The organism is Bacillus sp. es.036 (genome assembly GCF_002563635.1).
Classification (GTDB): domain Bacteria; phylum Bacillota; class Bacilli; order Bacillales; family Guptibacillaceae; genus Guptibacillus.
On sequence record NZ_PDIZ01000001.1, the window covers coordinates 3,166,885 to 3,224,555 of the forward strand.

At 36.1% G+C, this 57,671-nt stretch carries 53 protein-coding genes and 1 pseudogene (2 of these 54 only partly in view); 10 read left to right on the top strand and 44 right to left on the bottom strand.

Annotated features, from left to right (window positions below; genetic code table 11):
* Positions 1-556, top strand: partial view of an SLC45 family MFS transporter gene (locus ATG70_RS15930; protein WP_098445240.1) — the 3' portion only. It extends 803 nt beyond the left edge of the window; only the last 556 of its 1,359 coding nucleotides appear in the window; the start codon falls outside the window, past its left edge; it ends in the stop codon at positions 554-556.
* Between the two features lie 294 nt (positions 557-850).
* On the opposite strand, the gene ATG70_RS15935 is transcribed toward ATG70_RS15930, so the two are convergent.
* Genes ATG70_RS15935 through ATG70_RS15955 form a run of 5 tightly spaced genes read right to left on the bottom strand, consistent with a single transcriptional unit; the run spans position 851 to position 5,258 of the window.
* Positions 851-2,626: an ABC transporter ATP-binding protein gene (locus ATG70_RS15935; protein ID WP_098445241.1), complete on the bottom strand. Its 1,776-nt coding sequence runs from the start codon at positions 2,624-2,626 to the stop codon at positions 851-853.
* Positions 2,604-3,077, bottom strand: coding sequence for a hypothetical protein (locus ATG70_RS15940; protein WP_098445242.1), 474 nt, complete (start codon positions 3,075-3,077; stop codon positions 2,604-2,606). Before ATG70_RS15940 ends, ATG70_RS15935 begins: the two co-directional genes overlap by 23 nt.
* On the bottom strand, positions 3,074-3,334 hold the full coding sequence (locus ATG70_RS15945; RefSeq protein ID WP_098445243.1) for a PqqD family protein: 261 nt from the start codon (positions 3,332-3,334) through the stop codon (positions 3,074-3,076). The genes ATG70_RS15940 and ATG70_RS15945 overlap by 4 nt, the downstream gene beginning before the upstream one ends.
* Positions 3,334-4,119, bottom strand: a complete 786-nt coding sequence (locus ATG70_RS15950; RefSeq protein WP_098445244.1) for a hypothetical protein — start codon at positions 4,117-4,119, stop codon at positions 3,334-3,336. The genes ATG70_RS15945 and ATG70_RS15950 overlap by 1 nt, the downstream gene beginning before the upstream one ends.
* 20 nt (positions 4,120-4,139) lie before the next feature.
* Positions 4,140-5,258 carry a nucleotidyltransferase family protein gene (locus ATG70_RS15955; protein WP_098445245.1) on the bottom strand — a complete coding sequence of 373 codons (1,119 nt, stop codon included), beginning with the start codon at positions 5,256-5,258 and terminating at the stop codon, positions 4,140-4,142.
* Between the two features lie 378 nt (positions 5,259-5,636).
* Here ATG70_RS15955 and ATG70_RS15960 point away from each other — a divergent pair, with 378 nt between their 5' ends.
* Positions 5,637-7,325, top strand: coding sequence for a right-handed parallel beta-helix repeat-containing protein (locus tag ATG70_RS15960; RefSeq protein ID WP_098445246.1), 1,689 nt, complete (start codon positions 5,637-5,639; stop codon positions 7,323-7,325).
* A gap of 39 nt (positions 7,326-7,364) precedes the next feature.
* Here the strand turns inward: ATG70_RS15960 and ATG70_RS15965 are convergent, their stop codons facing one another.
* From ATG70_RS15965 to ATG70_RS16080, 22 genes are all read right to left on the bottom strand, one after another.
* Complete coding sequence (locus tag ATG70_RS15965) at positions 7,365-8,930, bottom strand: right-handed parallel beta-helix repeat-containing protein (protein ID WP_098445247.1); 1,566 nt, start codon at positions 8,928-8,930, stop codon at positions 7,365-7,367.
* 62 nt (positions 8,931-8,992) lie between these two features.
* Positions 8,993-9,331 carry a helix-turn-helix domain-containing protein gene (locus tag ATG70_RS15970; protein WP_098445248.1) on the bottom strand — a complete coding sequence of 113 codons (339 nt, stop codon included), beginning with the start codon at positions 9,329-9,331 and terminating at the stop codon, positions 8,993-8,995.
* A gap of 60 nt (positions 9,332-9,391) precedes the next feature.
* The gene (locus ATG70_RS15975; RefSeq protein ID WP_098445249.1) at positions 9,392-10,534 is read right to left on the bottom strand and encodes an NAD(P)-dependent oxidoreductase; all 1,143 of its coding nucleotides are present in this window, start codon (positions 10,532-10,534) and stop codon (positions 9,392-9,394) included.
* The gene (locus tag ATG70_RS15980; RefSeq protein ID WP_098445250.1) at positions 10,531-11,235 is read right to left on the bottom strand and encodes a CatB-related O-acetyltransferase; all 705 of its coding nucleotides are present in this window, start codon (positions 11,233-11,235) and stop codon (positions 10,531-10,533) included. The genes ATG70_RS15975 and ATG70_RS15980 overlap by 4 nt, the downstream gene beginning before the upstream one ends.
* Before the next feature lie 84 nt (positions 11,236-11,319).
* On the bottom strand, positions 11,320-12,729 hold the full coding sequence (locus ATG70_RS15985) for an O-antigen ligase family protein (protein ID WP_098445251.1): 1,410 nt from the start codon (positions 12,727-12,729) through the stop codon (positions 11,320-11,322).
* Positions 12,730-12,786: 57 nt separating this feature from the next.
* Positions 12,787-13,893, bottom strand: coding sequence for a glycosyltransferase family 4 protein (locus ATG70_RS15990; protein ID WP_179886303.1), 1,107 nt, complete (start codon positions 13,891-13,893; stop codon positions 12,787-12,789).
* Between the two features lie 82 nt (positions 13,894-13,975).
* Positions 13,976-14,647 (bottom strand): sugar transferase, encoded by a 672-nt coding sequence (locus tag ATG70_RS15995; protein ID WP_098445253.1) that lies wholly within the window; start codon positions 14,645-14,647, stop codon positions 13,976-13,978.
* A 117-nt stretch (positions 14,648-14,764) separates the two neighbouring features.
* Positions 14,765-15,454, bottom strand: a complete 690-nt coding sequence (locus tag ATG70_RS16000; protein ID WP_098445254.1) for a CpsD/CapB family tyrosine-protein kinase — start codon at positions 15,452-15,454, stop codon at positions 14,765-14,767.
* Complete coding sequence (locus ATG70_RS16005; RefSeq protein ID WP_098445255.1) at positions 15,444-16,211, bottom strand: YveK family protein; 768 nt, start codon at positions 16,209-16,211, stop codon at positions 15,444-15,446. The genes ATG70_RS16000 and ATG70_RS16005 overlap by 11 nt, the downstream gene beginning before the upstream one ends.
* 200 nt (positions 16,212-16,411) lie before the next feature.
* A complete protein-coding gene (pssE, locus tag ATG70_RS16010) occupies positions 16,412-16,930 on the bottom strand; it encodes a PssE/Cps14G family polysaccharide biosynthesis glycosyltransferase (RefSeq protein ID WP_098445256.1) in 519 nt (172 codons plus the stop codon).
* Complete coding sequence (pssD, locus tag ATG70_RS16015; protein ID WP_098445257.1) at positions 16,927-17,400, bottom strand: PssD/Cps14F family polysaccharide biosynthesis glycosyltransferase; 474 nt, start codon at positions 17,398-17,400, stop codon at positions 16,927-16,929. The genes pssE and pssD overlap by 4 nt, the downstream gene beginning before the upstream one ends.
* Before the next feature lie 120 nt (positions 17,401-17,520).
* Positions 17,521-18,435 carry a glycosyltransferase family 2 protein gene (locus ATG70_RS16020; RefSeq protein ID WP_098445258.1) on the bottom strand — a complete coding sequence of 305 codons (915 nt, stop codon included), beginning with the start codon at positions 18,433-18,435 and terminating at the stop codon, positions 17,521-17,523.
* Positions 18,436-18,489: 54 nt separating this feature from the next.
* On the bottom strand, positions 18,490-19,047 hold the full coding sequence (rfbC, locus tag ATG70_RS16025) for a dTDP-4-dehydrorhamnose 3,5-epimerase (protein ID WP_098445259.1): 558 nt from the start codon (positions 19,045-19,047) through the stop codon (positions 18,490-18,492).
* 19 nt (positions 19,048-19,066) lie between these two features.
* On the bottom strand, positions 19,067-19,819 hold the full coding sequence (locus ATG70_RS16030; protein ID WP_098445260.1) for a sugar phosphate nucleotidyltransferase: 753 nt from the start codon (positions 19,817-19,819) through the stop codon (positions 19,067-19,069).
* Between the two features lie 44 nt (positions 19,820-19,863).
* Positions 19,864-21,336: an oligosaccharide flippase family protein gene (locus ATG70_RS16035; RefSeq protein WP_098445261.1), complete on the bottom strand. Its 1,473-nt coding sequence runs from the start codon at positions 21,334-21,336 to the stop codon at positions 19,864-19,866.
* Between the two features lie 143 nt (positions 21,337-21,479).
* Positions 21,480-22,856, bottom strand: a complete 1,377-nt coding sequence (locus ATG70_RS16040) for a sugar phosphate nucleotidyltransferase (RefSeq protein WP_098445262.1) — start codon at positions 22,854-22,856, stop codon at positions 21,480-21,482.
* 268 nt (positions 22,857-23,124) lie between these two features.
* Positions 23,125-23,991 carry a dTDP-4-dehydrorhamnose reductase gene (gene rfbD / locus ATG70_RS16045; protein WP_098445263.1) on the bottom strand — a complete coding sequence of 289 codons (867 nt, stop codon included), beginning with the start codon at positions 23,989-23,991 and terminating at the stop codon, positions 23,125-23,127.
* Entirely contained in the window at positions 23,984-25,003 is a 1,020-nt protein-coding gene (gene rfbB / locus ATG70_RS16050) for a dTDP-glucose 4,6-dehydratase (RefSeq protein WP_098445264.1), read from the bottom strand. Before rfbB ends, rfbD begins: the two co-directional genes overlap by 8 nt.
* Positions 25,004-26,041: 1,038 nt before the next feature.
* Positions 26,042-27,160, bottom strand: a complete 1,119-nt coding sequence (locus ATG70_RS16065) for a hypothetical protein (protein WP_098445267.1) — start codon at positions 27,158-27,160, stop codon at positions 26,042-26,044.
* 586 nt (positions 27,161-27,746) lie between these two features.
* Positions 27,747-28,478 (bottom strand): exonuclease domain-containing protein, encoded by a 732-nt coding sequence (locus ATG70_RS16070; protein ID WP_098445268.1) that lies wholly within the window; start codon positions 28,476-28,478, stop codon positions 27,747-27,749.
* Positions 28,475-29,461, bottom strand: coding sequence for a DUF294 nucleotidyltransferase-like domain-containing protein (locus ATG70_RS16075; protein ID WP_098445269.1), 987 nt, complete (start codon positions 29,459-29,461; stop codon positions 28,475-28,477). The genes ATG70_RS16070 and ATG70_RS16075 overlap by 4 nt, the downstream gene beginning before the upstream one ends.
* Positions 29,462-29,493: 32 nt before the next feature.
* Positions 29,494-30,774: an ammonium transporter gene (locus ATG70_RS16080; RefSeq protein ID WP_098445270.1), complete on the bottom strand. Its 1,281-nt coding sequence runs from the start codon at positions 30,772-30,774 to the stop codon at positions 29,494-29,496.
* Between the two features lie 654 nt (positions 30,775-31,428).
* Between ATG70_RS16080 and ATG70_RS16085 the strand changes: the two genes are divergently transcribed.
* Genes ATG70_RS16085 through ATG70_RS16090 form a run of 3 tightly spaced genes read left to right on the top strand, consistent with a single transcriptional unit; the run spans position 31,429 to position 32,462 of the window.
* On the top strand, positions 31,429-31,731 hold the full coding sequence (locus ATG70_RS16085; RefSeq protein ID WP_257147732.1) for a hypothetical protein: 303 nt from the start codon (positions 31,429-31,431) through the stop codon (positions 31,729-31,731).
* A gap of 35 nt (positions 31,732-31,766) precedes the next feature.
* Positions 31,767-31,934: a hypothetical protein gene (locus ATG70_RS22585; protein WP_179886304.1), complete on the top strand. Its 168-nt coding sequence runs from the start codon at positions 31,767-31,769 to the stop codon at positions 31,932-31,934.
* Positions 31,935-31,973: 39 nt separating this feature from the next.
* A complete protein-coding gene (locus ATG70_RS16090) occupies positions 31,974-32,462 on the top strand; it encodes a hypothetical protein (RefSeq protein ID WP_098445271.1) in 489 nt (162 codons plus the stop codon).
* A 75-nt stretch (positions 32,463-32,537) separates the two neighbouring features.
* Here ATG70_RS16090 and ATG70_RS16095 read toward each other — a convergent pair whose 3' ends face one another.
* The 3 genes and pseudogenes from ATG70_RS16095 to ATG70_RS16105 form a co-directional block, all read right to left on the bottom strand.
* Positions 32,538-32,822 (bottom strand): hypothetical protein, encoded by a 285-nt coding sequence (locus ATG70_RS16095; RefSeq protein ID WP_098445272.1) that lies wholly within the window; start codon positions 32,820-32,822, stop codon positions 32,538-32,540.
* 146 nt (positions 32,823-32,968) lie between these two features.
* Positions 32,969-33,739, bottom strand: coding sequence for an SDR family NAD(P)-dependent oxidoreductase (locus ATG70_RS16100; RefSeq protein WP_098445273.1), 771 nt, complete (start codon positions 33,737-33,739; stop codon positions 32,969-32,971).
* Positions 33,740-33,857: 118 nt separating this feature from the next.
* A pseudogene (locus ATG70_RS16105) lies at positions 33,858-34,013 on the bottom strand (6-phospho-beta-glucosidase); the annotation flags it as partial.
* A 543-nt stretch (positions 34,014-34,556) separates the two neighbouring features.
* On the opposite strand from ATG70_RS16105, the gene ATG70_RS16110 reads away from it, so the two are divergent.
* Genes ATG70_RS16110 through ATG70_RS16120 form a run of 3 tightly spaced genes read left to right on the top strand, consistent with a single transcriptional unit; the run spans position 34,557 to position 37,308 of the window.
* On the top strand, positions 34,557-36,227 hold the full coding sequence (locus ATG70_RS16110) for a T7SS effector LXG polymorphic toxin (protein ID WP_098445274.1): 1,671 nt from the start codon (positions 34,557-34,559) through the stop codon (positions 36,225-36,227).
* Positions 36,228-36,266: 39 nt separating this feature from the next.
* Entirely contained in the window at positions 36,267-36,575 is a 309-nt protein-coding gene (locus ATG70_RS16115) for a hypothetical protein (RefSeq protein ID WP_098445864.1), read from the top strand.
* 28 nt (positions 36,576-36,603) lie between these two features.
* A complete protein-coding gene (locus tag ATG70_RS16120) occupies positions 36,604-37,308 on the top strand; it encodes a hypothetical protein (RefSeq protein ID WP_098445275.1) in 705 nt (234 codons plus the stop codon).
* Positions 37,309-37,491: 183 nt separating this feature from the next.
* Here ATG70_RS16120 and ATG70_RS16125 read toward each other — a convergent pair whose 3' ends face one another.
* The 4 genes from ATG70_RS16125 to ATG70_RS16140 form a co-directional block, all read right to left on the bottom strand.
* Positions 37,492-38,292, bottom strand: a complete 801-nt coding sequence (locus ATG70_RS16125) for a hypothetical protein (RefSeq protein WP_098445276.1) — start codon at positions 38,290-38,292, stop codon at positions 37,492-37,494.
* Positions 38,282-39,934 carry a putative bifunctional diguanylate cyclase/phosphodiesterase gene (locus tag ATG70_RS16130; RefSeq protein WP_179886305.1) on the bottom strand — a complete coding sequence of 551 codons (1,653 nt, stop codon included), beginning with the start codon at positions 39,932-39,934 and terminating at the stop codon, positions 38,282-38,284. Before ATG70_RS16130 ends, ATG70_RS16125 begins: the two co-directional genes overlap by 11 nt.
* Positions 39,935-40,236: 302 nt before the next feature.
* Complete coding sequence (locus ATG70_RS16135; RefSeq protein WP_098445278.1) at positions 40,237-41,271, bottom strand: M14 family zinc carboxypeptidase; 1,035 nt, start codon at positions 41,269-41,271, stop codon at positions 40,237-40,239.
* A 175-nt stretch (positions 41,272-41,446) separates the two neighbouring features.
* Complete coding sequence (locus tag ATG70_RS16140; protein WP_098445279.1) at positions 41,447-42,223, bottom strand: transposase; 777 nt, start codon at positions 42,221-42,223, stop codon at positions 41,447-41,449.
* Positions 42,224-42,915: 692 nt separating this feature from the next.
* Here ATG70_RS16140 and ATG70_RS16145 point away from each other — a divergent pair.
* Together ATG70_RS16145 and ATG70_RS22855 are read left to right on the top strand one after the other, a co-directional pair.
* Positions 42,916-44,097, top strand: coding sequence for a hypothetical protein (locus ATG70_RS16145; protein WP_098445280.1), 1,182 nt, complete (start codon positions 42,916-42,918; stop codon positions 44,095-44,097).
* 326 nt (positions 44,098-44,423) lie between these two features.
* Positions 44,424-45,521, top strand: coding sequence for a hypothetical protein (locus ATG70_RS22855; RefSeq protein WP_257147733.1), 1,098 nt, complete (start codon positions 44,424-44,426; stop codon positions 45,519-45,521).
* 62 nt (positions 45,522-45,583) lie between these two features.
* Here ATG70_RS22855 and ATG70_RS16155 read toward each other — a convergent pair whose 3' ends face one another.
* The 10 genes from ATG70_RS16155 to pgsC form a co-directional block, all read right to left on the bottom strand.
* On the bottom strand, positions 45,584-45,868 hold the full coding sequence (locus ATG70_RS16155) for a hypothetical protein (RefSeq protein ID WP_098445281.1): 285 nt from the start codon (positions 45,866-45,868) through the stop codon (positions 45,584-45,586).
* A 157-nt stretch (positions 45,869-46,025) separates the two neighbouring features.
* Positions 46,026-48,113, bottom strand: a complete 2,088-nt coding sequence (locus ATG70_RS16160) for an SA1320 family protein (RefSeq protein WP_098445282.1) — start codon at positions 48,111-48,113, stop codon at positions 46,026-46,028.
* Positions 48,114-48,147: 34 nt separating this feature from the next.
* The gene (locus ATG70_RS16165; RefSeq protein WP_098445283.1) at positions 48,148-49,101 is read right to left on the bottom strand and encodes a DUF1672 family protein; all 954 of its coding nucleotides are present in this window, start codon (positions 49,099-49,101) and stop codon (positions 48,148-48,150) included.
* Between the two features lie 426 nt (positions 49,102-49,527).
* On the bottom strand, positions 49,528-50,211 hold the full coding sequence (locus ATG70_RS16170; RefSeq protein ID WP_098445284.1) for a hypothetical protein: 684 nt from the start codon (positions 50,209-50,211) through the stop codon (positions 49,528-49,530).
* 223 nt (positions 50,212-50,434) lie between these two features.
* On the bottom strand, positions 50,435-51,088 hold the full coding sequence (locus tag ATG70_RS16175) for an N-formylglutamate amidohydrolase (RefSeq protein WP_098445285.1): 654 nt from the start codon (positions 51,086-51,088) through the stop codon (positions 50,435-50,437).
* Positions 51,089-51,160: 72 nt separating this feature from the next.
* Entirely contained in the window at positions 51,161-54,295 is a 3,135-nt protein-coding gene (locus ATG70_RS16180; protein WP_098445286.1) for a C40 family peptidase, read from the bottom strand.
* A 129-nt stretch (positions 54,296-54,424) separates the two neighbouring features.
* On the bottom strand, positions 54,425-54,628 hold the full coding sequence (locus ATG70_RS16185) for a hypothetical protein (RefSeq protein WP_142329591.1): 204 nt from the start codon (positions 54,626-54,628) through the stop codon (positions 54,425-54,427).
* Between the two features lie 52 nt (positions 54,629-54,680).
* The gene (gene ggt, locus ATG70_RS16190) at positions 54,681-56,339 is read right to left on the bottom strand and encodes a gamma-glutamyltransferase (RefSeq protein WP_098445288.1); all 1,659 of its coding nucleotides are present in this window, start codon (positions 56,337-56,339) and stop codon (positions 54,681-54,683) included.
* Positions 56,329-57,483 carry a CapA family protein gene (locus ATG70_RS16195; RefSeq protein ID WP_098445289.1) on the bottom strand — a complete coding sequence of 385 codons (1,155 nt, stop codon included), beginning with the start codon at positions 57,481-57,483 and terminating at the stop codon, positions 56,329-56,331. The genes ggt and ATG70_RS16195 overlap by 11 nt, the downstream gene beginning before the upstream one ends.
* An 11-nt stretch (positions 57,484-57,494) precedes the next feature.
* Positions 57,495-57,671, bottom strand: partial view of a poly-gamma-glutamate biosynthesis protein PgsC gene (pgsC, locus tag ATG70_RS16200; protein ID WP_098445290.1) — the end only. It continues 273 nt past the right edge of the window; 177 of the gene's 450 nt are visible here — the last part of the coding sequence; its start codon lies beyond the right edge, outside the window; it ends in the stop codon at positions 57,495-57,497.

Below are 57,671 nucleotides of genomic sequence, written 5' to 3' on the forward strand. Positions count from 1 at the left end.
ACTATTTTGCTGGATGGGCTTTCAATACTTATGGACGTATGGCACAGGAGCCATTGCGTTAAACGTTTGGAATACGAGCGATCCTTCTAGTGCAGCTTATCAAGATGCCGGAAACTGGTTTGGGATTCTAACAGCGGTTCAGTCAATTGGCGCAGTACTCTGGTCTCTCGCCTTATCCCGAATTCCAAATAACTCACGCAAATTCTACTACTCGATTAGCTTATTGCTAGGTGGAATCGGATTTGGATCGGTCTTCTTCGTTCACAATCAGTGGGCACTCGTTATTTCCTTTACATTAATCGGAATTGCTTGGGCAGCAATGATGACCTTCCCATTCACAATTCTAACGAATGCGCTAAAAGGTAAAAACATGGGTACATACCTTGGGCTATTTAACGGGAGTATTTGCTTGCCGCAGATTATTGCGTCATGCTTAAGCTTCGTCCTGTTCCCATTGATCGGATCTTCTATGCCGTTTATGATCTTGCTTTCTGGTGTGTTCCTTGTGATTGGGGCGTTGGCTGTACCGATTATTAGGGAGACTTATGCGAAGTAGACATTAACGAGACGATTCTGTTGAATGAATGACATTCATAAAACGAGCCAGTTAAGCAGACAATTAGCTTATCTGGCTTTTCAAGTCTTATAGTCTAACTTAAGAAATAGAATAGAAACTCTTTAATCAATCGTTTGTTTAACTTAAGGGATATAATGTTTGCGATGTCTCTCTTAACAAATCCCCCAATTACTCTGGTTGCTAAAGAAATCTTTTCACACAAAGAATATAAATACATAGCAAATAGGTCCACATAAAAGGGTGGTTACAGGCACCCAACGTGATCCAACATGCCTACTGAGCTACCCTCATCCCATTGTTGTTATACAAATTGGCATACATTCTTCCAGATTGAATTAGCTCCACGTGTGAACCTTGTTCTACCACTTCACCTTTATTGATTACTACAATATGATCCGCGTTCCGAATTGTAGATAACCTGTGGGCAATCATTATTGTTGTCCGTCCTTCCATAAGTCGCTCTATGGCTTCTTGTACTAGACGTTCTGATTCATTATCCAACGCTGAAGTTGCTTCATCTAGCAACAAAATAGGTGCGTCTCTTAGAATGGCTCTAGCAATTGCAATTCGTTGCTTTTGTCCACCAGATAACCTTGATCCTCTTTCCCCTACTTCTGTATCATAACCACCTTTTAACTCCACAATGAACTGATGGGCATTTGCTTTCTTAGCAGCTTCAATTATCTCCAACCTGCTAGCACCTATCCTACCAAATGCGATATTTTCTTCAATTGTTCCACTAAAAAGGAATGTGTCTTGAGGTACATAAGAAAAATAACTTCGTTGTTGATTTATTGACATTGCGTAGACGTCTAAATCATCAAAAAATATGTTGCCGCTGTGAGGTTGATAAACTCGTTGAAGGAGATGGAACAGTGTGCTTTTTCCTGCGCCACTCGGTCCAACCAGAGCAGTAACTTTACCAGCAGGCACTTTCAAGGAAAAGTTTTGAAATAACTCATCATTTTTCTGATAGTGAAAATCCAAGTTTCTAAATTCAATCATTCGTTTCATTCTAACAGGTGGATTTATATGATCCTTAAGATTCATTTCTGGTTTTTCGTGCATTGCTTCCATAATACGTTCAACAGCAGCAATCGAACGCTGAAAACTTCCCCATTGTTCTGCAAGGGAAGTTAGAGGATAAACCAACCTTTGCATTAAACTTACAAAAGCGAGTAACACCCCAATCGTAATTTGTCCATGCGTTACAAGAAAGGCTCCTAGTCCTAACGTAATAAAGAAAGACATCGTTCCTGCCATATTAGCGGCTGTACTAAACCAACTACGAATAGAGGCCTCTTTCATTTCACTATGAAGAAGTTCGTCCGATGATTGTTGGAAGCGTCTTAGAAATAACGATTCAAGACTAAACGTCCGAAGAACCATATTACCAGCGAATGAATCATTTAATGTGATGTGCATATCTTCCACTTGTTTATGAATAAGACGATTCCTGTCTCTCATTTGCTTTCCAAATACAATTCCTGAAATAATCGTTAGTGGAGCGAGTACGATAAATAGAAGAGATAATTGCCAATTCAATAAAACAAGATAGACAAAAATAGAAGTAACTAGGATAGGAAGACGAACTAAATTTAATAGCACGCCGCCAACGGCACCATGGATCTTATCAATATCATTCGTTAAATGTGATAGTAGTTTACCAGAATGATTTTTTTCAAAAGATGCATATGGAATAGAAAGAAATCTTTCAAACAATTGTCTTCGAAGATCTTTTTTTACATGACTTACAGTGTAGGTTCTTAAATAGGAATCAAAATAATCTACGATGCCTGTAACAACTAGTGCAATTAATCCAACAGTGAAAAGTGTCTTCAACTCTTTAAAATCTCCATTCACTGCACTGTCAGTAATATGTTGCATCAACCAAGCAAAGAGTAGAATTAGAAAAACGTCTACTATTAAAATAAAAAGGAGACAGCAGTAGCTTCTCCAGTACGGTTTAATATATGAAGATAAAAAAGTTAAGGAACCTTTAATGTCACCTGTCTCAAGTAATCTTTTAACTGGCGCTAGACTCTTCATTGGCTTTTCCGTTCCTTTTCTTTAATATTTTATGAACGTAAGCATGTAGTAAGGCTGGGATGAGACGAAAATGACAAATCAAGTAACTGTAGATTTTCATAGTTCGTCTAGTTACATCTATAACCCTGTCTTTTTTCTTAATCATTGTTAACTTACCAATAACCTGGTTTTCAAGGACAGGTTCATCAGGGTAAAGATTTGTATCACCTTTGCAAACAAGCCATAGTTTCTGATCATATTTTATCGTTCTCAAATACCGATGCCCCGTTATGCCCCCATCTTTGGTTCCAAATAGGAGAATGTCTCCTTTACTAATGTTTTGAAGGTTAAATTTCTCAAAAACACAAATATTTTTTTGAGTAATAATAGGGAACATACTTAAACCATGTGATGGAATCTCAAGATAATCATTCGTTTCAATTAATTTCTTGAGCATTTGTAGCTGACTCATTTTGTTATTAATCCAGCATCCATCAATTCACCCAAAAATTGCGTAATATCATTTTGAACGATTTCAGAGGAAACTTCGAAATCTTTTTGAATTTGTTCAGTTAGTGACTGCACAGATTGTTCTTTAGTAAGCAGCTCCCAACAAACACTCCCTAAAGCATTTAGCTTGGTCACTGTGTAGTCGTTAGGATTTAAAATAACCCAACTACCTTCCATTTCGATTGCTTCAAGGTCTGCTTGGCGTATATAAGTTTCCATTAAGAAATCTCCTTCCAAAATAGATCGTTTTTTTGAAATTGAAGTCTATATACTGGTACATTACTAATTAATTGACTCAATAACTCAAATAATTTCTTTGTCTCATTCGAGTCAAATGCCCAATAAAAAATTTTATCAAATAAACTCATCATCGCATCAGATTTTTGTAATGGAGAACGTTTAATAATAGTTGATTGATCAAGAAGTTGAATTCCTCCAAGCTCAATAGCTGGTTGTTGAAATGATGAAACTGTATCGCTTCGGAATGGTGAGTCATATACTTTCGTTGCAGTTCTTTCAACTTTCACTACTGTTGCTTCGTCAGAAAGGATCGGACGCGGACTAGATAATTCGACAACAGTAGATTTACCTGCACCTGATTGCCCTGAAAATAGATAAGCTTTATCCCCTTCCCTCATACAAGAGGAATGAATGAGTAAACCCCACTTATGATGAACAATAAAGACACTGTATAAATTCATAAGAGCATGTTTCAAGGCAAAGTCATTAAAAGCTCTTATAGTAGCAGTTCTATAACTTTCATCTACTTCAATAACATAATCGCCTCGATCATAGAAAACAGTTCCATCATCCTTTATGATATCTACATCAAATCCATTAAAAGGATAACCGTATCCATATTCTATTAAAATACTGAGGTGAACTTGATGTTCAACTTTAGTCGATATTACTTTAAACTCATTAACGATGTATTGAATCGCCTTGTCAGACTTTGACTTAATTCTTAGAATGTGATCACCTATTTCTATCCATTCCTGTTTCATGTATTAGTCCCCCTGGTTCGTCATGCCTTATGATACTTGAGCGAATGCTGTTCAAAGAGCGTTAAATAATATTGTTTTAAAAGGAACCACCTTGATTGAATGTCCTTATCTTCTCCTAGAAAATACTCCAAATAAGTCTTAGGCGGATAAATAAAATGAAATGTTTTAGTTGAAGTGATAAGGTGTTTTAAAGAATCAAATAGACAATGATTAAAATAAAATTTATACATATAGTAGGAAAGATCCTTATGATTTCTCTGAGCTTTGCGTGCATTCTCTATACTCCAAAAGAGAACTTTTTTTTGAAATGGATAAGATTTAATTCTATTAAGAAAAGGTAGCTCACCATATAGAATTGAAAGGCAAGTATTAACTTTTCTCCATGTCTTATCAGTCTTAGCACGGATTTTTAATTGATTATAATCAATTTCCAATGCATGTTTTGATAAGATTTGGAGCAAATCAATAAAATATTTTAACGAATCCATTTTATGTCGAACCGCATGAAGACAAGAGAAGTAAAATGTATCTTGTATCGATAACTCTTTCACATAATGATAATTAGAATAGCGAATCGAATTATCCCAGAAGACATCGACATTTAAATTAGAATAATATTCTTTATCTAAATTCCAATGTAATTCCACTGTGACAGACAAAGAGCTATTAGAATTCGTTTTTACAAAAGAACAATGATTATTAGAAGGATCCTCTGATTCTTCCTTTGTAAACCCTGCTGCTTTCACCAGAGCAATCGATTTCTGCAGGTCCTGCGACCGTATGAATAAATCGATGTCAGCAGTCCCTCTTGCCAAAAAACTATCAAAATAGGTTTCTGAGAAAACAATTCCTTTTAAAGGAATTACCTCCAAAGCTTCTTCTTCAAAAAAATCAAGGAGGTGACTAAGCTCATGTCTAAGCATTAAGTTTTGATAAGATGCTCTCTCATAAGAATCTTTTAAATTGTTTAAAAGGAAGAGTGAATAGCTACTTGTTTGCTGATGTGATTTAAGATAATGATACACTTGGGACTTTATAGCGAACACATCGATATCATTCAACAATTCTATGTAGTCACACTCTCTCCCCTCACAAATATCTTTTTGAGTATACATCTCCTCAAGCAAAGACATAATCATAGCCAATCTCCTCTCCTAGTTAAAATCCTTTCTTCTTGTCGTCCTTATCTTTATCTTTGTCTTTTTTCCCAGACGCAGTTGTTTCAAATTGAATCATCTGATGAGCAAGAACTTGAGGAGCTTCATAAACTTTTTTCATTAGTTTCCACCTCCTTTTATGTAAAAATCTCTTGTTCATGTTCATTATAACGCACAAAAGAACAAAATTACAACATGTTTTAAGAAAAATTTATTTTTTTCATATGTAACGATGTGTATGTTAGGACAAACACCTCTACACATGTTTATTTTTTTCATAAACTATCATAACCGATACTATTCACTCAGATTAATCAAAGTAAATTTTACACCACAAATCATTAGTAAAGGAGCGATAATATGAGCGACCTGATACAGGGTTGGATTGATCAAAAGAGTGCTCAGGGTGGTGGTATTGTAACAATTCCACCTGGAAGATACGATGTCACTAAAACGATTGTTCTGAAATCAAATATACAACTCAGGGGAGCCGGAATAAATCAGACCTTTTTGGATATGGTTCCAAAGAATTCTAATGGCTCTTCCAATTCCTATTTATTGTTAGAAATTGACAGAAAATCGAATGTGGAAATTAGTGGTATGACAATTGATGGTAAAAAACAAGGGAGACCAGATAAAATAAATGATCCGTACGCTCACACGATTTCTGTAGCTTATACAATGGATTTTAAAATTGAGAATGTTAATATCCTTAATTCCGCTGGTGCTTCAATCATCTTGTTTAATGCAGAGAATGGAATCGTGCAAAATAATACCATTACTGCAAGCGGCTCTAATGCTATCCTTGGTATGCAAAATACAAAAGGGGTTAAAGTCTTAAATAATACAATTAATGGAACTGATAATCAAAATGGAATATTTTTTATGTATCAGGATGGGAAAAGTACAAGCAATATTGAAATCATCGGTAATACAGTAAAAAACGTTGCTGATTATGCGATTGAAGTTGGTCATACAACTCACCTCGCTGAAGACCCACCTCATCGCAATATAACCGTAAAAAACAATATCATTGAAAACGCATATTGTACAGGTATCGGTTTTAGAACTGTAAGTGATGGAGTAATTGAGGGAAATGAAATTATTGGATATGCAGAAACAAATGACTATGGGTGTAATGGTATTTTCGTTGAGGGAAGAAGAGCTCTACAGAACAACATCATAATTCATAATAATACGATCAAACAAACTTATTCTAAGGTCCCGAACCAACCCTTTCCATACCAACAAGCCATTTACATTACCGGCATGAATAATATGGAGGTCACGGGTAACACCATAGAAAATAGTTGGAATGATGCTATTTATGTGTTAGCAGCATTTGGATTTGAGGAAACACCAGACTTTCCTGATGGTAGACGTAAATACTCTAACATTCACATCGATAATAACGAAATTTTAAATAGTGAAGTGTACGGTGTTCATTTCGATGATTATGCTTCTAATGGGAATTCAATTAAAAACAATACAATCTTGGAAAGTGGTACAGCTGCTATTCTAGTAGAAGGCGATCCAAATCGAGTAGTGGTTTCAGGTAACATTACAGAAGGTTCCCCTAACAATCCTGACCCGACCGAAAATTTGTGGACAGTAACAACCAATATATCTCCACTAAACGGTTATCCATTACAAGTGCTTCCGAATCCAGGAATTTATCAACTAACCTTTGATGCAATCTCATCAGATAACGGGAAAATGGAAGTTTTCACAAACGACAGGCGAGTATTTAATAATGAAATCAATGTCCCAATCCAAAAAACAACATACACCTATACCTTTGCAACGTTCTTTGATAGTGGCGCTGATGTAGTTTTCCACAATATTCAAGGAACAATTAACTTATCAAATATCACGCTATATCAGCTCGAGGGTCTTGAGGATTGTGGAAATAATCCTGACGAGCCTAACACAGAATTCGAACAGGACCTCGAGGACTTAAATACTAAATTTACAAATCTTCATTCAACTAATCCATTGAAAGCAGAAAGTCTTGTTGCATTGATATCAGATTTACTTGATTTATTTTAAATACAAAAACGCCCAAAAATTTGGGCGTTTTTAATTTTGCTAGTTTTGAAAGCGATTGTTCTGATTGATAATGTTATTACTAGGATTATTACCAAGTAACTCTTCCCAACTTTTTTCATGAAAGATATTATTCTTTACTACAACATCTTGTACATTAACAAATGATAGTGATTTAGAATTGCGTTCTAAAGAATTAAAATCGTTACTCACTATTTCAATTTCATTTTGCTTGAAGATGCTTAAACTTTCCTTTCCATTATTTGAAATTTGATTTTCAGAAACTAAAAAACCTGATCCCAAAGTAAGATTTGCAATTTGGATACCAAATTCACCATTTCCTTTAATTAAATTTCCTTCAAGACTATTTCCTAAAGCGTTATTTCCTTGAAATTGAATGCCGCTTTTTTTGTTATTTAAAAATTGATTACCTCTTACATGTATTTCATTGAAATTGCGTTTACCTTCATTAAAATCAGCAGTGATGCTTCCATCCGGCAAAACGGAAGCTTGTACGAAAATGCCATTCCCTCTACTACCTTCAACTTTATTACCCACTACTTCTGCACCATCAATTCCTGTTACATAGATAGCGTTCGCATCTCCAGATTGAAAGGTTTGGTTAACTTCATTATTTTCTACATTTATATTCCTTGAAGTATTAAAACCACCTTCAACGAAAATTCCGTCAGCACCATAGCCCCCATTTTTCCCATATCCGCTAATCGTATTGTCTTCTATCATACCTTCACTTACACTTCGAAATGCAATTCCAGCATTAGTTGCACTAATAATTTCATTATTCCTAACTATGATATTCTGGTGTTGTTCATCCCCCTCTGGTACGATGTGTCCTACTTCAATACCAAAGTCACCAGCATATTTCACAATATTATTTTCAATTCTAATGTTAGAAGATGAGTGACCATCCTGGTATGAAATAAAAATACCATTTTGGTGATCTGTTTGATCAATCATATTATTTGCAATAGTTATGTTATCGATATCTTTTAACGCTAGAATACCATTTGATCCACTATCTAGAATAGTACTGTTTTCTACAGTTCCATTCTGACTGTTATAAAGCATAATTGAAGCTGATGGAGCATTTATAACTTTGATATTATTAATCTCAAAATTATCTACAAATGCAACGTCTATGGTGTGAGCATAAGGATCATTAATTAAGCTTTTACGTTCTTGTTTATTCCCGTCTACTGTAAGATCGGTAATACTAATATTATGACTATCCTGCTCTGTTACTATCACCTTGTTATTATTAACAGTGCCATCGTCAAATTCTGATTCAATCATTATCGTAGTTTTGTCTAAGCCAGCACCTTTTAGATGAACATTCGATTTAAGGACGAAGGGTTTTGTGATAACATATTGGCATGCCTTCATCTCCACGATCCCACCGCCGCTTGCACTCATATTATCAATCTCTCTCTGAAGCATAACGATATCGTTTTGACTCGCCTGACAAGATCTAGAACTAGTGGCCACTGACTGCTGTGTGGGATTAGAACGATTTATTGACCATATTAAAATTAGTGTTCCAATTACTAAGACAACAAGCCATAATACTGAATTTTTTTTCAGAAGCATGTTGGCTACTCCCCATCCATTTTTAATAATGTATCTTTTATTCTATCTCCGTCGCGTCACAATTACCTTTGAGCATCTTTCAGATTTCTCCACTTGATAAAAGCAATCAACTCTCGGTAATTTTCTAACATTTCTTTTTCAATACCTACTTTGATAGCCTCTTCGACAAATTCAATCCATTCCTTATTTATTTTTAAAGGAGTTATATCACCATCTAACAATTCATGAATATCAATTCGTAGAACACCTGCTACGCTTTCAATGATTTGAATTGAGGGATTTGTTTTTAAACCTCTCTCGAGACTGCTGAGATAGGACTTTGATACCCCTGATTGCATGGCTAATTTTGAAAGCGTTATCCCTTTTGCTTTTCTTAACTTCTTTATGTTTTCTCCAATCATATGGAACCAACACCTTCCAGCTCCTTAATATATTACTCCCTTAATTACCTCAGGTAGCTATTATACTGTCAAACAACTTTTCAAAATACTATTCCATGCTTTCGAAGCATACGTATCTGGTATATCCAAGTCCGAGAACAGTAACATCTCTCCCTCTTCTATTGGTCTTTTAATAACAGCATTTCTTAATAAACCAATAGGAATATGATTCTCAGCGTCAGCAATCCGAACTGCTTCACCTCTAACCTCAATCCCCCCTATACCGTGGCTAATCTGATCCCCCGGTATCAGTTTTCGCTTAGCAATAGCTGCAACACTAATTCTAGGATTAGTCCCGTTATTTAAAAGAACACTTCCCCCATTCAATACTCTTCTTATTGTTTTTAGTATTTCTAAATGACATAAATGAAAGTTTGATTGCAGTGTATAATATGGCCCTTCTCCTAATTTGTAATAACGAAGAGCCTCTTGCTGATCTTCGTTATGTGTTGCAGTAATAAATACACCTGGGGGAGATTTTGGGGAAAGAATATAGTCACTGATAACTGTACCCTCACTAGACAATTCAGCAAGTATTTGTCCTCCTATCTTACTATCATCAACCTCAACGCCAGCAAGTCCACTGTCTAAAATATCTGCACCCAGTCCATTAGCAACTAATGCTTGCTCAATATGTACCTTGGTTCCATCTGTAAAGGAAGTGGTCATACTAAGGCTGATCCCATTTCGTTTGGACCAATACTCCATATCTTCCTTTTTCGGATTCTTATTTAAGAATCCCTTTATATTTCCATAAACAACTGGGTGAAAACCCATCTGCCTAATATTCTCATTAAGCGCAGCTAAACAGCCTGGTTGATCTCCTTCTGCTTCAGTTATATATCCTCGTTCTGCTAAATAAGAACCAATTGTCACCTGTAATTCTGCATTCATTGTAACGACTGGAAGACGAGCTTCTAATGCTTTAGAAATCATCTCACCCCCATATATGACATCTCCACTACACTCTACAATTAAATCAGAATGAGCAATAAGGTCTTCCACTGAATTAGTTAACTTTTCATTTAAAATAAAGCTTTGCATGTCGGATATCTTTCTTCTTGTCAAAACTCGTGAGACACATACGTCACTTTGAAGACGTACCAATCTAGTAAGACCCGCTCCAATTAGTCCGGTACCAATAATTCCTATTCTCTTTTTCACCCTGTATACCCCTCGCAATCTTCACGATGAGATTTATCCTCACCTAATAATTCTGTTGGAGTTACTGCTCCAGTTAAATAGTTTTTTAACCACTTTTCTTCCCTCGTAAAAAGCTTCATTTCTAACAAGCGATTAATTGTCCCAGTATCAAAGCGATATTTTATGACTTTTGCAGGTATCCCGGCCACCAAAGAATATGGAGGTACATCCTTCGTAATAACTGCGCCAGCTGCACATATTGCTCCCTCACCAATTGTTATTCCATCCATGACAATTACATTAGCTCCAAGCCAGACATTATTACCTATTTGTACAGGAGAAAATTCTTCATAATAGTCACGTTCAACCCACCGTTTACCATTCAACTGCCCTGCAGTGGAATAGAAAATTGGTGAAGTTGTCACAAAATGACTGGGGTGACTCCCTAACCCAATCTGGCATCCTGGGCCTATTGAACAAAAAGAACCAATTCTAGCATTCATCACATTGCAATTTCGCGCAGTATACGTATATCGATCAATTTGAGAATGTGAAATTCGATTGTATGCATTAATCGCGCATCCTTTTCCGACAATTGTTGTCGAAGGATCTATTTCTACTCCGTGCCCAATAAAAACCGTGGGATTATTGATTTTTAAATGAGCAAGACGAATATAATTTTTAATAAAAAAGGGTATCAACCTTCCAATTTTAATTCCCATTCCTCTCACCCCTATCAAATTAATGGAAGTACAACTAACATAAATTCATGATGGGCTATTCTTTGCAACTTGAAATAGTTAAGCTTAAGCTTCATCAAATTCTAGTTTAGATTTACGTATCATGTAATAAGCTACAATTAATGCAAGGTGAACCCATACAAACCCCATTCTAAATCCATTATTGAAATTAAAATCAATAATTAATAGTAAACTGGTTGATGCAAACCCAAGTGAAACATAACTCAATCTAGAGAAAGTTTTTTTAATCATAAATACGATTTGAAATATAAGGAGAAGGAATAATGTCGTTCCAATAATTCCAGTATCAAACATAAGCGTTAAAAAGATATTTGCGTTTCCTTTACCTGCGTTTAACTCTCCACCATAAATATATTTATCTCGCATTTCTTGCATTTGAGATAACGTAGCCATGCCACCGCTACCATTCCCAACAATTGGATGAAGGGGAATGTGATCAAGCATCATTTGAATTGCAGCTACCCGACTATCCGCTGCACCACTATCTGTTTCAATTGAAGTTGCTGGATTTAATCTCTCATAGATACTCATACCAATTTCACTATCAACAATAAATAGACCACATAGCATTACTAAAAATATGATGAAGGCCACTATTGTCATTTTTAATAACTTTAAACTTTTCGTTATAGAAAAAAGAAAAATACCTGCAAGGGCCAAAGACAAGATACTCGCTCGAGCCATACTTAGAATGACACCTAGAAAACAAATAGCCATAGCTAAACGAATGAACTTCATTGAAAAAAGAGAAGTATCTTTCAGAAGATACATAACGAGAAACCAGAGAGCAGAATAAGCAGAGAATAATCCATACCAATCTGGTTCATGAGCAAACGATGCTGGCCTCGGTATTCCGATCTCTTCATAATGACTAACTCCGATTTCTATTCCTAAGAAAAAGCCTATCCACTGAAGTAATCCAACAAATGCCACAATTGCTCCTGAGAGGATAGAAAATTTTAATACCTGGTGGAAGAAATTCTCGCCTTTATCAAACGTTATTTGTACGACCAAGAAAAAGAGCATATTTAAAAAGAGCTGACCAATAACTACTGTCCAAAAATCAACATAATTTATGACATAAGAATAGCTTAAGAAAAAACTAACTACCCATAGATTCATTATTAGAAATAATGGAGTTTTGTATATTTTTCTTTGTAGGAAAACCATTTCCAGTACAAATTTCAAACTCATTACAAGAAATAACACTTGATAAATACGAATATAGGAACCACCTACCGACAAAAAAGAACGGTCAATAAAAATAAATAAAGCTACGAGTATAAGAAACTTTTCAACTGGTAGCATAAAAAGTAGTGGGAAAAAGATAACACAAAGTACTATTGGCATCATAAGTGGTGCCATTGCTGTAGAAGCTCCTATCACAATTGCAATGGCTAGGCCCGATAAAGCAATGAGCCATATTTCACGAGATATCCATTCCCTAGTAATCATTTCAAACCTCCTACCACATAGATGTAAACCCTGGGGATCATTCTTAATAAAGAACAACTACCCAAGATGTACCCCTTTATATACCTCCTGAAAGTCTTTTACAACCGTTTTCCATGAATAGCTCTCAGAGTACGCAATAGCTTGATCAATTAAAACATCATTATTTTGATTTTCTAAAATAGTCTTTGCTTTCTTAACTGCCTGCTCCATACATTGAAAGTCAAGAATATACCCATTTTTGTCATCATTGATCATTTTTACAAATGATGGTATATAACTAAGAACGGGAATTCTACCAGCTGCCATCGCTTCTAATGCTGATAAGCCAAACCCTTCATATTCGGATGCTGAAACAAAATACTGTGAGTCTGCCATCAATTCAAGTAGCTCGTCGTCTGACGCTCCTTCTATTATTTCAACGTGATCTGATATTCCAAATTTATGAATCAACTTATTATAATGAACCTTTAAGTTATCGTAGTCTCTGCCAACAATTCTAAGTTTAATATCTGGAAATACATCACTTAAGTTTGAAATTAATTCAAGTAACAAATCGATTCGTTTATTCTGTGAAAACCTACCTACTGTAATAAAATGGTTTTTGGTGCATCTTATATGCTTAATTTGCTGATACTTTTCTATGTTAATACCATTTTCAATCATCTTCAAATTAGTTTTAGTAATATCCTCGAAGATACTTGCATCATTATTGCTACAAGCAATAACTTTATTTACATTTTTTAAAACCATTTTAGTAACTGTCTTAAAGTAATATTTCTTCAATTTTTCTTGATTTTTAGTATGAAAAAAACCACCATGGGTTGAAAGAATGATAGGCTTTCGGTGAAAGGGTTTTAAAATGGAGAGGTAATCCACAAAAGAATCTACAGCATGGACATGAATAAGATCGAATTCTTTTAAATACTGAATAGTTGATAATGCAATGGGATAACGCTTTGATCCAAAATAAGAAATCCGTCTCACTTTAACTCCATCCTCAATTGATTGAGAAGCAAGTGTTGTTCCATCTGCAAAATCCCGATTCAGTGTTAAAACCTCTGTCTCAATTCCCCTTTCCTGCAAATGAGTTGCTAACTCACTCACAAATGTTTCTAGTCCCCCTACAGCTGGTTTATATTGTCTGACAACTTGTAATACTTTCATGACAACCATCCTTTTCACCATTTAAATACAGAAGACATTAATAACCTTATTTTGAAAACTTCTCATTCACTATTGGTGTTACTCAAAATGCATCTCTAGAGCCAAACAATACAAAAAAGGTTTTCATAATTAATTTGAAATCAAGTAAAATAGAGCGATTTTCAATGTAATGAAGATCAAGTTTTACCATCTCTTCAAAACTTAAATTGCTTCTACCACTAACCTGCCAAATTCCGGTACATCCTGGTCTTACCAAGAGTCTCTGGATATCATGATCTGTATAAATTATCACTTCTCTTGGAAGAGGGGGCCTCGGACCGACTAAACTCATTTCACCCTTGAGAACATTAATAAGCTGTGGAAACTCATCTAAACTCGTTTTTCTTATCCAGTAGCCTACCTTTGTTATTCTCGGGTCCTCTTTCATTTTAAACATAGCGCCAGAAACCTCATTAAAGCTAATGAGCGTATCCAGAAGAGATTCAGCATTATGAACCATGGATCTAAATTTATACATCGAAAAGGTTCTGCCATTTTCTCCAACCCTAAGCTGCTTAAATAAAATTGGCCCTGCAGGGTCTTCTAACTTAATACAAACCGCTACTAGGAGAAACAAAGGCGCAAAGATGATTAGTGCAAGTAATGCTACCATTACATCTAAACACCTTTTTAATGGATGATAGAATTTGGAGGTATCAGGTCTCCATTGTTTCGGAATACTGAAACGCTCTTCTCTTAATTTAGAAAGGCCCATTCTTCGCTCTCCTTACGTAAATTTTTTTTCTTTACCCACTGTGACCTTTATTGAAAAATTTAAGAAAAACGGGTTTTACAAGTTAATTTAGTAAATATTCACTTTGAATGGCTTATACTACTTGTACAACTTTTTCATATTTCTCATTTGGTAATTATAAACCACACCCAATACTTTCGCATTAGTAGCCAACAAGCGTTCCCTTGCTTTTAACGCTTCTTGTCTTGCGGTTTTTCTATTTCGTACTACAAGAACAGCTCCATCTACATGCTGTGCAATTATTTGGCCGTCTGAATAGGGTAGGAGAGAAGGGGTATCAAAGATGATTAAATCATACGCCTTCTTCATTTCTTCCAAAAATTGTTCCATTCTGGAAGAATGCAGAAGTTGTGAGGGATGATCGACTAGTTCGTGGCCACTAATAACAAGATCTAAATTCGTAATACCGCTAAAAATCGTAGCCTGTTTAAGTGAGCAACGATTATTTAAGAAATCGCTAAATCCATTTCTCAATTCAATGTTAAAAATATCATGTACACCTGGCATGCGAAAGTCAGCATCGACCAGGAGAACTTTCTTACCAGTTTGAGCCGATACAATTGCAAAATTGGCTGAAGTAGTCGAGACACCTTCACCTTTGGTGGCAGAAGTAATTAATAGAGAAGAAAATTCGTTCTTATTATCGATCAATTCTATTGCCTCATGAAGCATATGAAATTGTTCCGCACTTTCTGATTTTGGATTAAAGTAAGCAGCCATTCCTCTTGCACGTTTACTTAAATTGAGTTTACTATGATTAGGATTCAAAAGTTTTCTCCCTCCTCACTTTAATCGCTTCTTCTTTGCCAACTTGTGTCTGTTTTTTAGATAAATCTCGATAGATTTGCTTATCTGCATCTATGACCGAAATGCTAGCTAAAACAGGTAAACTAAGTAGTTTTTCAATTTCTTTTTCATTTTTAATCGAGCGATCAAGATATTCTAAAAGGAAAACCAGTCCTATTCCTCCCATAAGCCCTGCAACAAATGCAATGATGATATTAAAGAAAGGATCCGCCTCAACTGAATTACTTCCAGATTCAGTTGCTTTTGTTAGAACGCTCACGTTGTCTACATTCATAATGCCAACTACTTCTTTCTGGAAGACTTTCGCAATAGTGTTTGCTTTAAGTGTTGCATCACTAACATTTTCATCTTCCACCATTACTTCAATGATCTGTGAATCCTGTTCACTACTTACAGAAACTTGCTGTTTAAACTCTTCATAACTTAATGGAAGATTTAATTCGGCGATTACTTTATCCAATATGATAGGGCTTGAGATCATAATATGGTAAGACTTCACGAGCTTTAAATCTGTCTGTAATTGATCCATATCTAGTGTCTGTTCAGGAGCAGGTGAACGATTAATCAGTAATTGAGTTGAAGATTGGTAGGTTGGTTTAATAAAATAATACGAAACTGCACCACTTACCAATGAAGCTGCAAATGCAATGATAAGAATTAGCATCATACGGCGCTTGAGAAGCAATAAAACTTCCTTGAAATCAATTGTGTCTCCCATTGTTCCCTCCTATTATCCAGTTGGCTTTTGAACAAATAATTTTCGTTCTTTTTAGAGAACTTATGTGTTAATTATAATATATAACGAACAAAAGTAAAGGTAAAAACCAACTATTTTCGTTATTAAGAACAAGCAAGGAACGTTACACTTAACTAGAGAATTACCTTGTATATTTATGGATCGATAATAAATTGGAATTTTTATCTTTGTACTCTTTTAAGTTCACCTTTATTATTCATAGCAATTTCTGATAAATAATTAGCGACAGATTTAACTAGCGTTTCTGAACCAAAAGAATAGGGCACGAATGAGTAATTTTCAATCGATCGTATCGTATTTCCAAGATGATTAATCTCGATTACAGCAGCTACTAGATTTTGCTCAATAAATGTATTCGTTATTTCTAACTGATGATTATCAACATGCTCACCATATTTCTTCTGTCTCGGGACAACGATTACCTTTTTTAATCGCTTCAAGCCTTCAATTATAGAACTTGTGCCAGAGTGAGTAATTAATATATTTGAACGATCATAATACTCTGCGAATTCCTTGGCTGGTAAAAAATCAAATGAGTGATAATTCTTTGGTATATAGGTTGAATAACCTCTCTGTGCTACCACAGTATCAGTAATAGATTGATTATGAACTAATCGATCCAACTCAATAAGAAGTCTATCAAAAGGAAACTTCTGTGTACCTACTGTAACGAAGATCAATAGATTTTCCCCCTATATTCAGCTTTAGGATAGAACCTTTCAAGCTCTTGCCATTGAATATAAAACTTATCTGAAAATCGATATACTATTCGGCCTGTCAATGTCGGTGAATTAACCTTTGCAAAACTTTCAATAAATATAAGTCTTTTTCTTAGAAGTTTCCCTAACAAGCAGATCGGTACTGTTGCTCCTGCACCAGTTGAAATTATGACATCAGGCTTTTCTTTCAATAAAATTTTGAATGATCGATAAATATTGCTTAAAAATACATTGAAGAAAAAGATGTCTTTTCTTTCTTGTTGCCTTAGAAAATGGACCGGATGATCTTCACAAATTGAACTGGATGTAGAGTTTTCCTCTGTCACGATGAAATACTCAAAGCCATCAATTCCTGGTACTAGTTGTAATAATTCAGAAAAGTGTCCTCCAGTAGAACTTACAAGCCCAATCTTCAACTTTTCTTTCTCCATATTCCCACCCTCTTTCTAATCCTTTTATCATTCTTAAATAATGAACGATAGAAAGTACATCACATATTTAAAAGAACGATTGCTATATTGATTCAGGTAATGCTTTTATAAATGAACCGATTACCTTACTCGTTCAATTCTTTTGCCGATATCTTTCTTATAAAAATCATTAAAGGCAGCGATAATAGCTATTCTAATCCCCTTAAACTCTTTACCTTTTGTGAGATATAAAGCATATTTTATTATGTTTTTGACAAAAAAGTAAATCAAGAAGAATACATATATATGCTTCTTTGCATATCTAGACATAAATAATAAATTGTTTCTTGTCCCATAATAGTTTGATAGGGGAGAGCGATAACCAGTAGTAGCCTGAACTTTGTGATAGACTAGTGATTTTGGTACATATCGGAGTTTGTAACCAGCTTTTTTGATTTCGAGGCTATAAGCTACATCTTCAAAGTATAAGAAGTAATCTTCCGCTAAGTATCCAACCTCATCAATTATTCGTTTGGGGAATAGAAAAACGCATCCCGTAAGGAAATTTTCATTAGTCGCTTTTAAACTTTTCCTATTTTGCGTCCTATGAAATGGTGTTCCGATTAACCATTTAATACCACCACCGCTATACCAAGTTTCTAATGGGCGATCGTAATAATTGATATGTGAACAACAGGCACCAATTGTATGATCAGACTCGCATTCCTCTACAAGATAGCTTAAGAATTCCGATTCCACCGTTGTATCGTTATTAAGTAATAAAAAGTAATCCATGTTATTAAATTCTTTTAATGCAAATTTAATTCCTTCATTATTTCCCCCAGCAAAGCCGACGTTCTCTTCAAGTTGAAGTAACTTAAATCTTTCTTGAACCATATATTCATTGAGGTTATCTAATTCAGTGGAACAATTATCAACAACTACAACTTCGAAACTGGTATAGTTAATTCGCTTCAATGATTCAAGACACTCAACTGTATCCTTCGCATTATTATAGTTGACTATAATAATGCATACTTTTGGAGTAACCTTCATAAAATCCCCTCACTATTCATCAAATGGATCACTAGTACCCTATGCCTAAAATACTTAGATGCCTTTAGGAACCGGAATTTTAATATCCTTTAATTCAGGTAACTTCATATCTTTGGTGGATAAAATGGGCGTTACAGTTGGCCATTGAATCGATAAATCAGGATCATTCCACTTCACACCTTTATCATGCTCAGGCGAATAAATTTCATCTACTTTGTAAGTCACCTGAGTGTTGGCTACTAAAGTACAGAATCCATGCGCAAATCCTTTAGGAATGAGAAGCTGTCGATGATTCTCTTCAGTAAGTACGATAGAGAACCACTCACCAAAAGTACTTGATTCAATGCGTAAATCTACTGCCACATCAACGATTGCTCCAGATATAACTCTGACTAACTTTGTTTGAGCATACGGCGAATCCTGATAGTGCAATCCTCTTAAAACTCCTATTTCTTTTGACAATGAATGATTATCCTGAATAAATGTATAGTCAAGACCAAACTCAGTAAATCGTTCTTTATTATAGCTCTCCATGAAATAACCTCTGTTATCTCCGAAAATCTTTGGTTCAATAATTTTAACACCATCGAGCTTTGTATCAATCACTTTCATAACCTTATGCACCCTTTCGTTACTTCATTAGAATGGCTTCTTTTTCAAATAGTCGACTAAAATCTACTTGTGCTGTTAAGTTATTTGCAAGGGCATAAGATGTATGAGTTCCAGCATCGGTCCATGCACCTGAAAGAATATCAAACGTTAACGTTCCTTTTCTTATATAGGCATTGTTAACATCCGTAATTTCTAGCTCACCTCTTTCTGAAGGCGTAAGTCCGTCAATGATATCGAATACATAAGAGTCATACATATAAATACCCGTTACAGCAAACTGAGACTTTGGTGCTGACGGTTTTTCTTCAATAGAAAGAATATGATTATTCAGGAGTTCCGGTACACCAAATCTCTCTGGATCAGGCACTTCTTTGATTAGGATTTTTGCACCTTTACTCTGATCATCATAATTCTTAATAAACCCTGAGATATCTTCTGAGAAAATATTATCGCCTAAAATAACGACCATTTTTTCATTAGCGGCAAATGCTCTCGCCAAACCAAGGGCTTCAGCAATGCCACCTGCATTATCTTGAACCTTATAAGTAAAGTTCACATCAAACTCATGGCCACTTCCGAGCAGATTCACAACATCTCCCATATGGTCTCGTCCAGTTACAATTAAAATATCATCAATATCTGCTTCTTTTAGTTTGTAGATAGAATGATAAATCATTGGATACTTTCCTACAGGCAATAAATGTTTATTTGTAACTTTTGTTAACGGATAAAGTCTAGAACCAGTTCCTCCGGCAAGAATAATCCCTTTCATGACATCACCTCATTAATGATTTGTGATACTTTTCAATTACATTTTTAAACCTTTTCACCTTTGCGAAAGTTTAAGTTAAACCTATTAAGTTTCGATTGAAATTGGGATAAATCAATTTCTTTTCTAATGGCGGAAAGAACCAACGAAAGAAACATGATTAATATACCGCCTAAAACGAATGCTACAAACTGGTTTAAAGGAACTGCCATCGATAATAAATAGACTCCAAGAGCTATTGCTCCCGAGTTAATAAAAGTAATGACAATTTGTGCATATGGAAGGAGGTCTCGTTGCTTAATAGCAAAAATTCTTGATACATCTCGTTGTTGAAGGAAGACACCGATATATGCTGCTACAACAGTTGCAACCGCAACTCCCAAATAGCCAAAGAGATAAAGAAATAAAAAGCTTAATGCAACGTTAAGAATGACTGTGATGACTGTATTTTGTAGTAAAAGTTTCTGATTTCCGGAGATCTGTAGCAACGTATAAAAAACCGTAAAACGTAATGGAAATTTGAGAAGGTATACAACGAATATAATTGAGGCGCCAACGTATACATCTGAATAAATCAATTCAATAAATTGTTTGTTGTAAAATAGCAAAATCCAGAAAAGCGGGAAGATGATAACGGCAAGAGCACGACTTGTAGTTGACCAAAGTCTTAATGCCCCTTCACGGTCCCGTTCAATATTATAGAGTCCTCCTAATTTTGGAAGCATAGCTGTTATGACTGAAACAGTAATAATAGCCATAAATGGTACTTCTTTTGCAGCAATCGAAAAAACAGCAAACGTTTCAACTGCAAAGAATAAGCTGATAATCACTTTGTCTGTTGATTGCATAATGACGTCTAATGCAGTAACAGAACCTACGGAAAGTGTGTATTTAAATTGCTGTTTAATCATCCCAAGATTGATTGAGAAAATAACATTTTCCAAAAATAAGTACATGAGATGAAGTAGGATAACCCGTAAAAATTCCATGATACCAATCGTAATGACGATCCAGTAGAGGTTGTGACTCAGATATGCGACAAGTACAACGGTTATAAGATAAAAAAGATAATATGTTAACGTGAAAATACTAAAGACTTTCACTCTATTACTAGAAACATAAAGGTTCTCAAGGTAACTTCCTAAAATTGTTGCAAAACACCATAACCCAAGCCATATAGAGTATTTTTTAAGATAGCTGTCGTTGAAAAAAAAGCCGTTATGAAAAATCAGGATTAATGCAAGGAAAGCAAGTAAACCAAGACCTAATAACGTAATAAAAGTATTAGAAAGTACACGTGATTTTTCTAACGAATCGCTTGTTTTGTTATAAAAATAAGTAAACGTCGTTTGCATTTCGAAGGGGACTAACGAACCTACCATAATGGATATAAGTAAAATCTGCTGATAAATCCCCATCTCATTAACAGATAGTATTCTTGCTAAGATCATCATAATAAATAGTGCTACTAATGATTTAGCCATTCGATATCCAGATAGAAGTATTGAATCTTTGAGCATTCTCGCACTCCCTAATCAGTCTAATTAGACTGAAAGAAATTCATGAAATCTTTGAATTCGAAAGTTGATCAACCTCACCTGTTTAATCGATCTTAATAAAGAACAAGGAGGGGTGTTTATTGAACTAACTAAAATCGTTGCATCTATACTTGATTTAAGGATGAATCCAGAGATTCAATGTCTCCCCATTCTTCAAGTATACTAATAGACTCATTCATATTTAGATGAACACCTTTTTGAACTTCAATCATTTCTATATCTGTATAGGCTTTAAGGGCATGTGGCATTTCAGCAGAGATTTGCACAACATCGCCAGAACGGACAAACTGAACTTTACCTCCCATAATTAAACACCCATGCCCCTTTAGAACTGTCCAAACATCACTTCTTCTCGGATGCATGTGATAACTAAGGTGCTTCCCCGCTTTCAAAAATACCTTTCTAGTTAATACTTCTTCCTCCTTGTCAGCGTATGAACGATCTAACTCTTTCCACCACCCCCATAGACGCTCTTCATATCTTGGCTTCTCCATTACATCATTCAACAAACTTTTTATTCCTGGACTAGACTTTTTATCAGTTACAAGAATTCCATCAGGACTTGCCGCAATAACGGCATCAGAAATACCGAGTACAGTTATCGGAATGTCCAACTCATTAATAATATGAGTGTTTACAGAACGACTGCAAACTTTTCCTGAACCAATTTGTTTTGTTCTCATCTCCTCCGTTAGGGTATTCCAGGTTCCAAGATCCTTCCAAAAACCTTTATAAGGTAGAGCGACAATATGCTTCGTTTTCTCAACAACTTCGTAATCAAAGCTTGTTTTCGGTAAAAAATGATATTGTGCTAATAGTTCTTCATATTGAATAGGAAAGCCTGATTTTTGTAAATAAGAAATAATGAAATCTAATTTAAAAGCAAAAACACCGCAATTCCATAATCCATTGCGATCAATTATTTTTTCAGCAATCGGTTCCGAAGGCTTCTCAATGAATGTTTCAACATTCAAATAAGAAGTGTGAGAACCTCCACGGGGAATGATATAACCATATTTCTCAGAAGGATGTGTTGGGATAGCCCCAATCAGTGCAAGTTCCGCTTGGGTGCTTGTTATGATAGGTTCCAACTGCTTAATCGTCTCAAAAAATTTATCTTCTACGTAAGGATCTACTGGTAAAACAGTAACTACTTCATCAAGCCCGACCCCTTCTACTGAGTAGAGATATGCTGCAGTTAGGGCGATTGCAGGAAAAGTATCACGACGTTCAGGTTCAATAACTAGTGGAATGTCTCCTCCAAGTTGTTTTTGAATCATCTCGACTTGTAAATGACTTGTCGCGATCGTAGTGGAAGATGATAGATTTGCTTTCTCTAGCTGCGACCACACTCTCTCTGACATTGATTGCTTTTCTCCAAATTCGTCTGATAAAATTTTCAAAAATTGTTTTGATCGCGAATCATTTGAAAGTGGCCAAAGTCTTTTACCAGACCCACCAGAAAGCAGTACAATCTTCAAAGTACATTCCTCCATTTCCTGACTCGTTCCTTTTAAAGAACATCACTCTTTGCTTTACTATTTTTTATAAAAGCATTGCTTAAATCAAGTTATATATTTGTAAAAAAATGTTATTAATTAGAACTTTGATATCATTATACCGTTTTTTATTAAGAACACAAGAGTATTATCTTTTAGCAGAAAACATATTTCTATCTAAATCCGTATTTAACTCACTACTCTTACTACCGCAATAGCTTATAAAGAGAAAACTTTATTTCATGAATGATCAAACTTTCTCCTCTAAAGATTTACTTGCTTTCAAGTAACTTCTTAGCGCCTCACGCCAATGCCTCATCTCGGGCATTCCATTTAGACGAAGAGCCATATGATCTAATACTGAATAGGAAGGTCTCGTGGCCAATCTAGGAAACTCTTCTGTACTAACCGGGTTCACTCGAATTTCTACTCTAGCTTCCTCAAAAATAGCAACTGCGAATTCAAACCATGTGCAGGAGCCTGAGTTGGATACGTGGTAAATGCCATAGTAGTCTGTTTTAATCAAATTTAAGATACAGTTAGCTAAATCAATCGAGTATGTTGGACATCCCCTTTGATCATTGACAACATTCAGAGTATCTTTTTCCTTTGATAGTTTCAACATCGTTTGAACAAAGTTATTTCCATTTGAACCAAAGATCCAAGAAGTTCTAACAATGAAATATTTCGTTGCTAAACTAGTAATGAAATTCTCACCAGCTAATTTGGACTGGCCATAAATACCAAGAGGTGATGTCGGCATAAATTCATTGTAGGGAACATCGCTTTCTCCATCAAATACATAATCTGTGCTCAAATATACTATTTTTGCCCCAACAGATTCGGCAGCTACTGTAACATTACGTGTCCCAATCGCATTTACTTTGTAGGTATAATCTATGTCGGATTCAGATAAATCAACATTTGTATATGCTGCGCAATGAATGACAACTGTTGGAATAACTTGTTCAAAATATTCCTTAACATCCTCTGAATTTGTAATATCTAACGTTTCATGACTACATGGGATAACTTGTACTTCCTCTTTTTTAAGTAATCTTACTAAGTCATAGCCTAATTGTCCGCTACTGCCTGTGACAAGAATTACTTCATGCATTTATTTTATCTCCATACTGGTTAGCATAATAAAATTGATAATCACCAGATTTAATATTTTTCCACCATTGCTGATTATCTATATACCACTGAACTGTTTCTTTAATACCTGTTTCAAAAGTATAATAAGGTTTCCAGCCAAGTTCACTTGTTAACTTTGTGGGATCAATCGCATAACGATGGTCATGCCCAGGGCGATCCTGCACATATTTAATCAGTCCTTTAGACACCCCTAACTTTTCAACTATTAAATGAACAATCTCGTTATTTGTTCTTTCGTTATGACCTCCAACGTTGTAAACTTCTCCCGCTCGTCCACTATGAATAACTAAATCAATTGCAGAACAATGATCCTTAACATGTAACCAGTCTCGAACGTTTTTGCCGTCTCCATAGATAGGAAGTTCTTTTCCTTCTAATGCATTTGTAATTGTTAGGGGGATAAGCTTTTCTGGAAAATGATACGGTCCATAGTTATTTGAGCATCGGGTGATATTTATATTCATATCAAATGTCTTATAATAAGACTGAACCAATAAATCTGCACTTGCTTTGCTCGCAGAATATGGGCTATTTGGACTCAATGGAGTAGCTTCAGTAAAGGCTCCAATGGCACCGAGCGACCCATATACTTCATCAGTAGAAACTTGTACATATTTATCAATTTTATTTTCTTTCGCTACATCTAACAATACCTGTGTTCCAAGTACGTTACTCCTGATGAAAACATCGGGGTTTGTAATACTTCGATCGACATGAGATTCGGCTGCAAAGTTCACGATAATATTTATTTCATGTTTTTTGACTATCTCATTAACCAACAAATGATTTGTAATATCTCCGTTTATAAACGTATAATTCATGTTGTCTTCAAGATCTCTTAAATTCTCCAAATTACCTGCATAAGTTAATAAATCATAATTGATTACTTTATATTCGGGATATTGAGCAAGAATATAATGCACAAAGTTACTCCCGATAAATCCAGCTCCACCTGTTACTAATAAATTCAACTTCACTCGCCTCCAATTTCCAATTGATTTAAGCATTGCAGATTGAGATCTGCTTTCTGTGAACAAGTTGCTCATAGAATACGGAATCACTTACAAATAAAAATTGTGATCAACACCACCTCAATATTCATACTTTAAAGGAATAACATTTTTAAATGAAGGATAATACTAATGAACAAGCAAAGGAGTATTCGAATTGGAAAGGTGACGACAAATCGTTCTTAATAGTGTACAATCATAGAAAGTGGAAAAATTTTATTTCGATATCTTATTATGATTATATGTTCTTTAAAGAGAACAAGTCAAATGTTAATTGGCGGAGATTTCATGAGTCTTGTAAAAAGTTCGTCTCTAATTGTTTACAAAACAATTATTTAGACAGGATTTTTAATAAGAGAAACCGAACAAACGCTACTTGACCTGTTTTCTAAAGGAAAACTCTATGGCACTGTCCACACATGTATTGGACAAGAGTTTACTGGTATCGCAGCTGCAAGAGCTTTTCAGGCCGCTTTACTCAAGGAATATAAGGTTTTCAATGCCATGTTTACTAACCATTGATTCACTAACAAGTGCTACCTTTAACATTTCAGATCTAACTAATCTGGAAATTCTATGGTTAATTCCGCTCAGCAGTAAAAATAAATTTTGCTATTATTGGAATGGGGTACGCTGAAGATAATGGTGTAGAAACGCTTTCCCTTACCTTAACTTTTGATCAACGTGTTACAGAAGGGAAAATAGCTGTAGAGCTTCTTTTAAAGTTAAAAAAATGCTTGAATAAATATACCGATTTAGCAAAACAAAGTAAGAATGCCATTTTAAAAGAAGCAGTCCCTTTCTGTAGCAAATGCTGTTTCTTCTAAGGATCTACATACAATTAATCTAGAACCACATGCCAATAAGTTCAATCAAACAAATGAAAACGAGCCTTTACTTCAAGGCTCGTTTTTGATGAAACTCACTAAATATATATTGCTATGAATTATTATTGGTCTACATCGTAATAGGAACTTACAAAGACCGAACCTGTACTTTCTAGCAACCCCAATCATCTGGCAATTCATTTTCGCATTTTTCTTGGGGATTATACTGATGCAATTCAGGAGAATCATAAGATTGTAAAATTAATTCTTCTAGTGTGCTCCCTGTTTTTATAAGCTGTTCTCGTTGATCGTCAATAAACATAGCAACAGAAACTAAAACACCATTACCTCTGGGATTCAGTCCTTGTTGCTCCCATGTTCTTGCAATCTTAGTAACTTTCTCTTCTAAAGAAGTGTCGTCCCACCTTTCAAAGCTCCAACCTTCTTCACTGAGTGGGCTTTCTACGGCCTTAATCAAAGTACCTTTCCCTTTACTAACTAATAGTTGATTATTTTGTTTTTCGATAAAATATTCCACTTCAAACTCATTGTTAATTATACTCGTATCAGATTTATCAACTGAACGAAGCCCACCGTGAACTGTCATTTGTGTCTCAGAATTTTCATCAACTGAAATGACCCGAAATTCTGTCTCTATTGTATTGGCATATCCAGATGAAAAAGATTCATAACTTAATTCATTTTTCCATGGAGTACCAATCAATTCATATGCTTCTGAATAATTATGGTTAGCGATGTGTTCATAGAACTTTTCGATAAGTTCAGTTGCTTCAGAACTTGAAAAAGCATCGTCTTTTACAAGTACTTTATTTGCATCTTCCGCCTCTGCTAAATTTTCATATAGCTCATGATAGCAAGAGCAGTCATTATTATATTGTATCCCAAGAATGCCGTCTTTGAATTGTAAAATGTCCATTTTACCTGAATTTCCTAACTCCTCACTCTTATAATCAACGGTCTTTAATAAAATTAACTTACCTTCATCTAATAAGATAGCAAGTTGCTTTTTATATTCGTCTTTAGAATATGGACCATTCTCGTCACCACCAATAGTATGAAACTCAAGATCATTCCTACTAATAAGCTGTGAACCTTCAACTTCCTTAGTAGTTTCCAATTGTTTCGTATCTTCACTTTCAACAAGTGGCTTTGAAGGTGCTTCCTCATTCGTAGCTGTTGCTTCAATTTTTTCAATAGATATTTCTTCTTTGTTACTACACCCTGATATTAATAACACCAATAAAAAAATTGATACAAATACTCTTCTCAATAAAAACCCCCCGTTCTTATTAATGAACTATCAGTTATGTTTTTTCTAGATTTATTAATGAGTATTCAAGAGGTTATCATGTATTTCCTTTATTTTACTATCGAAGAAGTGAACAGTTTTTCAAACTGTGATTATCAATTTTGAAAACGAAATAATAAAAAAGTGCTCTCCTTTCTTAAAAGAAAATTTTAATTAAACGTTTCTTTAAGTAGAATCTGCTTTCTCCCCCGACCTTTCCTCTCTATTCAATTAATATTTCACCTTCTAGGTTATTTTAGTTGTTGTTTTTAAATACTCATCGGCGACCAGTAATGACTGGTCATCATCATTTCGAGATCCTTTATGACATATTCATTCGCATCTCTTTGCTCACTGATCAGTTGGTTCGTTAGAGAAAATTAGCTTTGATCAAACACTTCATAATATTTACGGATGTTTCTATTGCTTTCTCTACTTTCAACAACTAAAAAACCAGGTGAACGAATCATAATTATGATTCGTTCACCTGGTTTTGAGTAATATTATCATTACTCTTACTTTTATATTTATTAAATTAAATGAACCACCTTCGTTCTCCACAATCCCCCTACCCCAACCGCGCCAACCGCTCATAAACCTCACGCAAATTCGAAAACCCCATCTCCTGGATTTTCTTCAAATAATGACACCACAGCTCAGCTGTCATCTTTGCGTCTCCGAGGGCATGATGGCGATCTTTTACCTCAACACCACAATTCGTACAGCACTCCTCTAATTGAAACCCTTTTAATTCTGGATCAGCAATTCTGATAAGAAAAGAAGTGTCCACAATGCGATGATCGAAATTAGCACGCATTAAACTCCAGGTGGCATGCTGCATAAAGGCCTGTTCATGTTTTGCGTGATGCGCCACTAACGTGTGCCCTTTTATAAATTTATAAAATTGAGCCAGCACTTCTGAGAGGGGGGGAGCGTCTTCCAAATCCTCCACTTTAATTCCCGTCAATTCTGTCACCTCTTCAGAAGGGGCTGTGTTAGACTGAACCAGGGAGTAGAATGTTTCCTGTTCAATTGTTTCACCAGTAACTTTTACTGCTCCAATCGATAGAATCGCATCTCCTTTATTCGGATAAAAACCGGTTGTTTCCAAATCAAACACGACCACTCGTAATCGATTTAAAGGCACTTCCAATGTGTTCTTCATTTTAATTTCTTTCTGCATCTGTCTCAGCATGGAAATATGGTGAGGGTTGGATTGGTCTTGAATCGAGGCGTACATGCTCGTATTGACCTTTCCAGTAAGCTGCTTTAAATATTGAACCATTTGATTCATCTTCATTTAGGAACACCCTTTTCGAAGTACTTTGTGGTGTCGTGGTAAAGCTCAATGCCTTGTTTCATCCTATCCTTTAGCTCTTTCTTCTGTTCTTTAGGAAGGGCATCAATCTTCACATAATGAACGGCTTCATAATTTTCATTTCCCCCATATGTAAGCCGGAACTGTAAAAGTTGCCTAAATTCCTCTTCATAATGCTTCCGATTTGAGCGACCAATCGTATGGTCTGATAAAGCACCAAGTCTTGATAACGTAGACGTGTTCATCATTTTCTCCTTCAACGCAAGAAGTCTTACTGCATTGACATAAGGAAATAAAGCCGTCTGTTTTAAGTTGATTTCTCCCGTATGCGACCCGTGCGTTTCTACAAGAATTTGGCCAAATACCCCAATTCCCTTTTGCAGGCGCATCGTATTTTTTAACATCCTTTTTAATAAGTATGGCGCCTCTTCGATTTTTAAGTGAATCACTTCTTTTAACGCTTCAATAAATGATTCACTCCCTACCAACACTCGTGCATCAATAAAAATCAATAAATGACGGATCGCATCGAAACTTTCATCCTCCATCCAATTTTCAAGCTGTCCTTTCCACGCTTCAACAGATTTACACCACAGTGGATTAGACGCCATCACATTTCCATCACAATATTCATATCCAACCGTATGGAGGCCATCGGAAATTTCTTTTCCAAGGTTAAGAAAATAGTTCTGCGCCTCATCGCTCGTCTTCTTATAAACAATGCCATGATCCTGATCACTCCATAACGACTGTTCAAACCGCCCACCGCTTCCCATTAAAAAAAATGAAAAAGGAGAGGGAGGTGGCCCCCACTCTTTTTTCACTTTCTCGATTGCAAGATGAACGACTTGAGTCATCAGCTGATCATGGAATTGATTTAGTTCAATATGGTTTGTGGCAACATGCTTGATTTGTTGCTCTCTCATGTTTCTTAGATTTTCATAATTGTCGAAACCATCTTCCATACTGACAGCCCCTTTATCTCTCAATTAATCGTTCAACCTGATTTCGAGCTGCTCTGTTGGCCTGAATCGTTGCCCGTATGCAAAAACTCTGGATAGCCATAGCTACCGTGCTCACTAAGATCAAGACCGATAATCTCTTCTTCTTCGGTGACACGTAAACCGTTAAGCACTTTCTTAATGATGACGAGAAGGATAAACGAGACAACAAAGGCATAGGCACCACTTGCCCCAACGCCAAGCGCTTGAACACCTAGCTGACCGAAACCACCACCGTAGAAAAGCCCTGGTTGACCAACCGTCGCAAGTTCTGGTGTTGCAAATAAGCCAGTTGATAACGTGCCCCAAACGCCTGCTACACCGTGAACAGATAGAGCAAAAATTGGATCATCAATTTTCCGTTTTTCAAAGAATCTCATGCTGTAGAATACGATAAACCCAGCAACTAAACCAATGACTACCGCTCCCCACGTGTCTACGAAAGCACAGGATGCTGTAATGGCAACTAATCCTGCTAACGCACCGTTCAACATCGTTGGCACATCCGCTTTTCCAGTTACGGCCCACGCCACAATTAAAGCGGCAACGGCTCCTGCACCTGCTGCTAAGTTTGTATTCATGGCAACAAAACCAAAGAATGCAGCGTCAGCGGATAACGTACTACCTGCATTAAACCCGAACCAACCGACCCATAAAACGAGCACACCAAGCGCCGTGAATACCTGGTTATGTCCAGCAATGTTGTTTGGAGAACCATCTTTATTGTATTTTCCAATACGAGGCTTTAAAAGAATCGTTGCGGCAAATGCGCCCATTGCACCTGTTAAGTGTACAACCGTGGAACCAGCAAAGTCCTGCTTTCCGTGCTCAGCTAACCAGCCACCGCCCCAAATCCAGTGGGCAATCACAGGATAAACGAGAACTGAAAATAATACCGCAAACAGAATATACGCTGTTAGCTTCGCGCGTTCGGCAAAGCCTCCAAATGCAATCGTTAAGGATATCCCTGCGAACGCTAGCTGGAATAAGAAGAATACTGGTGCCGAAAGTCCTAACCCCTCAATTTCATAACCTGAATAGAAAAAGTCCGTTAAACCGAAGAACGCATTTCCTTCACCGAAAATTAATCCATATCCAACTGCCCAAAACACCAATGAGGCAATCCCAAACGTGAAGATCGTCTTACCAGCAATATGGCCAGCATTTTTCATTCGGGTTGATCCTGCTTCAAGTAAAATGAAGCCACCTAGCATCAAAATAACAAGTACTGCTGAAACCATCACCCAAAGACTATTCATCAGAAACATCGAATCCATTCCAACTTCCCCTTTCTTTTTTCAGAACCCCAAAAGACTACTTTTGAAAATGTTAATTTATCTGACATTTATGTTTATAAGTATTTTTGCATGAACAAAAATTGTCTTCAACAATCATGTTACATTATCTCTCTGACTATCTTTTAAAGGTAGTCAGACACGTCGAGGGGTGTTTTCTCAATGCATTCACTCTTTAACAACGGTACAAGGGACCTTCCGATTAGAAGAGAGGAAGATAGGAACAGTGAACGGTAGACTTAGAGTGGTTCACTTCATTGTTTTCCTGGATTTTTTGAATATGAGTAGAAAGGCTAGTTTAAAAAGCAGTTTAATCAAACGTTTGTTTAACTTGTTCAATGATGTTTTCTTATACAAGACTGGCGAATTCAATTTGTTCTCCATTTTATTTATCTTTAGTAGAGAATACCACTTCGATTGTCTACGCAGGTCGTCAAGCAGATTGTTAACGAAAGGTAGGGTGATAAAGAGAAACCTCACTTATTAGAGACTTTGATACAATATTTGAGCGCACTCATTTAGCTCTGTTCACTTAGCCTTAATGGGAAAATTTAATGTATAATCAACAGAGAAATCTTCCAAACTCTTGTTTTTGTAAACTACACTTTCGAAGATGCAAAGGATGTTGTTAATAGAATGATGGAGTATATCGCGATTTTCTGCGGCATGACTGGTATGTTTTTAATGATTAATTTATTTTTTGCTTTCTTATATTTGATTAGCAAAATCGCTGGTAGTTGGTTTTACCGTTGGGCTTCCCACGATGAGCTTGGGCTTTTGGTTATTCTCTCATTTCCATTATTGGGACTAACACAATATGCAGCAAGTCGCTGTTATGAAAAATTCAACTGGTTTATAGCTAGGATGCTTCTCATCTTATATGCCATGTTATTGTTTATACTAGCAATCTTGTTTTTTATTTTGTTTGACTTATTATAGTAGCTAACACTAACAAACGAAAGGATTACCCCAACATGTCTTATACTCTATCTATGGAAGAATACATATTATCATTACTTTTAATGGACGGTGACCAGATCGCAGCATCCATCAAAGATGATGTTTTTGAAAATATTTCTGATCGAGACTTAGAAAATCGTTTAGATAGCGCTACAAACGGACTGCTTTCAAGAGGGTTATGATCGATCAATCAACACATTGATGAGCAATTTGAATCCTTTGTGAAGAAGATAACGAATGCATCTCGTGTAATTCGATGTCAGATTGCTACTGATTCAGCGATGTTAGCAACTTCTTTGTTCTGTAACGATCATTACATTTTCCAACAGTCTTTAGATGATAATCGTGTTGTTAAATTATTTACTGAGAACAATGAAAAGGCACTCAGCCAGCTCATGGACCTTAGCGATATCAAAATAGAACATGAACCTTTTTCAATTAAAGAGCGCCATTTCGAAAAAGTGATTAATAAATTACTGGGAAATAGGAAACTTTCAAGTAAAGAGACAGACCTGTTTCCTCCAGCCTTTCTGAAAGTACTGAAAGAAAAACAAGGAAAGTTAAATGCGTTATATGATTATAACCAAGAGGAACAAGGCACGGTGAATTCTCTTTTGTATATTACTGGTTATGATCAATCATGGTCGATCGAAGGTGATGGGAAGTTCCTTTCGATAGCTCCGTTTTCGTTTAAGTCGCTATTTGAGTAAGGTCAATTGTTGTTAAGGCTTTTTCCGGAGCACCTGGAAATGGAACTGAATAAAACAATCTATACTTCTATTAACCTACAAATCAAACAAGTAAATCACACCTACTGCAACAATGATTAGCCCACCGATAAAGGACATCACAAATTGAAATAAAGCACGATTGTGATTCCCATCTGCTCGTTCCTTTATTCCAAAATGTAGGGTTTTAATAGACCAGGACATCGTGAAGAATGCCCAACCTAATAGATCATTACTCGATTCCGAATCGAAAAGCAATACAAGAAAACACCCCATTAAAGCAATATAAATGAATCTAAACACAACTTTTTTGCGATTGTTTCTTACAGTCTCTTTGTCCATTTTCATCTCCTTATCGTTCTCACTTCAATATAACGAAAGAAAACGAGCCTATAGAATTGTTTCTTAGGCTCGCCCCTTGTATGAAGACACTTTTTATCTTCAAAATTCATTTTAATAAGATACGACTTTTTCACCGTTTACGGACTTTAGCTTGCCCCTATACCTCCATCAACTCTATACTGACTTCCTGTAATGAATTTACTTTCGTCTGATGCAAGAAATAAAACAAGATTAGCGATATCTTTCGTTTCACCATAACGCTGTAAAGGAATCGCAGCAGTTTGCTGCTTATGCACCTCTTCCCCTTTTCCTGGGTTCATGCCTTCTTCAAGTGAGGTCATCATACGTCCTTCTACTGGAGAAGGGTGTATGGAGTTTACACGCACCTGATATCCAGCAGCCTCAAGCGCAGCTGTCTTGGTTAATCCAATAACGCCGTGCTTTGATGTCACATAAGGAGACACTCCTGGGCTCCCCATCAAACCAGCTACTGACGATGTATTAATGATACTACCGCTGTTCTGTTCAGTCATAACAGGTAGCACATGTTTTAATCCTAGAAAAACACCAATGACATTCACAGATAAGACTTTTTCAAAATCCTCCACTTTTTGTTCAATAATAGGTGCTACTTTCCCCTCAATACCTGCATTGTTAAAGAAAACATCAATTTTCCCAAATCGATCCATCGTTTCTTGAACATAATTTTGTACATCAGATTCTTTTGAAACATCTGCTTTAACAGATATGATCTCACCAAAAGATTCTAATTCACTCCGCGTTTGTTGAAGAGCTTCTTCATTAATATCTACGAGGGTGACTTTTGCCCCCTCTTTTAGAAACAAACGCGCGGCTTCTTTACCAATTTCTCCGCTTCCACCAGTAACAATTACGACTTTTTCTTGTAATCGTGCCATTAGAACAGCCCCTTTATACCTATTTCTTTCTCTATTAACAATTCCTCCCTGTTAGTTGACTTAAACGTAAATATTTAGAATAATCAATCTATAATTCTTTATGATTTAAAACGGAAGCCTATCTTAAAAACGGAAGCGGTGATTGAAATTGTGGTAAATAATCCTTATGAGCTTCAAGTAATTCATCAAGGACATTCTTTGCTGCATTTACTGAGTGAACTAATGGGTTCGCAGATAAGGCTTGAAGCGCAGTGTGATAATCACCCGTGACCCCAATCACCTTTTCTAACGTTTCATAAGTGGCATTCCTGAATAATACAGGTCTACCTTCTTTTCTTTCCACTAACCCTGATTCAGCAAGTCTACTGAGCTGTCTGCTTACATTAACATTACTACGATGGAGCTTTAATCGATCAGCTACCTCCTGAGCGGAAACTCCCCAGGCTTCAGTATTCTCACAAAGTTTCTGGAGTTTAGGCAGTAAATCAGAACTCACTTTGTTTCCTCCCCGTTTGAAGCTGTTTGTTGGTTTTATTGTACTGAACATTCAGATAATAAACACCCTTATTTTACATTCTTTTTTTCAACTTCTACTTACTCTTTGGGGTTGGAATATAACTCAATCACTTGCTCACCAAGAATGAAAAAACAGACAAATCATGCTATAAAGGCACATCACCCCTCTTGTCCTGGGTAAGCCACAAAAACTTTCCTAGCAAATAGCCATTTAACCCACTCCCAAAGATTACCTTAATTACCTTAAGATTATGTTATTATATAAAAGAGTTATTTTGTCTAATAAGGTGGCGATATTGCGATGAAAACATTGGAGGTAGATTCTTTTCTCTCTTGTATTGAATTGACTCTTAAACAATTGGACTCCCAAGAAAGTGATATAAAAAAAATAGATTCTGCTGTAATGGAATTTATTCAGTTAGAAGAGGCTTTAAAAGGTAAGGGCGGGCAGGCCATTCGCTCATTTTATCAAGATTGTCATATACCATTTCTAAAGTATTATCAATCGACTTTAGACGAATATAGAAATGCTTTACATAACATGAAGAATGAATTAAAAGCTTTCGAATCCTCTAATACGGCAACGATTCGGGAGGACTTTCTTAAAAATGATTTAGACCATAGTTTGAAAAAGATCAAAACAATGACAACTGAACTATCAAATGAAGCAAATACAATCATTAACTCAGTAAATGATATTATTATGATTCCGACTTTGCAAGATAGCAGTGTGATGGATCAATTAAACAGCGCAGATGAAAAAATGGATCAAACACTAGAACAATTACATCAGTACGACCGCCAACAGGTAAAAAATTTAGACGGTGTAGTCGATCGTGCTAATGATGCTTCTGGTTACGTCGAGCAAATCAACTCCATGTTTCAGAGTAATCAGATCAGTGTGGAAGGTTACCAGCCCGGCTTCCTTTTTCAGAAATTAAATCAAGCGGTGCAATCACCAGGTGGAATAGCTACTAGTGTGCAAGGAAGTATAAACAATGAAAATTCAACTAGTAATCGTGCATTAGATTTATTACTAGATTACGAAGAAAGTAAAAATATAAAATCAACAACAAAACCAAACGAAGATGACTCGTTGTTGAATGCATTGTTAGATGGAGCAATTGGTTCCATCGCGCCACTAGCCATTATGACGGCTTCACATAAATCTGGTATACTCCGGATTGAATATACTAAGAAAAAGAACCATTATGCTTTTAAATACGATCGGAAAGTCCTTCATTTTCTGAAAGGAAGAACTGGTCCAGAGTGGACAAAAAGGTCCATCCAAAAAGTAAATAAATTAATAAAAGATAATCATATAAAAGAAAAAAACTTAAAATATTCAAAGAAAAATTTCTCTGGCCCTGGCAAATTTGTAGATAATCGTACACAATTAACAAAAGCAAAAAGTTCTCTTATAAAACTAACAACTGGAAATCGCCCTCTTCATGAAAATGTTAAGAATAAGCTCATTAAACACTCCTCTAGAGAAATGGTTATTTCAAAAGGAGCTTTTAAAAAAGTTGCAGCAAGAACTTCGGGTGTTGCTGCGGTTGTAATTGGAATGGGTACATCCGTTAAGAACATTTTTGACAGATGGGAAAATGGAGAAAACCTCAGTGGTCCAGAACAATATGAAGCAAATGGACGGATTGTTGGGGAGGAATTAAATAAAGTTGCTGGTAGTGTCGCCGGAGCGACGACAGGAGCCTATGTAGGAGCCATTGTAGGAGGTGCCCTTTCTGGCCCCTTCGCACCATTTGGAGCAGCAGCTGGTGCAGTTGTTGGTAGTGCAATAGGTGGTGCGGTTGGCGAATGGGCTTCCAAATACACAAAAAAATGGGCAAGTAATGCAGGCGAAGAGATTGGTAAAGTAACGTATAAAGTCAAAGAGTCTGCAAAAGATGCATTAGAGAGTGTTAAAGATACATTGAATGAATCAACAGATAAGTTATTCGGGTGGATATAAAATTAATCAACTAACACAATAAAGGATGTTATAAACTTGATGGAGTTTCTTGCAATAGCGTGCGGTGTTATCGGAATGGCTTTAACCTTTAATCTATTATTTTCTTTTCTATATCTAATAAGTAAATCTGCAGGTCATGGATTATATCGTTGGGTAGTTCATGACTTGGATTTTTTAATGGTGCTGTCATTCCCTATATTTGGCATAACTGAATTTGTAGCTAATAGACTTTATAGTAAGTTTAATTGGTTTGCAGCTAGAATCTTACTAATTTTATACGCTATTTTATTATTCGTACTAGCTATCATTTTCTTTATTATATTTGGTAAAATTGCTGGTTCGAAGTAAAACTGAAAATCGAAAGGATTAATCAAATATGTCTTATACTCTATCTGCTGAAGAATACATATTATCATTACTTTTAATAGACGGTGTCCAAGCGGCAGCGTCGATAAAAGACGAGGTTTTCGAAGATATTTCTGACCAAGAACTAGAAACCCGTTTAGATAGTGCCACAAATGGATTGCTCTCTAAAGGGTTATTAACGATCGATGAAAATGAAGAGAGTGTTGATGAAGCATTTGAAAAGTTTCTTATGAAGTTAACGAATACACCTCGTGTGATTCGATGTCAGATTGCTACTGATTCGGCGATGCTGACAACTTCTTTGTTCTGTAACGACCCTTACACTGTTCAACAATCTTTATATGATAACCGCATTGTTAAGTTATTCCCTGAAAACAATGAAAAGGCGCTCAGCGAACTTATGGATCTAAGCGATGTAAAAGTAAATCATGAACCATTTTCAATTAAAGAGCCTCTTTTCGAAAAAGTGATCGATAAATTACTTGCAAATAAGGAGCTTACAAGTGAAGAGTCTGATTTGTTTCCTCCAGCCTTTCTGCAAATACTGAAAGAGAAACAAGGAAAGTTAAATGCATTATATGATTATTACTTAGAGGAACAAGTCATGATTGGTTCTCTCTTGTATATCACAGGTAATAAGCAAACATGGTCAATCGAGAGTGAGGGTGAAATCCTTACCATAGCTCCGTTTTCCTTTGCGTCGCTGTTTGAGTAACCAACTTATCTATTATTTAAAAGGCTATTTCACCACACCCGGTGAAATAGCCTTTTAATATATATTAGGGATCGGACTAATACTTCTACTTTCTTTAATATTGCAAGAAAGAAATTTTGTGTACACATCCATAGAATATTTAACTAAACCAATTTGAAATTGAAAAACAGATGAACTTTCCAGCTATTCTCGAGATGATTGACTTTCTGCACTACCACCTTCACTTCCTACTGGAGTAAGATTGTCTTCCTCTTCTTTACACTTTGTTTGGGAAGAACGCAATACCGATAATATGAAGTTTTCATACACTGATTTCACATAGATTCGGGAGTAAGTTTTATAACCATTTTGAAAAATAAAAAAGAGAACTATGGAACCTCCTAGGATCAAAAACCAATCAAAGATCACTACGTCTATTCTCAATATCAATAGAATTAAGGAAATAATTGCAGTAAACCCTGACACGATCATTAAACTTCTATAGAAACTGTATTGTCTATTAAAAATATCTATTTTTGATGCTAGGTTGCTCTGAGCAATGTCAGATTTATAAAGTGAGAATAATTGAAGGACTTTTTCAGCATCTTCTTTATGTTCACAAACTACCCCTTCCGTTCTGCTTTTAAAAAAAGCTAGGGTATCAATATCAAAACCTTTATAGTAAGCGAATTTTTTTAGTGTTGCTTCCTTGACCCATTTTCTTAAGTTATCGTTTTTCTTTAATTCATCATAATAATCTATTCTCTTTGTGAACTTCTTTTCTAATATTGTACTAACAATCTGTAAAATCTGCCCTAATAAGAAGCTTACAAACAAAAAATAAATTAAAGCTACTATACTATTACCTACTTTCTCTGATTCCATGATGGCCATAATATTTAGACTGTAGTTTAAGTCACTAAACAACTTTAAAGAGATAATAAAAGCGATTGCTCCAGGAACTATGTAACTAATCACATCATAAATTTCAAAATTAGTTTTCATTTATTTTCTCCTGCTCTTTTAGTTTATTTCGTAATGAAGTAATCCCCACAGGGGTTGAAATAAAATTCCCTTGAATGATATCTGCCTTCATATGTGCAACTTTATCAAATTGATTCTTATTCTCTACTCCCTCAACCACAACTTTTAAACCCAACTGATGTGCCATGTGAATAATAGACGTTACGATTATTCGTTTTTTAGCATCTGATTCAATATTTAACATAAAGCTGTTATCTAATTTAATGACATCGAGCGGTAGGACTGATACTCGAGCAAGATTCGATCGCTCTGATCCAAAATCATCTAAAGCTATTGAATAACCTAATTCTTTTAATTCCTGAATATAGTTGATGAGACTATCTTCTCCAATTAAACTCTCTGTAATTTCGAATTCAATTAACTTCACCTCGATATCGTTTAGTAGCAGTTTTACTTTTTTAATGAATTTATCTTTCAATAACAGCTGTCTAACTGAAAGATTGATTCCAATCTTAACTTGCAGGTTATCTTTAGTTAGGTACCTTATGTCATTTGCAACCTTCTCAATTACATAAAATCCAAGTTTATTAATGAGCCCTACTTCTTCCGCCAGAGGAATAAAATCAACTGGAGAGATATACCCTATTTCTGGATGACGCCACCGAAGTAAGGCTTCAGCCGAAACAACTTTTCCACTTGAAAGGTGATATTGCGGTTGATAATATACTTCAAGCGCTTCTGCATCCATGGCTCTTTTTAAAAGGATTGAAAACTCTGCTTCATTCTCTCTTAAATATTCATGACTACTTATGTTTTTTATTTTTTGTATATTATTTTTAGCCTCTCTGACCAATTCACGAGCATTCTTATTGCTACCTTTGGTAAAAGTAGCGATCCCTGTCCTCACGTTAAACATGAACTCATATTCGTCAATTTGGATTGGTTTTGATAGAGTATCTATAATTCTCTTATTTATCATATTTACTTCACTTATCGTAGTATTGGATAATATAACGCCAAACTTATGATCACTAAATTTAGATGTCGTATCCCCTTGCCGAAGAATTGATTGTAACTTATTAGACAAAATCATTATTAATTCGCTCATAATGATTTTTCCATAATTTATTTCTACCTCATCTAATTCGCTCATACTAATCATAATGACTGTTACCATGAAATTCGAACGAGTAACTTGAGAAAGAGCATGCTTTAAGCGATCCATAAAGATAAAACTTTTCGGTAGGTTAAGCTGCTTATCATATAAAAAAGCTTCCATGTCTTCTTCTTGATTTAAAGCTTTCCTTCTTGGATTTGTACGCTTAATTAATTCAAGCATATAATCCCTTTTGTTATAGACGATTTTTGATGAATAGATTTCTAACTCCGAACCCTCTTCACCTACTATCAAACTTTTCATTTCCACTTTACTTTCTTCATTTAAAAGCGAAGATCTATTTCTAAAAAATTCTTTCATTTGTTCAGATGTATCATTGTTTAAGCTGACTATTTGGTTAATACTAGTTTCTGAAAACCCCCAGATCCCTTTTGAAATGTTATTAAAGTAAACTAATTTGTAATCCTCTTTGTCTATACATTCATATAGCGAAACCCCATAACTAGCAAGCTGAAACGCTTGATTAAGAGTTAATTCGTTACTCACCATTGCATCCTCCCTATGAGCATTCTAAAAAAACTTTTATAATTGATTTTTGTAAATATACTTAAAACTATAGTTCTTTATTAAGAACAAAATCCCTCTATTGTATAAAAATTCAAGTTACCTTAATAACATAGCTTATTTATTTCTTTAGAATACAGAAAACAGGTAAGCTACTCAGTAATAAGAGAAGCTTACCTGTTTTTCTTTTTATTCAAATACCTTACTAATTATTTTTAGACATCTATACAGTTTTTATATCTCATTCAAAATGAGTTAGGATAATATAGAATACTTATCAATACCTAGTAGTTATAAATCTGCTCCGGCAAATGATCATAAACCGCCGGATCTGCCTGATTAATAGAACGATCTGCAATCGCCTCGGCCGTTGTGCTCATCGCAAGAAAAGCCTGTTTTATGAGGTACCCATTTGATTTCTGTCCAAGGACGTATGGCTCATAGTTTCCGTCTGCCATCCCTCTCATTTCAAATAGTATGACGGGAATATCATATTGGAGAGCCATGGCATTCGAAGCCACATTTGGATTTTGGGTTGGCTCATCATACTTGAATACATGAGACCATCCCTTTGACTCTAGTCCCTGGTAGAGAACAGTCGCTAATTGTTTTGATTGTTCTTTTACTTCTTGTGTGACCTCAGAACTTTGCGGCGTTAAAAGCGATCCTGATGTTGGCTTTCCATCATACTCTTCTTGCGTGCCCTGGTGATGGAAATCGATCATATAATCAATGTTATACTTCGATAGCACATTTTCGTGTAAAGCCTTTGTTTCAGGAGCTACTTTATTCACATGATCGCGATTAAGATCGAGTCTATCGGCATTATACCTCGTTAAATTGCGCCCACTAGCTAAATAATTTGCAAGCTCAAAATTCACATCTCCCATCGCACCATCCGCATTGTACATTGGGAGTATTAAAATATTCACATTCTCAAGCAGTTCTTGATTACCCTGACTATTTGAACCAAGGTGACGAATATAATCTAGCGCCCCTTCTGTCGTGAGCGCTTCGTTCCCATGCTGCTGTGTGAGAAATAGAATCGTAGGATTTTCTGGATTCGTTATGTATTTGACTAGATAGATATCGCGCTCCTTGGTCGTCTTTCCGATAACCTCCAGATCCATATTCTCTTGTTTTTGATTCTCTTTCACTAGAAAGTTAGACATCTCTTCATAAGTCGTTAACATCGCTGTTTGAACCGTTTCTTTTCCGTTCACATCCGGACCATTTCCTTGTGCTAATGAAGGGACGCCTGCAATTGTAGTGCTAGCAATAACGGCAGAAAGTGTTAAGGTGAAAATTTTCTTTTTCAAGCTTTCTCAGCTCCTTTATGATTTTGTATAACGTTCATAAAGTATCCGATTCTAGAGATGTCAGTTATTCCCTGCAGTTCTATGCGAAAAGTGGAGGAAAGGCCTATCCCTTGGGAGCTTTCGGTTTTAAATCACCAACTAAAGCACTAAGAATCGGTGGGACGGTTCTCCCGATTCACGCCCTAAAAATCAATGACTGCGAAACACCTAATATTCTTGCCATCTGCCGTTGCGATATCCCTTTGATTCGTTTTAACTCTCTTATCAAGGGATCTCTTCTCTCTTTAGGAAGGCTCTTTACTTGAGCGATTTCCACTACACCAAGACTTCTTTTTATGAGAACTCTCGCTTCATCATCGGTCAATCTTCTTATTTCATCGTTTACATCTTCTAAACAACAATCATCAGTGATTCGTTCATTAAACTCCCTAAATTGGCCAATAGCTAAACGGCGATCATGACCATAGAATTTCAGGATATAATCACAATCTAGCCATTTCGTTTTGGAATAACCCCGATAATATTCCGTACAACTGCTCCATGGCCAATCATCTACACTCCTAACCATCCGCGCTTTCAGTGGATTTTGGTGGATGTAGCGCACCACGGTAAGAAGGTATTTGACTGTCTCCACATTTTCACTTTTAAACCGATCTTCGAAGAGATGTCCAGATGTACGATATTTAAAATGATAGGTTTGGACAAAGCTTATGGCGAGGCGTTTTAACGTAAGAGAAATTTCTTCGTTTCCTTCCTTTAATAGAAGATGGATATGATTGTTCATAAGGCACCAGGCATAGCATTTCATTTCGTACAACAGGGCGTATTTTTCAAGCGCGTTAAGAAATCGAATCCGATCATGATCATCATGAAAAATTTCTTGGCGATTGGCTCCTCTAAAAATGACGTGATAAATCGATGTTTTGCTTCTTTTTCTTGCTTCTCGTGGCATGATTACTCTCCCTATTCGATTTGTCGAGGTGGAATTTCTGAATTGATTGTCAGAGCATATAGGATTTGTATACTTCTCAAATTAACGGGGACGATTGAGATAGAGTTAGGTAACGCGAGGATGAGATGATTGTCAGAAGAGACGGCTTGGATATCAATCTAGTAGATGAAAATGAGATTAAAATTTGGAATGAAAATAAGTTAATGAGTGGTAGGTTCGGCTTTTGCAAAACGGAGTTAGGGATTGGAGGAAACGAAGTCATAGTACTTAGATAAGATTTTTTATGAGCTTAAGATTTAGTTCAATGGGGAGCTCACCTCCTGATTATTTCTATTTCATTAACTTATTCTTTCATCTTATAAAATTCCCTTCATCTGTATGGAGATATTATGATATATCTGTTTATGCCCAGTTAATCAAACGTTTGTTTAACTGGGCATTTGCTATCTTTTTAAGTTATTAAGAACTTTTCGATCCTCTTCCCCAAAAAAGCTGAATCGCTCGCTAAATATGAAAGATTGATCTTTGTTCTTTGACTGTTATTTCTAGTCTTCTCCTTATAATGAATCACACGAACCGTCCCTACTATTCCCCACCGATTCTCATTTTCCGTTTGACAATGAGAATCATTCTCTATATGCTAATGATGAAATGATAACGATTACTACATAGAAAATAGGGGGAAACAAAACGTGTTGAAACATAAGATCTTATATTTATTTCTTGCTCTAGGACTTGTTCTAGCTGCTTGTGGACAATCAAATGGTAATTCTTCCAATGAAAGTGCTTCTGATGAAAAATCAGAACAGAATAGCACAGAAAAAGCGGATGAAGAGAATGGAGAAGAAAAGGAAGAAGATGCTGATTTCATTTCTTCATTTGAAGAAGGAAAAGCCGAACTAGAGAAAGCTTCCGAAGGTGAAGAGGTAGACTATCAAGCTGTGATTGATCTTTATAATAGCGATTTAAAACCTCTTGTTGAGCAAAGAGAAGGTGAAATGGATCAACAGATCTCTTCTGCTCTAGAAGCTGGAAAATCTGGTGACCTAGATGGCGAAGTTGTGAAACAAATTTACGATAAGCTGATGCAAAAGGTTTTCTATTTAACGGTAAAGCATGAGTTTAATGAAGTTAAGGAAAACTGGGGCAATACAGAAGAAGTGAACAAAGAAATTGAAGAAGCAAAAGAATACTATGAAGTGTTAAAAGGAACGGTCGAAAAACGCGATGCTGCATACGATACATCGATGGTTTCTCAAATCGACGGTGGTTTCAGTGACATGCAAACCGCTGTAGAAAACGATGATAACCTTCAGTTTGTACTCGCAACCCAAATGGTCGATAAGACGTTGATGAAGACGTTCTACCTTGCAACTGGCGCTCTTCCTGAAGGGTATGCCACAAAAGCGGCGAAGGAAGCAAAAGAAGATCCTGAACACGCTCGTGTTGAACAAGCAGAAGGATGGGCATTCTATCAATCGATTTCAAATTACATTACGAACCACGCTGAAGAAGATGCAGCACTAATCGAGAAGAACTTTAGTCTTGAAAACGATGTAGCAGAGATCGACCCAGAAGCTGTTAACCATGCGTTTATTCGTGGCTTCTCAAAAGTAGCCCTTCATGAATATGAAGAAAGCGAAGAAGAATGGGGAGAAGATAAATCCACGATTACTGCTCTAGAAGGTGCTCTCTTCATCGATATGATTTCAAGCGACATCAAGCGCATGGAAGGTGAAGAAGCTTACAATACTCTTTCTGCCCATGCTCAGTCTTATCTTGAAGCGGTTAAATCCGATGAAAAAGAAAAGGCAATGGAAGAGCTGAAGGCAATCGAAGAAACGTTGAATATGGTTATTGAGAAAGCGGAATAAATGTGTAGAAGTACCTTTTCCTTATAGGAAGAGGTACTTTTTTTATGAGGGGGATTGTTTGACTTACGAATACGATGTTTAAGTGTTTACTAGTAATCACAAATGCCACGAGTCGATTAATTTGTTGTCCTTGGTGGTTCTCCCCTATTTCCGCCAATCAAGAGAACCGTTCATTGATTCCATCAGGCCACGTCGGCGCTACGAATAAATACTTAACTCATTCATATGATTAACATAGCTCTTAAGCAGATGTTAATTATCAATCCGATTGGGTTTTTCATTAGAACTGTCCTAGAACATCACTAATCATTTAAGGAGGTGGTTTCGTGGGATTCTTCATTATTCCTTTCTTAATAGCGTTACTTTCCACTCCAATCCTATTTATTATTGGAATTGTGTTGTATTTTACGAAAAACAAAAACGCAAAGAAATTTCTTTGGTCAGCAGTTATTGCATTATTAGCAGCAATACCCAGTCTTATTCTATCTACTAGCCCAGGAGTTTGGGTTTCATCTTTCTTACTAATCATCCTATCCGCTTTGATTTATTGGTCAATATCCATTTGGAGGGAAAAACAACCAATTGTAGTGGAAAAGTATCTTAAACGTTTTTATCAGTTTATTAAAAAGGGTGGGATCGCTTTAGCCTTTCTACTGTGTATAATGGTGAGTTCTTTATTTGGTGTTATGTTCGGATTGAATAGAAATATAGAAGAAGATGCCAGTAAAGAGTATAAAGAACTTACGGAAGAAATCGAGTCAGCAGAAACCAAATTAGTGTCTATTAATGAAGAACTAAGTAATCACGAAAAAACAAAATCTGCTAAGGAGCGTTATGAGGATCTTCAAAATAAGATTAATGAAACTGAAAGCAAGTTAGAAAGCTTAAGCAAAAAAGTGAAAACATCAGATGATACCATTACATCTGAGAAAGATGAACTGGAAACTGTACAAAAAGAACGAGAAGCTGAATCCTCTAAATTAGCTGCACTACAAAAGGATAAAGACGAACTCACTAAAGAAATTGACACCCTATCAAACAATCTTAAAGAAACAAAAAAGGAATTAGATAGCATCACTAGCGACCTGGACACGAATAAAAAAGAACTAAATCAAGTAAATGAAACGATTAAATCTAAAGAGAGTATTCTTAAAGATATCGAGAATGTGATTACACAAAAAAAAGAAGAGCCAATCACTCTTATTGCAGGGCAGTATGTTGTAGGTAAAGATGTCCCAGAAGGGCGTTATCAGGTTACTAATGTGGGTGATGGATCAAACTTCTTTGTGATGGATTCAGACGGAAGTACCACCGTTAACACGATTCTAGGAGACGGGGTAGGTGATGGTGATTATGTTTTCTATACCTTTAACGGGGACTTAATTGAAACACGCGCAAAAGTAAAATTAATTCCCATTGAATAGTTTCGGAACCAATTAGGCAGTTCTCATAAAACAGCATAGCACAACAATCTATGCTGTTTCACCTACAGCCCAAACAAATAAATCACTCCTACCACAACGATAGCCATACCGACGATAATGGCCAGCCCCAAATGATATAAAGCACGTTTCTGATTCCCCTCTGCCCGTTCGTTCAATCCATAACGTAGAATTCGAATAAACCAGTACGTCGTGAAGAGGCATGTAGCTAAAAGATTATTATGAGTGTTCGAATCGAACATTAATACAATATAACTAGCAATTAAAGCAACATTAATGAAACTCCACATTATTTTACTGCGATTGTTTTTTATAGTTTGTTTGTTCATCTGCATCCCCTTTTTTGGATTGTTGGCATCGCTGGGACGGTTCTGTTGATTCAATACCATAAATAAAAAGAACAATAACTATTGAATAATCATTGTTCCTTCTAAATATAGATTGCATCATGAGAACCGTCCCCAACGATTCCAGCGATTCCCCCTGTTAAAAAATCGTCCCTCTCTCAACCTGTGAGTGAAACAATTTAAGGTTCTCCACCACCTGTTCTGACTCTTCGACAAGGGCTTCCACTGATACTGCTTTTTGATGGGAAAGCTGGTTGATGATATCTGAGAATAAGAGAATCATTTCTTCTAAGATCGTGTTCGAACTTAAATTGTACAAGCGAACGTCTTGATATTTACTAATGTTAAACAGTGCTGTATCAATATAAGGCTTGAAGCGATCGATCAGATCTGGGAAATTGGTTAACAACTGCTGAGTTCCTTCTTCAAGTCCTTCCACCATATTTTGTAGTTGCTCTAATGGCGTGAGCGTAATGGAAATGAGTTCATTAATATGTTCATCAAAGTTACTAAATAAACCTACCAATTTTGCTGGTAGAGAGGATGTAGCTTGGACGTTAATGAATCGGATTGTTTGAATCAATAGAGTCAATGAATTCCTGAATAAAGAAAGGACACTCTTGATGGAGGAAAGAGGCGGAATAATTAACTGCCAAATCGCTTGGATAAATGTCTCCGTTCCTTCTTCCAATACCTTTTCTTTAATCGAGAGACCGTTTGGTAAATAGCGAGAGTTCAGTAAACGTGATTTTTCTACTTTAGATATTTTCCCTATGTCTTGAACCTGATTCACTTTAGACTTAATGGAATCAGCTAAAGATAATTCTCGATCAAAAAGGGAAGCTGCGGTTTCCGAAACACTTGTTCCAAAACTCATGATTTGCTGTGACAATAGTCCGTTATTTTGGTTAATGATTTCATAATGAGAGGCTAATTCCCCAACCACAGCATCGTAGATAAAATCTGTTCCTCCCTCAAATAATTCAGGTAGTTTCTCTTCTCTTATGTAAGTGACATGCTGTACTAGATCTTCAAATGAACTTTCGATCTCATTAATTTTTTTGTGAATTTCTCCAAAAATACTTTCCACACTCACATTCATCTTAAAAACATGTTCAGCAATTTCTGCTGGAGGAGAATTTAGGAATGCATTCAGGCTTCTAAAACGATCCTCAGCCATAATTAACATTGTTCTCATACTATCCAGTTCAAACTCGACAAGGTACCCTGTTGCAGTAATACTTTTTAAGACAGGTGACGAAGTTAGTTCCTTCACAAACGTAGAGAACGTTTCTTTTAAATTTGTTACACGTTCTTCAAATTTCGCTCTCTCGTCCTCGACGATACTAACGGAATTCCCCATGTATTCTGAAGAAAGGGATAAGCGACTTCCAACCAAATCATAGATTCCTTGATAGAGCGTATTGATCGTATCAGCATTCAATTCAATTCGACTTGAATTTCCTCCGTGAAGGGACTCTCCTGTCCAAATACTAGTGACAATGTGTTCATCCGCACCAACGCGAATAAACCCGTAACCCACATCGCCTTCTTCACCAACTTCTACTTGTTGAGCCTTCATATCACCTTCTAGATAACCAGTATGGTTAGCACCCAACAGAAGAGATCCTGTCGGCGTCCCCCCTCCTATCCGATATACTTTTCCTGGTATACGATCACCAAGATCCAAAGCTTCCTCTCCGTTTGTCAAAGGGTCATATTCCATAAAGTAATTGGTACTGTTCACGTTTAAGTTTGAAGAGGGGGTTAGTTCGCCAGGTAAAATGGCTGGGTTTAATGTTACACTTTTAACGTCTTGATTTTTTACAGCGATTGAGTTTGCAAGAGCACCTCCGAGAGAGTTGCCAGCTACGTAAGAGATATCGCCAAATTCTTTTTCCATCTTTTCAAAATAGATGGTCGCATCTTTTAATTGTTGGGGGACATCAGAACCAATTAGTTGTAAATCAGTAAATACGTCTTTCATGTCTTTTGGATTAGTTCCTACAAAAATTACTGCTACCTCGTTTGAATCTATGTCATCGGTGACCTTTTGAACAGTGAATGCATTTAAACCTGACGCCTTGAGGTCAATTCGATCAACAACTTGGTAAATGTTATTGTTTACTTTTAAAAGTTCTGTTAAAGATGGATCCCGATATGCATGAAAACCTGACAGTTCTACAAGATCCACATCATTAATTTTTTTGTGCTGAACAGCTTTCAAGTATACCTCCACCTTTTCAAATTATATTAAAATCCTATTCCTTAATAATATAATTTGGTGCTTTTCTTTCTAGAGTGTTCTCTTTATTATTCTGCGCATTTGTTTTATCAATTGTATTATCGTGTAACAAAAAACTATATTTCGCAACGGGTAGACCGTCCATATCAGACAGATCACTTACCATTTCATCGAATATCTCTTTATCTGGCTCAACATCAGGTTCTTCCATATACAACTGTATAAGAACGCTAACCATAGCCGGATTAATTGATTCCCCTTCTATCATACTCACCCACTCTTTCTTTGAGCGATCGGGATTATTCAAATACTTATCTAAGAGTTTTTCTTGCACAATACCACCGTATATGACTAATTTATAATATGGGGTTGTATGATAATTTCCAGCACCATTCTGATTAGCTTCTTCAGAAATACTTACTATAGGATACTCTTTCACTTTTTCTTCTAAATACTGATCAAGTTTCTTAAATTTTTCTTCATAAATCCAGGCATATAACCCACTTAGGATAGCAGCATCAATCTGTCCATCCTGCGACCAAACACCCTCTGAATCTACCTCTTTTTTATCTTTATCTATTGGAATAATCGCATAAGAATAAAAATGTGGCTTACCAACTGATTCTACAAATACAGTGGCCCCATCTATTGCTCCTACAATGTTATGTACCTTAACCTCTGTTTTGTACTCATCCTTGAAGTACTTCTTAATTGCTTTTTCCACTTCATCTCGGTTTTCTTCAGCTATTTTATCTGTTTCCTCACCGTTATCAAGCGTATATTCTTCTCCAGTATAATCTTGGACTGAAACAAAATATTTGTCCTCTATCATTTCTTCCTCAGTCTTTTTATCTGCTTTTTGTTCTTTCTCTTTTCCAGTCTCATCATTTGAATTAGTCAACGCAGAACAACCTCCTAATAATAATGCACTACAAAGGATGCCAGTAAGTAGGAATCGTTTTTTAGTCATAAGTAGCTCCTTTTTCAGTTCTTGCTAGTATGTATCTGTATTCGTTTATTCCATAATAGATTATAAATGAGATTTATGTGACAGAGTGACCTGGTTGCCAATTAATTGAAAATAGTCTATCTGAACTAATAAACCGACCTATTAATTAGAACTATTTTACTAGTAAGTAGGATTTTATTATCCCTTTTCATTTACTTAGCACACTTATTTTACAAATAATTACATACCACCCAATTTAAGTACCCTATTTAAAAAATTCAAACCCACAAATTACAAGATCTCATCTTTGTTATTTTCACTATTCTCAAATTCTAGTGAGAGGAACATAACCTCGTGCTATAAAAAAACTAGGAAACCAATCCCTCTTGATTAGTCTCCTAGTTTTCTATTAACATTGATTATAATATGCTAGAGTATATATTTTAATCAATGCTCAAACGTTAGAGTAACTTCTTTTCCATTCGCTATTAGGTCATAAGTATCTTGTTCCGTCACATCTGAAGTAAAGAACTTCAAAGTAGAGATATCTTTCTCGTTTAAAATAAACCCATCATACATTGGTCCATTAACTTTCCCCATTAAATCTCCTTTAAGTTCAGATGCATCTTCGATAAAATCAGACTGCCAACCATCTATTTGCTGACCTTTGTTTGTCACAATTTTGTCTATTCCTTCAAAAGTCACATATTGGTCTTTAGTATTTTCCAAATTGGAAGTAACCTGAAGGAACACAAAGCCTTCTTTCGGATCTATCTCTCTATCTGTGAAATGACTCATTTGATTAGCATATTCCTCAGAAAGCTCAGTTAGTTCAAAGATCTCCATTGTTTCAATGGAGAAAATCACAGGGTCCAATTCAATTGTTTCGTTGAATTCTTCAATCTTTATCAATTCAGCGGTTCCTCGATCATCCTTTATAATATGACCTATTTCCCCTGGACCAGGATTACTATTTTCTTTAATTTTGCTATCTCTTGTACCCTCACTAGCAGATACCTGTGAGTTTTGGTCTATTTCTTTACCACTTAGTTCTTGTGCATTTTTTCCACATCCAACTAACGAAATTGCAATAAAAATGGATAATGCCCCTATTTTAAATAGTTTGTACAACAAATAATCCCCCATTGTTTAAAACCCTTTATTAGAGTACGACAAAAGGAAATTTATGTCTAGGTGTCTGGTCATTTTTTCTAGTTTCAAGTCATTTTTACACAAAATTGAAATAGGTAACATTTTTGTTAATGAAACCTATGGAACTGTTCTGTTGAGCATTTACTATAACCCATAATCATATAAATCAGTTTTAAGAATCAAAGGGTGACCCGATACACTTCTATTTTCCATTTATGATCATTTCAATAATTCCACTCAAACATCCAACCATCCCAACAAACAAATCGAGCTCTCTCCTAGGATCCCGATACTTCCGATTGATTTCGATCTGAACGGCTTCCATTTTTAATGCATTGGAAGAATGATAAGTAATTGTCCCAGGATGTGAGGCAGTAAAACGTTTGTTTACAGTTGCTTCTATGTTAGCTTTGGGGAAATGATCAATCATAACATCACGTTTCTGTTTGGAAAGTGTTTTTCCATTACTCGTACCTAAATCGACACCAAAAGTTCTATTTGCTGCAGCACCATGTACATCAATAACCAAATCAACTTTATGATTTAAGCAGTGTTCTCCAAGAACTTCTTTGTAATGGCCACCTAATATGTAATTTGGATCTTCACCTAATTTAGTATTTAGTATGACATGACATCCAGTTATTTCATGGAGTATTAAAGCTAATGCACCTGTGTAAACATCTGCTTCCTTCTCTTTGCCATTTCTAATCTGTTTAGTTGTATGTGGGGCTGAGATCATCACAGGGATCACCCCCTGCTTAACCTTTACTGACTGATCAGAGCGCACGTCTCCTCGATAGCTATTTTGAGAAAACTGATCCTCTATTTCTAAGATCTTTTTCAAATCTAGTTTCATCACACTCACCCCTCTTGACCCATTATAGTAAAGAAGCCAGGAACCATATAGTCCCTGACTTTGTATATATATTTATTCAATTATTCTTCTTGCCTCTTTATACTTTGGTGCCCAATAATTACTCTCATCTAAATTGGAAATATAAACACCGTACGTTTCGGTCACATGAATAAATTCGTTATTCCCTACATAGATTCCCGGATGAATGTAATTCCCTTCAAAGAAAACAAGGTCACCAGGCTGAAGACTCTCCTTATCGACATGAGTACCAATGTCGATCTGTTGAGATCCGTAGTTTGGAAGAACAATGTTGTTCTGAGCATAAACATATTGAACATATCCAGAAGCGTTGAAACCTTCTGGCGTTGATCCACCACTCAGATAAGGTACACCAAGATAACGCTTAGCTTCCGTCACAATATTATTTGTTGTTGTCTCATTTTCTAGGTTATATCTCTTAGAACCTGTGTATTTAGGAGAATAATAGGAATTATGATCTAAGTACCCTACAGAAACCTCCCCTGCCTGTCCATTCGCATGGATGATTTGGCCGTTTCCAACGTAAATTCCGTTGTGGGATATACCTGGTTGATAAGTGTCACTAAAGAACACAACATCTCCTGGTTGCAATTCTGCTTTCTCGACTGGCTCTCCAACTTCCCATTGGTCAGTACTGGTTCGAGGCAAATAAACATCGTACACTTCATTTAAGACATGCTGAACGAAACTCGAACAATCAAAGAAATCTGGCATCCTCTCAGTTCCCAACTCATATGGAACTCCTATGTAACTAGCTGCAACTGACACTATTGGAATGTCTAGTTGTAACTTTAGTTCGTCATATCGTTTCGCATAAGCAAACTTTGATGAATAGTAATTACTTTTTTTCAGGTAATCAATCGTGACGCCATCCGATGTTGTGACATGAGCAAATTGATCTTGACCAAGGTAAATACCATTGTGAGAAATCCCCTCTTTATAGGTGTTTTCAAAGAAAACAACATCTCCAGGTTTAAGATTTTCAAGTAAAATTGTCTCACCAACAGCTGATTGGTCTTCGGTGTAACGAGGGATATAAATATCAGCTGCCTTTTCAAAAACATATTGAATGTATCCTGAACTATTAAAACCTTCAGGGCCTTCTCCACCAGACTCATACGGAGAACCAATAAGATTCATTGCTTCTTTCGTAATCGGATTCTCGGCTACAATTTCCAACCCGTTAAAGCGACGTGCACCTGTATACTTTGAACTGTAATAATTGCTTTTATTAAGGTAATCGATGACAACTCCATCAGAAGTTGTTACATGAATAAATTGATCGTTTCCTAAATAGATGCCATTATGCGAGATACCTTCTTTGTAAGTATTACTAAAGAAGACCACGTCTCCCGGTTGAAGGTCTTCAGAAACCTCTTCCCCTGTTTTCCATTGATCAGCTGTAGTACGGGGAATTGCTGTTTCTAACACAGTTTGAAAAACGTACTGAATATAACCGGAACTATCATATCCATCAATCGATTCCCCACCACTCTTATACGGAGCACCGAGATGTGATAGTGCTTCAGTAGTGACATCATTGACAGCTTGGATCTGCATATCACTATATCTTCTTGCTCCCGTATACCTGGAGCTATAGTAAGCGTTTTTATCTAGATAATCAACCTTCACTCCAGCTGATGTTGTCACGTGAGCGAATTGATCTTGACCTAAGTAAATACCATTATGAGAAAGTCCTTCTTTATACGTATTGCTGAAAAAGACGACATCTCCCGGTTTAAGATCTTCTTTAGAAATGTCATCACCTAGTTTCCATTGATCATCTCTTGAAGTCGGTAAAACGATACCTTTACTTTCATTAAAGAGATACTTTATGAATCCATAGCTACTAAAGCCTTCTGGTGAATCCCCACCGCTTAAATAAGGAGATCCTATTAACGAAATGGCCAATTCACCGACAGGATCAGAAACCTCTAGCTGAAGATTATCATACCGTTTTGCCCCGGTATATTTTGAACGATAGTAATTGTTCTTATCTATATAGTCAATGGTTACGCCCGAAGACGTAGTCACATGAACAAATTGATCCTTCCCTATATAAATACCAGGCTTATACGTATCGCTAAAAAAGACGACATCTCCTGGCTGAAGGTTTTCTTTTTCAACTTTTTCTCCGACTAGCCATTGATCTTCTCTTTTACGAGGAACCAATGTATCACTTCCATTTTGAAAAACATATTCAATAAATCCTGAACTATCAAATCCTGACGGTGATTCACCCCCACTTTTATAAGGAGATCCTACAAGGTTAATCGCTTCGATAGCTGCAACATCGTCAGTGTCTGGCTTTAATGAACCATAACGTCGCGCGCCGGTATATCGCTCATTGTAGTAAGAGTTTTGATCCAAATAATCGATTGTCACTCCCTCTGATGTGGTTACGTGCGCAAACTGATGATTTCCCAGATAAACTCCATTGTGCGATAAACCAGACTTGTACGTATTACTAAAGAAAATAATATCGCCAGGTTGAAGGTTTTCTCTTAAAACCTTTTCTCCTGCCTTCCATTGGTTATCTCTTGTCGATGGAATATAAATGTCTTCTGCTTTTTGAAATACATATTCAATAAATCCGTAACTACTAAATCCTGATGATGTATCTCCACCGCTCTTATAAGGAGTACCGAGTAATTCGATTGCTTCTTTAGCAATAGGAGATTCGGTTAAATCAATCGCTAAGTTATCATACCTTTTCGCTCCAGTATATTTTGACTCCCAATATTCACTGTCGTCGAATGAATCAATTGCTACACCTTTTGAAGTTGTCACGTGAATGAATTGATTATCCCCGAGATAAATACCGTTATGCGAAATGCCTTCTTTGTACGTGTTACTAAAAAAAACAACATCACCGGGCTGTAAGGCACTTCTTTCAACTTCTTGCCCAATATCCCACTGTTCAGATAAGTAACGCGGGACATAAATATCTGTACTGTTACGATAAACATAATAAACAAATCCAGAACCGTTGAAACCTTCTGGTGAATCGCCACCAGAGAAAAAAGGAGTACCTAGATGACTTTCAGCTTCACTGATAATTTTCTGAGAAACGTTATCCTCAGCTGAGACCTCAGATTGATAAACAAGTAAGAATGTAAAAAAGACAATAACCAGCCATTTTAAAGAAAATTTTTCCTCTATATGCAATATTATCCCCCCCTGTACATTCTAAAGATTACTGTGAATCTTGTCGAAAATCAACGAGATATTTGTCAGAAAATAAAAAGAAGTAAAAAGGCACGGTTCTTGTATACAAGAACCGTGCCTTTAGACCTATTAGTTTGTAACTTTAAATGTTGACTTCGCTGTATCCAAATCTGACGGAGTCTGTTCAGCTTGCTGCTCAATGATTAACTGCTGTTCTTCAATGGAGGTTCTTTCCAAATCAGTTAACGTATCAACCTCTTTAAATGTCACCATAAATGTGAAAATTAATGTTAATAGAATAAAAGGACTTACTTCGCGTAGAGCTGTTTTCATGAATAATCTCTCCCTGATAATAAAGTTTTGTTTTATTTTTGTAGCATTTTCATTATTTTTCAACTTGCCATGCTCCCAATCTTCGCTGGTCTGCGCCACCATAGAGCATATTTTCCTCATAATTGACAATTAGACTTTGTACACCGCCGTAATACTGACCTGCATCATAGTACTCAACTTCGTAACCTCGATCTTCTAATTCATCCACAACTTCTTCTGGATATTCTTCCTCAGATTCCAGTTGAATCTTTTCATCTTCAACGTAGAAACGAGGTTGTTGAATCGCGTCTTCAATCGATTCTTTAAATGTAAGATTACGAATAAGTACCTCTGCAATCATCATCGGAATTCTTTTCCCACCCGGAGTACCTATTCCAATGACCGGTTTTCCATCTTTAGATAAGATTGTTGGCGCTGTAAAACTACGTGGACTCTTCCCGGGTTCGATTTTATTTGGAGAGTCACTGCTCTCACTGAAATTTTTCAGCTGATTATTTACAAAATAACCATCAACGTATTTTCCAGAACCAAAGAAATTACTAAGGGTGTGAGTCGCAGAAACCATGGTACCCTCTTTGTCGATAACTACGAAATGTGTCGTATTATCATGATCTTCCTCATCTGCTGGACTATCATTTACTTCATACTCGTCAGACAAATGTTCCATTGAAATATCTTCAGCTAATTCGCTAGAGTACTCCATGCTCGTTAACTTTTCTGTTTGAATATCTTCGAAAGCAGGATCTGCAATATTATCAATACGATCGTTATAACTTCTCTTTGTAATCTCTCCAACGATATGGATAAAATCTGCAGGTTCATCTACTGTTTCTTCTATATTCATCAATTCAGCCATCTGTAATGATTGAATCAGAGTAATTCCAGCTAAAGGGGCCGGGGCAGAATAAACATCATATCCTGCGAACTCTCCTTTAACGGGCTCTTGCTTTAATACTGAATAGGATTGTAAATCTTCACTCTTAATTTCATCTGTCGCTTCCAGAAAATTCTCACCTAGTTCACCTTCATAGAAAGAATCTGAACCTTTATTACTAAGCTTTCTTAACGTTTCAGCAAGCTCTTTCTGTTTCAGCGTTACACCAGGATTAATCGGTTTCCCCTTGGGGTAAAAGTGAGGAATATCACTTGTAGGCATTCGATACTGTGCCCCTTTCAATCGATCATAAAGGGCTTCATCAACTTCAAAACCGTCTTCTGCAATTTCAATTGCTGGTGTAATCAGTTGTTTCATATCAACTGTTCCATAATCTTCATGTAACGATTCCATTCCCTGAATTAAACCAGGGACTCCAGAATATCCGGAAGGCATGTTCCCATTTAATGGAGCATTTTCACGGTACATATAAGTGATCGGTTCATTGTCTTTAGGATAAATCAACATTTCTCCCCCACCGCCAATACCAGAGCCATAAGGCTCTACTACTCCAAGAACATAAGAGACCGCAATAGCAGCATCTACCGCATTTCCTCCATTTTTCATCACTTCCATACCAGCTTTAACCGCTAGAGGATGTGACGCACTAACTCCATAGCCTTCACTAGATTCTATAGGCTTTCCATCTTCTAAATCGAAATTTGGAGCAGTTGAGAACGGTAGATTTTCAGGGGGGAGACCATAAAACTTAAAGAAAGCACCCATACCAACTAAAAAGATAACCGACAGTAAGATAATGAATTTTTTACTTTCCAAGGGATTCTCCCTTCAATATATCTGAATGATCCACTTTCAAAATAATGCTTTCGCCTTCTTTAGACCATTCATGATCATCTAAATTCTTAGTCATTTGCCTCGTGATTTTAAAACTGTTATACCAATTTAAATCTGTCAAAGGCCTCGGCTGTGCATTTTTAATAGTTGCAGGAATAATCTCAAATTCTCCTGTTCCATCTTTGTACAAGTTATATTGTACTAGAGCCGTATCATGTGTTCTGGACCACCCTTGATCAAAAACAAAATTACCAAGACTATAGAAAATAGCCGTATCATTGTACATTTCGACTGTGGATAAAACATGTGGGTGATGACCAATAATCGCATCTGCCCCTGCATCTGAAATTGCGTGTGCTAATTCAACCTGTCTTGGATGAGGTTCATTCTCGTACTCAGCTCCCCAATGAATATTAACAAACACGAGGTCCGCATTCTTTTTTGCTTCATCAATCATTGGAATGAAATACTCAGGATTGGCTGCTAAAACGCCACCTTTTGTACCTTTAGCCCTACTATCATCCTCGAAAAAGTCATTAAACCCAAGCGTTGCAATGGTTACCCCATTGACATCTGAATACTTGATTTTTTTGGCAGATTCAAGATTTTCACCGGCACCAACAAAATCAGTTTTCGCATTTTCAAAAGTAGACATTGTATCTTCAAGACCTTCTATCCCGTAATCAAGCATATGATTGTTAGCGAGGGTAACGACAGTGAAATTCGCATTGTCTAATGCTTTGACACTCTCCTTACTAGTCTTTAAGTTTATTGACTTATCAACTGCAGCTGTATCCTCGTCCAAAACGATAGGATTTTCAAAATTACCTGATACGTAATCTGAGTTCTCAAAATAAGGCTTTACATACTCAAATGGATGGTCATATCCATGTTCATCCGTTGCTTTTTCAACATAGCGACCTAACATAATATCGCCCACCATTGTTGCTGTTAGAATAGCATCATTATCAACAGCTTCTGACTCACCCGGTTTTAATAAATAGGAGAAGGGAATCATCAAAATAATACATAATCCTAAGGCAATAAACGTATGAGTAAGTGTTCTTTTCTTATGCCATTTGATTTTCTTTAAAATTTTCTCTTTAAAATTCAACTTCCTAGCCATTTACATTCACCCTAAATAAGATAATATGAGAACATGATTAAGAATGTAATACCGCTAAGGAGTATAGTACTACCCAGTGTTGGTACAACACCCTGTTTTTGAATCGTATTTGCGATCAAACCAGGTACAATAACACCAATCCCACGTAACTCAAATATTTCAAAAGGTATAATAGGATAAGCGAAATC

Excerpts from the sequence above, each read along its gene's own strand:
- ATG70_RS15940 (WP_098445242.1), bottom strand. The coding sequence starts at position 3,077 with ATGAGTCAGCTACAAATGCTCAAGAAATTAATTGAAACGAATGATTAT.
- ATG70_RS16185 (WP_142329591.1), bottom strand. The coding sequence starts at position 54,628 with ATGAAAACAGCTCTACGCGAAGTAAGTCCTTTTATTCTATTAACATTA.
- ATG70_RS16020 (WP_098445258.1), bottom strand. The coding sequence starts at position 18,435 with ATGAAGGTTACTCCAAAAGTATGCATTATTATAGTCAACTATAATAAT.
- ATG70_RS16140 (WP_098445279.1), bottom strand. The coding sequence starts at position 42,223 with ATGCCACGAGAAGCAAGAAAAAGAAGCAAAACATCGATTTATCACGTC.
- ATG70_RS16115 (WP_098445864.1), top strand. The coding sequence starts at position 36,267 with ATGGAGTTTCTTGCAATAGCGTGCGGTGTTATCGGAATGGCTTTAACC.
- rfbC (WP_098445259.1), bottom strand. The coding sequence starts at position 19,047 with ATGAAAGTGATTGATACAAAGCTCGATGGTGTTAAAATTATTGAACCA.
- ATG70_RS16005 (WP_098445255.1), bottom strand. The coding sequence starts at position 16,211 with ATGGGAGACACAATTGATTTCAAGGAAGTTTTATTGCTTCTCAAGCGC.
- ATG70_RS15985 (WP_098445251.1), bottom strand. The coding sequence starts at position 12,729 with ATGATTACTAGGGAATGGATATCTCGTGAAATATGGCTCATTGCTTTA.
- ATG70_RS15995 (WP_098445253.1), bottom strand. The coding sequence starts at position 14,647 with ATGGGCCTTTCTAAATTAAGAGAAGAGCGTTTCAGTATTCCGAAACAA.
- ATG70_RS15955 (WP_098445245.1), bottom strand. The coding sequence starts at position 5,258 with ATGATTATGTCTTTGCTTGAGGAGATGTATACTCAAAAAGATATTTGT.
- ATG70_RS16195 (WP_098445289.1), bottom strand. The coding sequence starts at position 57,483 with ATGGCTAGGAAGTTGAATTTTAAAGAGAAAATTTTAAAGAAAATCAAA.
- ATG70_RS16085 (WP_257147732.1), top strand. The coding sequence starts at position 31,429 with ATGATGGAGTATATCGCGATTTTCTGCGGCATGACTGGTATGTTTTTA.
- rfbD (WP_098445263.1), bottom strand. The coding sequence starts at position 23,991 with ATGCATGAAGTAATTCTTGTCACAGGCAGTAGCGGACAATTAGGCTAT.
- ATG70_RS16075 (WP_098445269.1), bottom strand. The coding sequence starts at position 29,461 with ATGGAAGATGGTTTCGACAATTATGAAAATCTAAGAAACATGAGAGAG.
- ATG70_RS15965 (WP_098445247.1), bottom strand. The coding sequence starts at position 8,930 with ATGCTTCTGAAAAAAAATTCAGTATTATGGCTTGTTGTCTTAGTAATT.
- ATG70_RS16070 (WP_098445268.1), bottom strand. The coding sequence starts at position 28,478 with ATGAAGATGAATCAAATGGTTCAATATTTAAAGCAGCTTACTGGAAAG.
- ATG70_RS15970 (WP_098445248.1), bottom strand. The coding sequence starts at position 9,331 with ATGATTGGAGAAAACATAAAGAAGTTAAGAAAAGCAAAAGGGATAACG.
- ATG70_RS16155 (WP_098445281.1), bottom strand. The coding sequence starts at position 45,868 with ATGAACAAACAAACTATAAAAAACAATCGCAGTAAAATAATGTGGAGT.
- ATG70_RS16095 (WP_098445272.1), bottom strand. The coding sequence starts at position 32,822 with ATGGACAAAGAGACTGTAAGAAACAATCGCAAAAAAGTTGTGTTTAGA.
- ATG70_RS16080 (WP_098445270.1), bottom strand. The coding sequence starts at position 30,774 with ATGGATTCGATGTTTCTGATGAATAGTCTTTGGGTGATGGTTTCAGCA.
- ATG70_RS15960 (WP_098445246.1), top strand. The coding sequence starts at position 5,637 with ATGAGCGACCTGATACAGGGTTGGATTGATCAAAAGAGTGCTCAGGGT.
- ATG70_RS16030 (WP_098445260.1), bottom strand. The coding sequence starts at position 19,819 with ATGAAAGGGATTATTCTTGCCGGAGGAACTGGTTCTAGACTTTATCCG.
- ATG70_RS16125 (WP_098445276.1), bottom strand. The coding sequence starts at position 38,292 with ATGAAAACTAATTTTGAAATTTATGATGTGATTAGTTACATAGTTCCT.
- ATG70_RS16035 (WP_098445261.1), bottom strand. The coding sequence starts at position 21,336 with ATGCTCAAAGATTCAATACTTCTATCTGGATATCGAATGGCTAAATCA.
- pssD (WP_098445257.1), bottom strand. The coding sequence starts at position 17,400 with ATGGAGAAAGAAAAGTTGAAGATTGGGCTTGTAAGTTCTACTGGAGGA.
- ATG70_RS16120 (WP_098445275.1), top strand. The coding sequence starts at position 36,604 with ATGTCTTATACTCTATCTGCTGAAGAATACATATTATCATTACTTTTA.
- ATG70_RS16100 (WP_098445273.1), bottom strand. The coding sequence starts at position 33,739 with ATGGCACGATTACAAGAAAAAGTCGTAATTGTTACTGGTGGAAGCGGA.
- ATG70_RS16165 (WP_098445283.1), bottom strand. The coding sequence starts at position 49,101 with ATGACTAAAAAACGATTCCTACTTACTGGCATCCTTTGTAGTGCATTA.
- ATG70_RS15980 (WP_098445250.1), bottom strand. The coding sequence starts at position 11,235 with ATGGGAATTAAAATTGGAAGGTTGATACCCTTTTTTATTAAAAATTAT.
- ATG70_RS16175 (WP_098445285.1), bottom strand. The coding sequence starts at position 51,088 with ATGAAACTAGATTTGAAAAAGATCTTAGAAATAGAGGATCAGTTTTCT.
- ATG70_RS15935 (WP_098445241.1), bottom strand. The coding sequence starts at position 2,626 with ATGAAGAGTCTAGCGCCAGTTAAAAGATTACTTGAGACAGGTGACATT.
- ATG70_RS15990 (WP_179886303.1), bottom strand. The coding sequence starts at position 13,893 with ATGAAAGTATTACAAGTTGTCAGACAATATAAACCAGCTGTAGGGGGA.
- ATG70_RS15945 (WP_098445243.1), bottom strand. The coding sequence starts at position 3,334 with ATGGAAACTTATATACGCCAAGCAGACCTTGAAGCAATCGAAATGGAA.
- ATG70_RS22585 (WP_179886304.1), top strand. The coding sequence starts at position 31,767 with ATGTCTTATACTCTATCTATGGAAGAATACATATTATCATTACTTTTA.
- ATG70_RS16110 (WP_098445274.1), top strand. The coding sequence starts at position 34,557 with ATGAAAACATTGGAGGTAGATTCTTTTCTCTCTTGTATTGAATTGACT.
- ATG70_RS15950 (WP_098445244.1), bottom strand. The coding sequence starts at position 4,119 with ATGAAACAGGAATGGATAGAAATAGGTGATCACATTCTAAGAATTAAG.